Source organism: Plantibacter sp. M259 (assembly GCF_006065115.1).
Lineage (GTDB): Bacteria > Actinomycetota > Actinomycetes > Actinomycetales > Microbacteriaceae > Plantibacter > Plantibacter auratus.
Map to the genome: position 1 here is coordinate 2,117,256 of NZ_CP040750.1, position 55,235 is coordinate 2,172,490.

The 55,235-nt window shown below is 70.5% G+C and carries 54 protein-coding genes and 1 pseudogene (2 of these 55 cut by a window edge); 26 read left to right on the top strand and 29 right to left on the bottom strand.

Annotated features, from left to right (window positions below):
- The 3 genes in view from FGL15_RS09765 to FGL15_RS09775 are tightly spaced (at most 53 nt apart) and all read left to right on the top strand, a layout consistent with a single transcriptional unit that may run on beyond the window.
- A protein-coding gene (locus tag FGL15_RS09765) for a hypothetical protein (RefSeq protein WP_138945884.1) crosses the window boundary here: on the top strand, positions 1-492 show its 3' end. Its footprint begins 516 nt before the window's first position; only the last 492 of its 1,008 coding nucleotides appear in the window; its start codon lies beyond the left edge, outside the window; the stop codon is at positions 490-492.
- Positions 485-1,171: a 4'-phosphopantetheinyl transferase gene (locus FGL15_RS09770; RefSeq protein WP_138945885.1), complete on the top strand. Its 687-nt coding sequence runs from the start codon at positions 485-487 to the stop codon at positions 1,169-1,171. The genes FGL15_RS09765 and FGL15_RS09770 overlap by 8 nt, the downstream gene beginning before the upstream one ends.
- A 53-nt stretch (positions 1,172-1,224) precedes the next feature.
- Positions 1,225-1,725 carry a DUF2087 domain-containing protein gene (locus FGL15_RS09775; protein WP_138945886.1) on the top strand — a complete coding sequence of 167 codons (501 nt, stop codon included), beginning with the start codon at positions 1,225-1,227 and terminating at the stop codon, positions 1,723-1,725.
- Between the two features lie 342 nt (positions 1,726-2,067).
- Here FGL15_RS09775 and FGL15_RS09780 read toward each other — a convergent pair whose 3' ends face one another.
- From FGL15_RS09780 to FGL15_RS09820, 9 genes are all read right to left on the bottom strand, one after another.
- Complete coding sequence (locus FGL15_RS09780) at positions 2,068-3,699, bottom strand: beta-N-acetylhexosaminidase (RefSeq protein ID WP_138945887.1); 1,632 nt, start codon at positions 3,697-3,699, stop codon at positions 2,068-2,070.
- A 115-nt stretch (positions 3,700-3,814) separates the two neighbouring features.
- Positions 3,815-4,165 (bottom strand): hypothetical protein, encoded by a 351-nt coding sequence (locus tag FGL15_RS09785; protein WP_071261463.1) that lies wholly within the window; start codon positions 4,163-4,165, stop codon positions 3,815-3,817.
- A 218-nt stretch (positions 4,166-4,383) separates the two neighbouring features.
- Positions 4,384-6,126: a DUF5605 domain-containing protein gene (locus tag FGL15_RS09790; RefSeq protein WP_138945888.1), complete on the bottom strand. Its 1,743-nt coding sequence runs from the start codon at positions 6,124-6,126 to the stop codon at positions 4,384-4,386.
- Positions 6,127-6,216: 90 nt separating this feature from the next.
- Complete coding sequence (locus tag FGL15_RS09795) at positions 6,217-9,045, bottom strand: family 78 glycoside hydrolase catalytic domain (protein WP_138945889.1); 2,829 nt, start codon at positions 9,043-9,045, stop codon at positions 6,217-6,219.
- Entirely contained in the window at positions 9,042-11,519 is a 2,478-nt protein-coding gene (locus FGL15_RS09800; protein ID WP_138945890.1) for a beta-glucosidase, read from the bottom strand. Before FGL15_RS09800 ends, FGL15_RS09795 begins: the two co-directional genes overlap by 4 nt.
- A 178-nt stretch (positions 11,520-11,697) precedes the next feature.
- A complete protein-coding gene (locus tag FGL15_RS09805) occupies positions 11,698-12,549 on the bottom strand; it encodes an ATP-binding cassette domain-containing protein (RefSeq protein WP_064295413.1) in 852 nt (283 codons plus the stop codon).
- Complete coding sequence (locus FGL15_RS09810) at positions 12,546-14,405, bottom strand: dipeptide/oligopeptide/nickel ABC transporter permease/ATP-binding protein (RefSeq protein ID WP_138945891.1); 1,860 nt, start codon at positions 14,403-14,405, stop codon at positions 12,546-12,548. Before FGL15_RS09810 ends, FGL15_RS09805 begins: the two co-directional genes overlap by 4 nt.
- Positions 14,402-15,343 (bottom strand): ABC transporter permease, encoded by a 942-nt coding sequence (locus tag FGL15_RS09815; protein ID WP_085511322.1) that lies wholly within the window; start codon positions 15,341-15,343, stop codon positions 14,402-14,404. The genes FGL15_RS09810 and FGL15_RS09815 overlap by 4 nt, the downstream gene beginning before the upstream one ends.
- Before the next feature lie 162 nt (positions 15,344-15,505).
- On the bottom strand, positions 15,506-17,026 hold the full coding sequence (locus FGL15_RS09820; RefSeq protein ID WP_085511321.1) for an ABC transporter substrate-binding protein: 1,521 nt from the start codon (positions 17,024-17,026) through the stop codon (positions 15,506-15,508).
- Positions 17,027-17,272: 246 nt separating this feature from the next.
- Between FGL15_RS09820 and FGL15_RS09825 the strand changes: the two genes are divergently transcribed.
- On the top strand, positions 17,273-17,833 hold the full coding sequence (locus FGL15_RS09825; protein ID WP_240043986.1) for a TetR/AcrR family transcriptional regulator: 561 nt from the start codon (positions 17,273-17,275) through the stop codon (positions 17,831-17,833).
- Positions 17,834-17,929: 96 nt separating this feature from the next.
- Here the strand turns inward: FGL15_RS09825 and FGL15_RS09830 are convergent, their stop codons facing one another.
- Positions 17,930-19,060: a VanZ family protein gene (locus FGL15_RS09830; RefSeq protein WP_138945892.1), complete on the bottom strand. Its 1,131-nt coding sequence runs from the start codon at positions 19,058-19,060 to the stop codon at positions 17,930-17,932.
- Between the two features lie 117 nt (positions 19,061-19,177).
- Between FGL15_RS09830 and FGL15_RS09835 the strand changes: the two genes are divergently transcribed.
- The gene (locus FGL15_RS09835; protein WP_138945893.1) at positions 19,178-19,777 is read left to right on the top strand and encodes an NAD(P)H-dependent oxidoreductase; all 600 of its coding nucleotides are present in this window, start codon (positions 19,178-19,180) and stop codon (positions 19,775-19,777) included.
- A 228-nt stretch (positions 19,778-20,005) separates the two neighbouring features.
- Here FGL15_RS09835 and FGL15_RS09840 read toward each other — a convergent pair whose 3' ends face one another.
- On the bottom strand, positions 20,006-20,743 hold the full coding sequence (locus tag FGL15_RS09840; RefSeq protein WP_064295407.1) for a FadR/GntR family transcriptional regulator: 738 nt from the start codon (positions 20,741-20,743) through the stop codon (positions 20,006-20,008).
- Between the two features lie 291 nt (positions 20,744-21,034).
- On the opposite strand from FGL15_RS09840, the gene FGL15_RS09845 reads away from it, so the two are divergent.
- The 8 genes and pseudogenes from FGL15_RS09845 (at position 21,035) to FGL15_RS09880 (ending at position 30,012) form a co-directional block, all read left to right on the top strand.
- Positions 21,035-22,324, top strand: a complete 1,290-nt coding sequence (locus FGL15_RS09845) for an MFS transporter (protein WP_205858742.1) — start codon at positions 21,035-21,037, stop codon at positions 22,322-22,324.
- Positions 22,321-24,104 (top strand): annotated as a pseudogene (locus FGL15_RS09850) (dihydroxyacetone kinase family protein). The gene FGL15_RS09845 and the pseudogene FGL15_RS09850 overlap by 4 nt, the downstream one beginning before the upstream one ends.
- Entirely contained in the window at positions 24,101-24,571 is a 471-nt protein-coding gene (locus tag FGL15_RS09855; protein ID WP_064295405.1) for a ribose-5-phosphate isomerase, read from the top strand. Before FGL15_RS09850 ends, FGL15_RS09855 begins: the two are co-directional and overlap by 4 nt.
- Positions 24,571-25,401 carry a triose-phosphate isomerase family protein gene (locus FGL15_RS09860; RefSeq protein ID WP_138945895.1) on the top strand — a complete coding sequence of 277 codons (831 nt, stop codon included), beginning with the start codon at positions 24,571-24,573 and terminating at the stop codon, positions 25,399-25,401. The genes FGL15_RS09855 and FGL15_RS09860 overlap by 1 nt, the downstream gene beginning before the upstream one ends.
- On the top strand, positions 25,398-26,195 hold the full coding sequence (locus tag FGL15_RS09865) for a sugar phosphate isomerase/epimerase (protein ID WP_138945896.1): 798 nt from the start codon (positions 25,398-25,400) through the stop codon (positions 26,193-26,195). The genes FGL15_RS09860 and FGL15_RS09865 overlap by 4 nt, the downstream gene beginning before the upstream one ends.
- Complete coding sequence (locus FGL15_RS09870) at positions 26,192-27,064, top strand: phosphogluconate dehydrogenase C-terminal domain-containing protein (protein WP_079704514.1); 873 nt, start codon at positions 26,192-26,194, stop codon at positions 27,062-27,064. Before FGL15_RS09865 ends, FGL15_RS09870 begins: the two co-directional genes overlap by 4 nt.
- Positions 27,065-27,296: 232 nt before the next feature.
- Complete coding sequence (locus tag FGL15_RS09875; RefSeq protein WP_064295403.1) at positions 27,297-28,049, top strand: SDR family NAD(P)-dependent oxidoreductase; 753 nt, start codon at positions 27,297-27,299, stop codon at positions 28,047-28,049.
- Positions 28,050-28,059: 10 nt separating this feature from the next.
- The gene (locus FGL15_RS09880) at positions 28,060-30,012 is read left to right on the top strand and encodes a hypothetical protein (protein ID WP_138945897.1); all 1,953 of its coding nucleotides are present in this window, start codon (positions 28,060-28,062) and stop codon (positions 30,010-30,012) included.
- 242 nt (positions 30,013-30,254) lie between these two features.
- Here FGL15_RS09880 and FGL15_RS09885 read toward each other — a convergent pair whose 3' ends face one another.
- Positions 30,255-30,770 (bottom strand): GNAT family N-acetyltransferase, encoded by a 516-nt coding sequence (locus tag FGL15_RS09885; RefSeq protein ID WP_138945898.1) that lies wholly within the window; start codon positions 30,768-30,770, stop codon positions 30,255-30,257.
- 120 nt (positions 30,771-30,890) lie between these two features.
- Between FGL15_RS09885 and FGL15_RS09890 the strand changes: the two genes are divergently transcribed.
- The 3 genes from FGL15_RS09890 to FGL15_RS20880 are packed head-to-tail and all read left to right on the top strand — an operon-like array spanning position 30,891 to position 32,522.
- A complete protein-coding gene (locus FGL15_RS09890; RefSeq protein ID WP_138945899.1) occupies positions 30,891-31,169 on the top strand; it encodes a hypothetical protein in 279 nt (92 codons plus the stop codon).
- Positions 31,170-31,179: 10 nt separating this feature from the next.
- Positions 31,180-32,124, top strand: coding sequence for an MFS transporter (locus FGL15_RS09895; protein ID WP_240773898.1), 945 nt, complete (start codon positions 31,180-31,182; stop codon positions 32,122-32,124).
- Complete coding sequence (locus tag FGL15_RS20880; protein ID WP_240773899.1) at positions 32,121-32,522, top strand: MFS transporter; 402 nt, start codon at positions 32,121-32,123, stop codon at positions 32,520-32,522. The genes FGL15_RS09895 and FGL15_RS20880 overlap by 4 nt, the downstream gene beginning before the upstream one ends.
- 11 nt (positions 32,523-32,533) lie before the next feature.
- Here FGL15_RS20880 and FGL15_RS09900 read toward each other — a convergent pair whose 3' ends face one another.
- Positions 32,534-33,544 (bottom strand): diacylglycerol kinase family protein, encoded by a 1,011-nt coding sequence (locus FGL15_RS09900; protein ID WP_138945900.1) that lies wholly within the window; start codon positions 33,542-33,544, stop codon positions 32,534-32,536.
- Between the two features lie 170 nt (positions 33,545-33,714).
- On the opposite strand from FGL15_RS09900, the gene pdxY reads away from it, so the two are divergent.
- Complete coding sequence (pdxY, locus tag FGL15_RS09905; protein WP_138945901.1) at positions 33,715-34,563, top strand: pyridoxal kinase PdxY; 849 nt, start codon at positions 33,715-33,717, stop codon at positions 34,561-34,563.
- Positions 34,564-34,635: 72 nt separating this feature from the next.
- On the opposite strand, the gene FGL15_RS09910 is transcribed toward pdxY, so the two are convergent.
- The 9 genes from FGL15_RS09910 to FGL15_RS09950 form a co-directional block, all read right to left on the bottom strand.
- Complete coding sequence (locus FGL15_RS09910; RefSeq protein WP_138945902.1) at positions 34,636-36,144, bottom strand: CdaR family transcriptional regulator; 1,509 nt, start codon at positions 36,142-36,144, stop codon at positions 34,636-34,638.
- Positions 36,141-37,196, bottom strand: a complete 1,056-nt coding sequence (locus FGL15_RS09915; RefSeq protein ID WP_138945903.1) for a DUF917 domain-containing protein — start codon at positions 37,194-37,196, stop codon at positions 36,141-36,143. The genes FGL15_RS09910 and FGL15_RS09915 overlap by 4 nt, the downstream gene beginning before the upstream one ends.
- A gap of 9 nt (positions 37,197-37,205) precedes the next feature.
- Complete coding sequence (locus FGL15_RS09920; protein ID WP_138947265.1) at positions 37,206-37,460, bottom strand: DUF1016 family protein; 255 nt, start codon at positions 37,458-37,460, stop codon at positions 37,206-37,208.
- Between the two features lie 17 nt (positions 37,461-37,477).
- Positions 37,478-38,638: a DUF917 domain-containing protein gene (locus FGL15_RS09925; RefSeq protein ID WP_138945904.1), complete on the bottom strand. Its 1,161-nt coding sequence runs from the start codon at positions 38,636-38,638 to the stop codon at positions 37,478-37,480.
- Positions 38,635-39,738 (bottom strand): DUF917 domain-containing protein, encoded by a 1,104-nt coding sequence (locus FGL15_RS09930; protein ID WP_138945905.1) that lies wholly within the window; start codon positions 39,736-39,738, stop codon positions 38,635-38,637. Before FGL15_RS09930 ends, FGL15_RS09925 begins: the two co-directional genes overlap by 4 nt.
- A complete protein-coding gene (locus FGL15_RS09935; RefSeq protein ID WP_138945906.1) occupies positions 39,735-41,288 on the bottom strand; it encodes a hydantoinase/oxoprolinase N-terminal domain-containing protein in 1,554 nt (517 codons plus the stop codon). The genes FGL15_RS09930 and FGL15_RS09935 overlap by 4 nt, the downstream gene beginning before the upstream one ends.
- Positions 41,289-41,369: 81 nt before the next feature.
- Positions 41,370-42,722 carry a cytosine permease gene (locus FGL15_RS09940; RefSeq protein WP_138945907.1) on the bottom strand — a complete coding sequence of 451 codons (1,353 nt, stop codon included), beginning with the start codon at positions 42,720-42,722 and terminating at the stop codon, positions 41,370-41,372.
- A gap of 294 nt (positions 42,723-43,016) precedes the next feature.
- The gene (locus tag FGL15_RS09945; RefSeq protein ID WP_138945908.1) at positions 43,017-43,745 is read right to left on the bottom strand and encodes an alpha/beta hydrolase; all 729 of its coding nucleotides are present in this window, start codon (positions 43,743-43,745) and stop codon (positions 43,017-43,019) included.
- 62 nt (positions 43,746-43,807) lie between these two features.
- Complete coding sequence (locus tag FGL15_RS09950; RefSeq protein WP_138945909.1) at positions 43,808-44,095, bottom strand: hypothetical protein; 288 nt, start codon at positions 44,093-44,095, stop codon at positions 43,808-43,810.
- A gap of 53 nt (positions 44,096-44,148) precedes the next feature.
- On the opposite strand from FGL15_RS09950, the gene FGL15_RS09955 reads away from it, so the two are divergent.
- The 4 genes from FGL15_RS09955 to FGL15_RS20885 all read left to right on the top strand — a co-directional run bounded on the left by FGL15_RS09955 (position 44,149) and on the right by FGL15_RS20885 (position 46,303).
- Positions 44,149-44,706 (top strand): GNAT family N-acetyltransferase, encoded by a 558-nt coding sequence (locus FGL15_RS09955; RefSeq protein ID WP_138945910.1) that lies wholly within the window; start codon positions 44,149-44,151, stop codon positions 44,704-44,706.
- Between the two features lie 160 nt (positions 44,707-44,866).
- A complete protein-coding gene (locus FGL15_RS09960; RefSeq protein ID WP_124768057.1) occupies positions 44,867-45,070 on the top strand; it encodes a hypothetical protein in 204 nt (67 codons plus the stop codon).
- 46 nt (positions 45,071-45,116) lie between these two features.
- Positions 45,117-46,088, top strand: a complete 972-nt coding sequence (locus FGL15_RS09965; protein ID WP_240773493.1) for a methionine synthase — start codon at positions 45,117-45,119, stop codon at positions 46,086-46,088.
- Positions 46,085-46,303 (top strand): hypothetical protein, encoded by a 219-nt coding sequence (locus FGL15_RS20885; RefSeq protein ID WP_240773494.1) that lies wholly within the window; start codon positions 46,085-46,087, stop codon positions 46,301-46,303. The genes FGL15_RS09965 and FGL15_RS20885 overlap by 4 nt, the downstream gene beginning before the upstream one ends.
- 21 nt (positions 46,304-46,324) lie before the next feature.
- Here FGL15_RS20885 and FGL15_RS09970 read toward each other — a convergent pair whose 3' ends face one another.
- Both FGL15_RS09970 and FGL15_RS09975 read right to left on the bottom strand, forming a co-directional pair.
- The gene (locus FGL15_RS09970; RefSeq protein ID WP_138945911.1) at positions 46,325-47,233 is read right to left on the bottom strand and encodes a cation diffusion facilitator family transporter; all 909 of its coding nucleotides are present in this window, start codon (positions 47,231-47,233) and stop codon (positions 46,325-46,327) included.
- Positions 47,234-47,302: 69 nt separating this feature from the next.
- A complete protein-coding gene (locus FGL15_RS09975; protein WP_138945912.1) occupies positions 47,303-47,515 on the bottom strand; it encodes a DUF2945 domain-containing protein in 213 nt (70 codons plus the stop codon).
- A 145-nt stretch (positions 47,516-47,660) separates the two neighbouring features.
- Here FGL15_RS09975 and FGL15_RS09980 point away from each other — a divergent pair, with 145 nt between their 5' ends.
- Positions 47,661-47,867, top strand: coding sequence for a hypothetical protein (locus FGL15_RS09980; RefSeq protein ID WP_085511274.1), 207 nt, complete (start codon positions 47,661-47,663; stop codon positions 47,865-47,867).
- Positions 47,868-47,917: 50 nt separating this feature from the next.
- Positions 47,918-49,192, top strand: a complete 1,275-nt coding sequence (locus tag FGL15_RS09985) for a threonine/serine exporter ThrE family protein (RefSeq protein ID WP_138945913.1) — start codon at positions 47,918-47,920, stop codon at positions 49,190-49,192.
- A gap of 59 nt (positions 49,193-49,251) precedes the next feature.
- Here FGL15_RS09985 and FGL15_RS21500 read toward each other — a convergent pair whose 3' ends face one another.
- Positions 49,252-50,325, bottom strand: coding sequence for a GrpB family protein (locus tag FGL15_RS21500; protein ID WP_370281619.1), 1,074 nt, complete (start codon positions 50,323-50,325; stop codon positions 49,252-49,254).
- Between the two features lie 59 nt (positions 50,326-50,384).
- Between FGL15_RS21500 and FGL15_RS09995 the strand changes: the two genes are divergently transcribed.
- Positions 50,385-50,969 (top strand): NADPH-dependent FMN reductase, encoded by a 585-nt coding sequence (locus FGL15_RS09995; RefSeq protein ID WP_138945914.1) that lies wholly within the window; start codon positions 50,385-50,387, stop codon positions 50,967-50,969.
- A 99-nt stretch (positions 50,970-51,068) separates the two neighbouring features.
- Here the strand turns inward: FGL15_RS09995 and FGL15_RS10000 are convergent, their stop codons facing one another.
- On the bottom strand, positions 51,069-52,238 hold the full coding sequence (locus FGL15_RS10000; RefSeq protein WP_370281621.1) for a zinc-binding alcohol dehydrogenase family protein: 1,170 nt from the start codon (positions 52,236-52,238) through the stop codon (positions 51,069-51,071).
- Between the two features lie 46 nt (positions 52,239-52,284).
- Here FGL15_RS10000 and FGL15_RS10005 point away from each other — a divergent pair, with 46 nt between their 5' ends.
- Both FGL15_RS10005 and FGL15_RS10010 read left to right on the top strand, forming a co-directional pair.
- The gene (locus tag FGL15_RS10005) at positions 52,285-52,851 is read left to right on the top strand and encodes a TetR family transcriptional regulator (protein ID WP_168223367.1); all 567 of its coding nucleotides are present in this window, start codon (positions 52,285-52,287) and stop codon (positions 52,849-52,851) included.
- Between the two features lie 83 nt (positions 52,852-52,934).
- The gene (locus FGL15_RS10010) at positions 52,935-53,333 is read left to right on the top strand and encodes a VOC family protein (RefSeq protein WP_085511268.1); all 399 of its coding nucleotides are present in this window, start codon (positions 52,935-52,937) and stop codon (positions 53,331-53,333) included.
- On the opposite strand, the gene FGL15_RS10015 is transcribed toward FGL15_RS10010, so the two are convergent.
- The 3 genes from FGL15_RS10015 to FGL15_RS10025 form a co-directional block, all read right to left on the bottom strand.
- Positions 53,309-53,992: a helix-turn-helix transcriptional regulator gene (locus FGL15_RS10015; RefSeq protein ID WP_138945917.1), complete on the bottom strand. Its 684-nt coding sequence runs from the start codon at positions 53,990-53,992 to the stop codon at positions 53,309-53,311. The genes FGL15_RS10010 and FGL15_RS10015 overlap by 25 nt on opposite strands.
- A gap of 118 nt (positions 53,993-54,110) precedes the next feature.
- Positions 54,111-54,416 (bottom strand): hypothetical protein, encoded by a 306-nt coding sequence (locus tag FGL15_RS10020; protein ID WP_138945918.1) that lies wholly within the window; start codon positions 54,414-54,416, stop codon positions 54,111-54,113.
- Positions 54,417-54,427: 11 nt separating this feature from the next.
- Positions 54,428-55,235, bottom strand: the 3' portion of a protein-coding gene (locus FGL15_RS10025) for a hypothetical protein (RefSeq protein ID WP_138945919.1). 338 nt of this gene lie beyond the right edge of the window; the window shows 808 of its 1,146 coding nt (coding positions 339-1,146); the start codon falls outside the window, past its right edge — the gene reads right to left on this strand; its stop codon occupies positions 54,428-54,430.

The window sequence follows — 55,235 nt, forward strand, 5'->3', positions numbered from 1 at the left end:
GGCGAGCAGGCGATCGTCGCCGAGCTCGATCAGTGGACCAGGCTCTCACCAAGACATCCGCGGTACGACGAGGACGGCCTCAACGACGCGATGCTCGTGGTGTCGAAGGTCGAACGAGCCGGCCTGCGGACGCTGATCAGCCCGCGGGTGTTCCGCGCGCTTCGCGGGCTCGGGCTGCCCGGGTTGTTGGCGAGGATGTCGGCCTCCGCGACCCAGGGCTCCGGCACTGTCCTCGGTGTCGTCGGACCCACCGGGGCCCGGCAGGAACTCGCCGCTGGGCGACTGCTCACCCGGCTCTGGCTCGGCTTTCAACGTCACGGCCTGTACGTGCATCCCCAGAGCGCGCCGCTCGACTGTCCGGAGACCCGGGCCATGCTCGACGAACGCTGGCAGGTCGCTCCGGACGAGCAGCTCGTCGCCTGGTTCCGGGTCGGCATCCCCGCCTCCGACCCCGCGGCGCGCGTGGCGTCCCCGCGTCGGTCGGGTGGCTGAATCCGCAGCCGCGGTGGTCGACGCGCTCCGGACGCAGGTGCCGCCGGGGGTCGTCGTCTCGGCGTCGGTCGGCACCGCACCCGGGCCGTTCCGGGCTCGTCCGACCTCGGCTGGTCGCAGCGCCGAATCCCGCTCGGCGCGCGACTGCGCCGGGGCGGCACTCGCGATGCTCGGCCAGCGCTCCGCGGACATCCCGACGGGGGAGGGTGGGCAACCGGTCTGGCCGACCGGCTTGGTCGGGAGTCTCTCGCACTGCCCGGGTGTCACGATCGCAGCCGTCGGCCACGGCGGTGTCGCGAGCGCCATCGGGATCGACGTCGAGGTGCACCGGCCCATCCGTCCCACCGTCGCGGCGACGATCGTCTGCGGGAGTGAGCCGTCCATGCTCACGCGACTCGCCTGGAGCCATCCGACCGTCGCGTGGAGCGCCGTGTTGTGGAGCGTCAAGGAGAGCGTCTTCAAGGCGTGGTACCCGCTCACCGGCCGATGGGTCGACTACACGTCATGTGAGGTGGTGATCCACCCGGATCGGGGCTCGTTCGACGCGCGGGTCGTCGCGCCGGCCGGCCCGACAGTGTGCTCGAGCATGCCGCGCACCTTCGCCGGACGATGGTCGGTGGTGGGCACCCACCTCTGCAGTGTCGTCATCGTCCCGGCCTCGCGGCGACAGGACGGGTGATCGCGACGCGGGTACCGTTGAGGACGATGTCGTAGACCGCAGGAGGAGGGGCCATGCCGGACGAGGAACGGACGACGACGGACTGGCGCGCGCTGGCCGCCGCCCTCGCGAACGACGACACCCGGACGGTGTACGCGCAACTCGTCCTCGGGCAGGAGCCCGACCTCGGCGGCACGCAGCGTGCTGTGCGGCGGGCCGAGCAGAGCGTCCAGACGTTGTCCCGGGTGGGCCTGCTGGACGACGGCGGGCGCGTCTCGGGCGAGGTGTTCCGCGATCTCCTCGCGGCCGCCGCGCCGCCGAAGCGCGAAGGGGTCGACCGCTTCCTGGTCGACGGTCGGATCGTGCAGTACCCGTCGAATCCGGACGAGCGGCAGGCGCTGTTGCAGCGCGTCGCGGCATCAGCGCTCCAGCCGGGCGAGGTGGTCGACGAAGCCGAGATCAACGAGCGGTTGTCCGCGTTCCACGACGACGTCGCGGTACTTCGGCGGTACCTCGTCGACGCGCAGCTCGTCGAACGCACGCGCTCGGGGACCGAGTACGCGCTCGTCACCTGAGTCGGACGCCCTTCGACAGGCTCAGGGGTCGAAGCGCGCGACGGTGGACCTCCTCCGGTCACTGAGCTTGTCGAAGTGGACACGGGGCTCGTGCGGGGCTGCCCTTCGACAGGCTCAGGGACCGGTGCGCGCGACGGTGGACCTCCTCCGGTCACTGAGCTTGTCGAAGTGGACACGGGGCTCGTGCGGGGCTGCCCTTCGACAGGCTCAGGGACCGGGTGGGAGGCTCAGGGACCGGGTGGGAGGCTCAGGGCCCGGGTGGGTGGCTCAGGGTCGGGTGGGGGCTCAGAGTCGGGGTGGGGCTCAGTGGCCGGCGGCGAGCCCACGGCCCGCCGGCCGGCGTCAGGCGCGGATGTCCTTCGTGAGTTCCTCCACGAGGGCGGCCCGCTGCTCGCGGGTGGACGGTCGACCCTCGGCATCGGGACGCTCCTGCCACGGGAACGGACCCGTGGCGCGGCGGTACTCGACCCCGAGGGCGTCGAGGCGGGCGAGGTGCTGCTGCAGCCGCGCCTCGAAGCCCGCGAGGTCGCGCTCGCGGCCGACCCAGGCGACCTCGGCGAGGGCACACAGTCGCGGATACGCCTGGTAGTCGATGACGCGGGCGGAGTCCATGTGCTCAGTCCAGATGTTCGCCTGCACCCCGATGATGTGCTCGGCCTGCGCCTCCGTCAGCTCCGCCGGCACCGGCTCGAAGGTGTACACCTCCGCGACCGTCAGCGGCGGCCCGACCGGGATCGGCTCACCCGGCAGCTCCGACTCGCGGTAGTCGAGGTAGACGCGGTCGTCCGGGCAGGCGATGACGTCGTACCCCTGGCGTGCGGCGGCGACCGCACCGAACTCGCCGCGCCATGAGGCGACGGTCGCGTCCTTCGGCAATCCGCCGCCCTCGAGGATCTCGTCCCAGCCGTACAGGCGCCGGCCGGCGGCGGACAGGTGCGCCTCGAGCTGGCGGATGAACCACGCCTGCAGCGCTTCGACGGAGTCGAGCCCACGCTCGGCCATGAGGGCTTGTGTCCGAGCGCTCGCCGCCCAGCGGGTCTTCTTCGCCTCGTCGCCACCGACGCCGATGAAGGTCGACGGGAACAGCTCCATGACCTCGTCGAACACGGTGCGGAAGAACGCGACCGTCTCCTCACCCATGTCGAGGATCGCCTCGTTGATGCCCCACCGTGTCCACACCGACGGCTCGTCCGCGTCCTGCGCCACGTCCGGCACACCCAGCTCCGGGTACGCGGCGATGATCGCTCGCGCATGGCCGGGCAGGTCGATCTCGGGGACGACCGTGATGGACCGCTCAGCGGCGTACGCGACGATCTCGCGCAGGTCGTCCTTCGTGTAGAAGCCGCCGTGCGGGCGGCCGTCGCCGGGAGCGTGCCGCGCTGCACCGTGCTGGCTCTCGGTCCGCCAGCCGCCGACCTCGGTCAGCTTCGGGAAGGCGTCGATCTGGATGCGCCAGCCCTGGTCGTCGGTGAGGTGGAAGTGGAGGACGTTGAGCTTGTGGCGTGCGGCGAGGTCGATGAACCGCAGCACGTCGGACGTGGGGAGGAAGTGCCTGGCCACGTCGAGCATGACGCCGCGCCACCCGAAGCGTGGGGCGTCGTCGATGGTCGTCGCCGGGACGGTCCAGTCGACGCCGGGGACGAGCGCACGGCGGTTGACCGCCGGGGGGAGGAGCTGGGTCAGGGTCACCGCACCGGAGAACGCGCCGGAGGCGTCGGCGGCGACGATGCGCACACCGCCCGCGTCGACCACGAGCCGGTAGCCGCCGGCCGCGACGGTGTCGTCGTGGATGAACGTGATGCTGTCGGTCCGCATGTCGATCCGTGCGTCGAGGTCGAACCCGGTCGACGTCTGCAGTACCCCGCGCAACCAGCGGGTCGCGGCCGTGAAGCGGCGGTCACCACCGAGCCCGGTCGTCTCGCTCAGCGTGAAGGCGCCGTCGTGCTGCTGGATGGACACGGGCAGTGGAAGCATCGGTGGTTCTCTCCTCGAGTGCTGATGGGCCGTTCTCAGGACATCTGCGGCGCGGCTGGCCGGGAACCCGGCGACACGCCGGAGGACTCCTGAGAGCGGCCCCGGATGGTGGAGGTCAGGACGGGCGGTCGACGAGGGTGGTGAGCCGGTCGGCGATCAGCGTATCCGAGACGACGGTGAGCGGCGACTGGCCGGCCTCGGCGGCGAGCTCGGCGATGCTGCGGCCGACGAGCTCGCGGAGGTCGGGGTGCGACACCTGCGCGATACGCACAGCGGACCAGTCGACGCGCTCGTCGAACGGCGGCTCGGCGAAGGCGCGTTCGAGTTCGTCGACGACGGCGTCGTCTCGGAGACGATCGATGACGGCATCGCCGCCACCGCCCGTCACCCAGGTGGGCAGCAGGGCGGTGAGGGCGGTGCCGCGGAGGACGCCGTCGAGCAGGATGGTGCCGGTGCCGTGATCCATGGGCCGCTCTCCAGTCGTCGGACGATTGCGCATGTTGCAACGGGGGTTGCGTCAATGCCCGACAACTGTAAAGGGTCCGAACAAACGTGTCAACGGTGTGGAGACGGGGGCGGCGAGGAGGGTTGCTCGGCACTTCGACAGGCTCAGTGACCGGGGGAGGGTGGCTTGGTGACCGGGGAGGTGGCTCAGCACCCAGGGCCCCTCCGTACCCGGCTCGGCTACTCCACCAGGCGGAGGCGGACCGCCATGAACTGGCGGCCGGGCAGGTCGACCCGGACGGTACCGGTGTGGGTGCCGGGGAGGGTCTCGACCGTCATGTTCCAGGTGTCGAGCACGTCGACGTTGAACTCGCCCTCGGGGAGGAAGACGTTGCGGAACCGCGGCCGGTTGAAGCCGAAGTAGCCGATGACGTAGCGGCCGGCGACCCCGCCCCACGGCACGTCCCAGTCGCCGGGCAGCGGATCGAGGACGCCCGTCGGGGACTCCGCCGAGATGCGCTCCAGGAACGCGATGCGGTCGGGACTCGAACCGATGAGCGGCCCGCCCTTCGACCAGAACAGCTCCTCCCGGTCGTTGAGGTAGGTCTCGCCGTGGCCGACGTAGCCGCCGCGGATCGCCCCCTCCCAGAACCGTCGCACCATCTCCTCGCCGGTGATGTTGCCCCAGCCCTGGTCGATGTCACCCTCGTAAGCGCACTCGTCGATGACGATCGGCTTGCCCCACTGCTCGCGCCAGGCGTCGGTGTTCTCCGCGGTCCGGTAGACGTCGACGCGCTGCACGCTGCAGTGCGTGATCCAGGGCTTCGCGTAATCGTAGAACCCCTGGCAGTTGTGGATGGAGTTGAGATGGCCGTGCGGGTCCTCCGCGCCGACGACCGCCGCGAGCCGCTCCCAGTCGTCGTTCGTCTTCGCCCAGAGCAGGTCGTACTCGTTCGCCATCGACCACCACACGTTCGCGAACGCGGCGAGCCGGCGGACGGCGTAGCGGAGGTACCGCTCGTCGACGGCTGGACCGAGGTCCGCGAAGCCCCAACGGTCGTAGGCGTGGAAGAGGATGAGGTCCGCTTCGATGCCGAGCGCGCCGAGCTGGGTGATGCGCCGCTCGAGGTTCGCCCAGTACGCCGGGTCGAACCGCTCGTGGTCGAAGCCGTCGGCGAGCGAGCCGATGAAGGGGAACGTCTCCGGCTCGTTCGCGTTGTAGAGGTACGACTTCGGGAACACGCACATGCGGATCTTCGTGAACGGCGCGGCTTCGAGGGCGCGGAGGGTCTCTTCTTGCAGCTCCTCGGGCTGGTGCGTCCAGGCGTAGGCGGTCGTGCCGAGCGGGCGATGGCGGGTGCCGTCGGCGTGGGCGAAGTGGAAGCCGTCGACGCGCACCGGCCCGTGGCTGCCCGTCGCCGCGGCCGACACGGTGAACGCGCCTGCGACGCCGTCGAGCGATCGGGCGGTCGAGCTCGTGGTGAACGACCACTCGCCCGGCTCCTCGGCGAGCAGCCGCACCAGGTACCTGCCGTCGCCGTCGTAGAACCCACCGACCGTGAGCTCGCGCGCGCCGTTCGTGAACGTCGCGCCGAGCTCCACGTCGACGAACGGGTTGCCGTGCGACGGCCCGTCCAGCCGGATCTCCACGACGCCGTACTGCGGGACGTCGCCGGGGACCGTCAGGGTCGCCGAGCCGCGCGGGACGTCTTCGCCCTCGTAGTCGGTGGCCGGCTCGATCGCGGCGCCGTAGGGTGCGCGGGCGTCGGGACCGTCGTCGACCTGTGCGAGCGCCGCCCACAGGCGATCCTTCGCCGCGTCGTCCTGCAGCTCCGGCACGATCGCCGACAGCTGCCCGAGCCGGATGCTGCGGAACTGCTTGGCCATCGGCGATGCGGCGATGCCGGGCAGGAACTGCTCGAGGACGGTGCGGCCCGCGGGGCTCTCGATGACGTCTCCGAAGGCGGAACTGCGGTCGAACATGGATCTCCTGTGATCGGCCGAGCGGGGTCGGCGGCGGGTGCTACTGGTGCGGGCGGTGCGAGTGTTGCACGTGGAACAGTCGGGTGGGGGTTATCGCGCAACTCCTGGAGCCGGACGGGCTGCAGCCAGAGCGGCGCCCACGTCGTCGAGCATCGACGGCGGCGTGAACATGAGGAGCTGACGGACGGTCCGACCACGACTCCACTGGGTGCCGCGGCGGATGTCGTCGGCCTTGGCCTGATCGTGGGCACCCACCGAGCTGAGAAGGGCGTCGTAGGCGGTCGGTCGGTCGATGATCTCGGAGAGCGGCGAGTCGAGGCCGAGCGTGATGTCGTCATCGGCACTCGAGCCGGCGTCCGTGACCTCGACCGTCCAGTCGTGGCGACCGGATCCGACCGTCTCCTCCGGGGCACCCGGCAACGCGACCGTCGCCGTCGTGTTCGGCGGCACGACCGCCGACACCCGGAGTGACGACCCTTCGCGCCGCCACGCCACCGATGCCTCGCCGTAGGGCGTGACATGTCGGGCCTCGGCGTGGTCGAGCCCGTCGATCGGCCGCGGTGCGATCCGGAGTTCGCGGTAGCCGGGAGCCGCGGGAGCGAGGCCGGCCACGGTGCGGTGCAGCCAGTCGGCGACGGCACCGAGCGCGTAATGGTTGAACGAGGTCATCTCGCCCGGGTTGACCGAGCCGTCATCGAGCAGGCTGTCCCAGCGCTCCCAGATCGTGGTCGCGCCCTTGGTGACGGGCGAGAGCCAGGAGGGGTTCTCGGTCTGGAGTATGAGGCGGCCGGCCGCGCGGAGGTGTCCGCCGTCGGCGAGTGCGTCGGTGATGAGCGGCGTCCCCACGAAGCCGGTGCCGATGCGGTAGCCGTCGGCGCGAACGAGGTCGGCGAGGCGGTCCGCGAGGCGCTGTCGCAGGGCGGGGTCGTCGACGAGGTCGAACCGCAGGGCGAGGGCGTAGGCGGTCGGCGCGTCGGACATCATCCGCCCGGCGGGCGTCACGTACTCGGCGGTGAAGGCCGCCCGACTCCGCTCGGCCAGGTCGCCGTACCGCTCGGCGTCCGCCGTCTCACCGAGGAGCCCGGCGGTGTCGGCGAGGATCCGGAGGGATCGCGCGTGATAGGCGCTCGCGACGATGTCCGAGTCGACCCTGGCCTTCGCCGGCTGGTCCGGCGGTGCGCTCGGGTCGAGCCAGTCGCCGAGCTGGAAGGTGTTCGACCAGAGACCGTCGGTGCTCACCCGGAGGACGGCCTCCACCCAGGAGCGCATCGACGGGTACTGCTCGCGCAGGATCCCGAGGTCGCCGTAGCGCTCGTGGAGCACCCACGGCACGACGGTCGCGGCGTCGCCCCAGGCCGCGGTCGGCCCGCCACCGGCGAATCCGGACAGCGCGGCCGGGACCACCATGGGGACGACACCGTCCTGGTGTCCCTGCTCGAGCGCGAGGTCGCGCAGCCAGGAGTCGAGGAAGGCGGAGCTGTCGTAGAGGAAGCTCGCGGTCGGTGCGAAGACCTGCAGGTCACCCGTCCAGCCGAGCCGCTCGTCGCGCTGCGGGCAGTCGGTCGGGATGCTCAGGAAGTTGCCGCGCATGCCCCAGACGACGTTCTCGTGGAGGCGGTCGAGCAGCTCGTGCGAGGAGGAGAACCAACCCGTGCGCGTGAGGTCGCTGTGGAGGACGACGGCGGTGACCGACGCCGGGTCGAATGCGCCCGGCCAGCCGTCGATCTGCGCGTAGCGGAAGCCATGGAAAGTGAAGCGCGGCTCGATCGTCTGCTCGCCGTCGCCCGAGAGCGTGACGTGGTCGGTGGCCGCGGCGTTCCGGAGGGGACGCAGGGCGAGTTCGCCCTCGTCGAGGACCTCCGCGTGCCGGAGCGTGAGCGTCGTGCCCCGCGGGCCGGCGACGGTGAGCCGGAGGCGGCCGACGAGGTTCTGGCCGAAGTCGAGGATGGTCGCGCCCGAGGGCGAGGTGAGCACCTCCGCCACCGCGCGCTCCTCGATGCGACGGACGGGCGCGGCGATGCGGGCCTCCGGCACCGGGTGCGCAGCGTCGTCGACGAGGGCCGGGGCCCAGGTGGACGCGTCGAACGCCGTCGTCGACCAGCCGGGTTCGGCCAGGGTGGTGTCGATCGCCTCGCCGGCGTAGATGCCGCTGTCGACGAGCTCGGCACCGTCGGCCGCCGACCAGCTCGCATCGGTGACGAGCGTCTCCGTCGTCCCGTCGAGGTAGTCGAGCTGCAGCTGGGCGGCGAAGCGTGGCTGGTCGCCGTAGATCCGCTCGGCGAACTGGAAGAACCCGTAGCGCTCGGTGTACCAGGCGCCGGCGACGGTCGCGGCGAGGACGTTCTCACCCGGCTCGACGAGCGCGGTGACGTCGACGGTCTCGTGCACGAGGCGGTCGCCGTAGGCGGTCCAGCCGGGGGAGAGGACGTCCTCCGAGGCGGGCCTCCCGTTCAGCTGCGGTTCGGCGGCACCGAGCGCGGTCCAGAACAGCCGGGCGCGACGGACGGGCCCGCCGGCCGTGAAGGTGCGGCGCACCCGGATCGGCTGCGCCGGACGCTCGGGCGCCGCGAGACCGATGAAGCGGGCGGTCCAGGCGCCGTCGGCGAGGAACGCGGCCTCGACGACGGTCGGCTCGCTCCAGGGTGTCTCCTCACCCGCGGTCGACGCGGCACGGACCTCGACGGTGCGCACCTCGTCCGGTGCGAGCGGGGTGAACGGCCAGGAGACGAGGACGGAGTCGCGGCCCTCGATGCGCGCCGTGGCACCACTGCCGTCCCGGAGCTCGGCCCAGGCCTGCACCCAGTCGGAAGCCGAGGTCTCGACGGTCCAGGTCAACCGAGGCGTCGGCGTCGCGACCGCCGGGCTGTCGTCACGGGTCTCCGCCCGCAGCCGACCGATCCGCGCCACGTGCGCGGTCATCGGGAGGTCCCTGCCGCGATGGTGACGACGTGTTCGTGAACCAGGTCGACGACGGACGATCCGATCCGGAGGGTGACGTCGCCTGGCTCGACCTGCCAGCCGTCCGCCCAGTGGGCGAAGACCCGGGCCGGCAGCGCGACCTCCCAGGCGACCGACTCGCCGGCGCCCGCGCGGACGACGGCCGATCCGACGAGCCAGCGCACGGGGCGGTCGACCGAGGAGTCCGGTCGCTCCGCGTACACCTGGACGACGTGCTTGCCGGCGCGGTCACCGGTGTTCGTCGCGGTCCCGGCGACGCGGGCGTCACCGGAGGCGACGTCACCCGAGACCTCGCCACCGTCGATGGACCAGCTCGTGTACCCGAGCCCGTGGCCGAACCAGTAGGCGGGCGTGGCACCCGAGCGGAGCCAGGCGCGGTAGCCGATGTGGATGCCCTCCTCGTAGCGGAGCACGCCATCCACCGGGGTGACGTCGAGCACCGGGACGTCGTCGAGCGCTGCGGCCCAGGTGGTGCTCAGGCGACCACCGGGTTCGGCGACACCGAGGAGCACGTCGGCCAGGGCGTTGCCCATCTCCTGTCCGCCGAACCAGCCGAGGAGTACGGCGGCGACCTCGTCGCTCCAGGGGAGCAGGACCGGGGCGCCGGAGTTGACGATCACGACGGTGCGCGGGTTCACGGCGGCGACGGCCCCGACGAGCTCGTCCTGACGGCCGGGGAGCGTGAGGTCGCTGCGGTCCCAACCCTCCGACTCGACCTTCGAGTTCGTGCCGACGACCACGACGGCGACATCGGCGGCGCGGGCCGCCTCGACCGCCTGGGCGATGAGGGCGTCGGGGTCGGAGTCGTCGGGAGCGCGACCGACGGTGACGCTGATCGCGCCGAGACCGTTCTCGCTCGGGGAGAGGTCGAACTCCGCGCGGAGTTCGACGGCGACGTCGGCCTGGGCGGCGAACGCCCCCGTTGCCGACGGCGGGGCGAGCAGCGCCGCACCGAGGTCGTTCCCGACGACCACGGGCTGCTCGTCGACGAGGAGGACGCCGTCGACGAAGAGCCGACCGTGGAGTCCCGTGGCGAAGCCGAGCCGCAGCTGCTCGGTGGCCTCCGGCGTGTACGTGGTGGTGAGCACGAGCTGCGACGCCGTGGTGACCGGGGCGTCGCCACCGAACCAGACGAGCGCGGTGGAGCGGCGGTCCTCGGTGAAGAGTTCCGCGCCGTCGGCGTCGAGGAACGCGGCGACGAGACCGGGGTCACCCGTGCGCGGATTGGTGAGGCGCTCGAGCGGCAGTTCGGCGACGCCCTCCTGCACGATCGCGCCGACGGCGTAGTCGATCGTCGCCTCGGGGAGCGCGAGTCGGAGTCCCTCGAGGGGGCTGACGGTGTGCTCGGGGAGGACCGTCGCGCTGCCACCGCCCTGGGTGCGCGAGTCGCGGGCGTTGTGCCCGATGACGGCGACGCGGGTGAGCGTGGCCGCGTCGACAGGCAGGGTGCCGTCGTTGTCGAGCAGCACGACGCCCTCGGTCTCGGCCTCGCGGGAGAAGGCGACCCCGTCGACCGGGGCCGGCGCCAGCGCTTCGTCGCCGAGCGCACCGACGCGGACCGCGAGGGCGAGGAGTCGGGCGACCTTGCGGTCGACGTCGGCCTCGGCGACGCGGCCGTCGCGGACGGCCTCGACGAGGGCCGCGCTCCATGCGGGAGCGGGGCCGGGCATGGCGAGGTCCTGCGACGCCGGTGCCGAGCCGAGGCTGCGGACGCCGGTCCAGTCGCTGACGACGACGCCGTCGAAGCCCCACTCCGAGTTGAGCGGCGTCTCCAGGAGGTCGTTCTCGCTCATCGTGACGCCGTCGACGGAGTTGTAGGCGCTCATGATCGCCCAGGTGCCCGCCTCGGTGACCGTGCGCTCGAACGGCGCGAGGTAGAGCTCGCGGAGGGCGCGCTCGCTCGCGTGCACGTCGACCGTGAAGCGGTCGGTCTCGGAGTCGTTGGCGACGTAGTGCTTGGGGGTGGCGGCGACGCCGTTGTCCTGCAGGCCGCTGACGTAGGCGGCCGCGAGCGAACCGGTGAGTTCCGGATCCTCGCTGAAGGCCTCGAAGTGCCGCCCGCCGAGGGGGGAACGGTGGAGGTTGATGGTCGGGCCGAGGACGACGTCGACGCCCTTCCGGCGGGCCTCGGCCGCGGCGACGGCACCGTAGCGGTAGGCGAGTGACGGATCCCACGAGGACGCCAGTGCGGTCGCCGACGGGAGGTTGATCGACGGCGAGCGCTCGTCCCACAGCGGACCGCGGACGCCGGCCGGGCCGTCGGACAGGACCATGGCGCGGAGGCCGATCTTCTCGAGCGGCACCGTGGTCCAGAAGTCGGCGCCGGAGACGAGCGCGACCTTCTCCTCGAGGTCGAGCCGGGCGACGAGGGCGTCGATCGCCGCGGTGTCGACGGGCTTCGTGGCGGCGGCGTGCCGGGGAGTGGTGATGGTCATGCGATGTGGGTCCGTTCTGGGGTGGCCCTTCGACAAGCTCAGGGACCGGATGTGGGTCTCGGGGACCGGTTGTGGGTCTCGGGGACCGGATGTTGGCCCTTCGACAAGCTCGGGGACCGGTGGTGCGCCCGGCCAGCCAGGTTCCTGGCCCCGGCCGACCGGGCGGTCGAAGCGACGGTCAGGCGGCGGACTCCGCCGCACGCTGCTCGTCGATGAGGCGGCGGCGCTCCACCCGACGGTCCTCCTGGCGGTCCGGATCGGGGATCGGTGCCGCCATGAACAGTCGCTGCGTGTAGGGGTGGGCCGGGTGCGCCGTCACCTGGTCGCCGTCGCCGGACTCGACGATCTCGCCGTGGTACATGACCGCCACGCGGTGGCTGATGTGCCGGACGACCGCGAGGTCGTGCGAGATGAACAGGTAGGCGACGCCCGTCTGCTCCTGGATGTCGATGAAGAGGTCGAGGACCCGCGCCTGCGTCGACAGGTCGAGGGCCGACACCGGCTCGTCGCACACGATGAGCTTCGGATCGAGGGCGAGCGCCCTGGCGATCGCGATGCGCTGCCGCTGGCCGCCCGAGAACTCCCGGGGGAGCCGTGAGGCTGCGCCGGTCGGCAGCTGCACCTGGTCGAGCAGGGATCCGACGCGCTTGCGGGCGTCGGCACCAGAGACGCCGCGGACGGTGAGCGGCTCGGTGAGGATCTGCTCGATCGTGAGCGAGGGGTTGAGTGAGGAGTACGGGTCCTGGAACACGACCTGGATCTCCGAGCTGAGTGCCCGGCGCTCCTTGCGCTTCAGGTGCCCGATCTCCTGGTCGCGGTAGCGGATGCTGCCGCCGGTGACCGGGGCGAGGCCCAGCACGGCGCGACCGAGCGTGGTCTTGCCGGAGCCGGACTCGCCGACGAGGCCGACGGTCTCACCGGGCTTGATGTCGATCGACACGCCCTTGAGGGCCTTGAACGACTGGGCACGGAACCCCTTGCCCGGGTACTCGACTTCGAGGTCCTTCACCTCGAGCAGTGACGACGTCATCGGGTCTCTCCTGTCAGGTTCGTCGCGAGTGCCGGTCGGGCTGGACCCTCGTCGAGGATCGCGCCGAGCAGCGACTGCGTGTACGGGTGCTGTGCGTGGTTGAAGATCGAGCGCACCGGCCCGGTCTCCACGATGAGGCCGTTCTGCATGACCGAGACGCGGTCGCAGAGGTCGGCGACCACACCGAAGTTGTGCGTCACGAGGAGCATCGCCATGTGGCGCTCCGCCTGGAGGTCGCGCAGCAGGTCGAGGACCTCTGCCTGCACGGTCACGTCGAGGGCGGTGGTGGGCTCGTCGGCGATGATGATGTCCGGGTCCGTGGAGACGGCGCCGGCGATGAGTACACGCTGCGCCATACCGCCCGAGACCTCGTGCGGGAATGCGGCGAAGGTGCGTTTGGGGTTCGGGATGCCGACCCGCTCGAGCAGGGCGAGTGCCTTGTCCGTCGCCTCCTTCTTACTCAGGCCGAGGGTGACGCGCAGGGGTTCGACGAGCTGGCTGCCGATCGTGAACGCCGGGTCGAGGTTCGACATCGGCTCCTGCGGGATGTAGCCGATGCGCTTGCCGCGGATGGCCGTGTACTCGCGCTCCCCGAGGGTGTCGAGTCGGGTGCCCTCGTAGCGGATCGTGCCGTCGGTGACCCGGCCGCCGCGGGGCAGGAGTCCGAGGACACCCCATGCGGTCTGGGTCTTGCCCGAACCGGACTCACCGATGAGGCCGTGGACCTCGCCCTTGCGGATGTCGAGGTCGACGCCGTGGACGACCTCGGTGACCCGGCCGCCCTCCTGGTCGTAGCCGACGCGGAGGTCGCGGACGCTGAGGACGAGCTCCTCGGCGCGGACGGCGGCGCGGGCGTCGTCGTCGTGGCGGATGGGCGGGACGCCGACGATCTCGTCCTCGCTGATCCCGGAGGTGCTGATCGACTGCGTGACGATCGTGTTGGAGCCCGTCTTCGACGTCGTCACGATCTTGCGACGGCGCCGACGGACGGACACGGTGCGCTCGAGCTCGTCGCGCATCGCGTTGGCGAGCAGGGTGAGCGCGATGCAGGTGAGTGCGATCGCGAGCGACGGCCAGACCATGAGGATCGGTGCCTTGTAGATGTTCGTGAAGCCGTCGTTGAGCATCGACCCCCAGGTCGGCACCGACAGGTCGCCGAGACCGAGGAACTCGAGGCCGGACTGGATCGCGATGGCGATGCCCGCGATGATCGCCGACTGGATGATGATCGGTGCGCGGACGACGGAGAGGATGTGCTTGCCGATGATGCGCGGGTCGCTGAGGCCCGAGACCCGGGCGGCGTCCACGTAGAGCTCCGAGCGCACGGCCGTGACCGCCGCATAGACGAGGCGGAAGTAGGAGGGCGAGAGCAGGATGCCGAAGATCGCCATCGAGATCCAGACCGACGGGCCGAGGACGGCGCGGGCGGCGAGGAGGACGACGATGCCGGGCAGCGCCATGATGAGGCCCGTGAACCAGGACGACACGGAGTCGAACCAGCCCTGGTAGTACCCGGCGATCAGCCCGGCGACGACCCCGATGACGATGGCGACGATGAGGGCGAGGAGCGCTGCGGCGACGCTGATCTGGGTGGCGGCGAGCAGGCGGGAGAACACGTCGCGCCCGGCGCTGTCCGCTCCGAGGAGGTGGTCGGCGCTCGGAGGCGCCAGGACCTGCTGCAGGGACGCGAGATTCGGGTCCTGCGGGGCGATGAGCGGTCCGAAGATCGCGACGACACCGATGAGCGCGAGGAACACGAGCGACGCGGCGCCGATCGGACGCTTGAGGAGCCGACGCAGGAGGTTGACGCGGACCTGCGGGGTCGGGACGGTGAGCGGGGTTTCGATGGCGGTCATGACAGTCGCACCTTCGGGTTGAGCGCAGCCTGCGCGAGGTCGATGAGCAGGTTGACGACGACGACGATGATGGCCGTCGCGATGACGACCCCCATGACGATGGGGATGTCGCCCTGGGTCGTGGCCTGCACGGCGAGCTGACCGATGCCCGGCAGGGCGAAGATCTGCTCGATGATGACGGCGCCGCCGAGGAGGCCGATGAACTGCACGGCGAGGACGGCGAGGGCGGGGCCGCCGGCGTTCCGCAGCACGTGCTTGTAGATGACGCGGCCCGTGCCGAGCCCGCGGCTGCGGAGCGTCCGGACGTAGTCCTTCGACATCGCGTCGACGACGGAACCGCGCACCTGCTGCGAGACCGTCGCGATGGCGCCGATCGCGAGGGCGATGATCGGCAATGTCACCGAGGCGACCCAGCCGGAGAAGGAGGTGGTGATCGGGATGTACCCGGTGGCTTTGAACAGGCGCAGGTTGATCGCGAAGGTGATGACGAGGACGAGCGCGATGAGGAAGCTGGGGATCGCGAAGCCGATGACGGAGATGAACTGGACGACGTTGTCGATCCATCCACCGCGACGGGCGGCGAGGACACCGAGGATGACGGACACGATCGCGGCGATGATGGTCGCCCCGAGCACGATCGAGAGGGTGACGGCGAGGCGGCCGGTGACGCCGGAGGAGACGAGCTGGCCGGTGAACCACGAGCGGCCGAGGTCGCCCTGGAAGGCGGAGGTGATCCAGTCGAGGTACTGCACCGGAAGTGGGCGGTCGAGGCCGAGTTCGGCGGCCTTCTTCGCGACGGTCTCGGTGGTGGCGCTCTGGCCGAGGATCCGGCGGGCGATGTCGCCGCCGCCGAGGTAGAGGAGGGAGTACGCGATCACGGAGATCACGAAGATGAGGACGACGCCGGACACCAGGCGTCTGAGGATGAATCCGAGCATGGGTCACTCCAGGAAGTGGGTGAGTGAGGGGTGTTGGGGCCGGCCCGCCCGAGCGCTGGGCACTCGGGCGGGCCGGGATCGATACGACACGTGCGAACAGTCGGTCCCGGTCCCTGAACCTGTCGACGGGCGAACCCCTCGACCGGCTCAGGGATCAGCGGACTACTTCGGCTGGATGTCGTAGATGGACGGGTACGCGTTCGTCGGGATCATCTTGACGGTCGTGTTGGCGTCCGTCGCGAAGCTGCCCTGCACCCGGTAGAAGGGGGCGAACCAGGCCTGCTCGACGATGTAGGCGTTGAGTTCCTTGGCGACCTTGCCCTGCGTCGCCTCATCGCCGTACTGGATCTGCTTGATGTACTCGTCGACCTTCGGGTCGTCGTACTTGAAGGGGTTGAAGACGGCGTTCGGGGCGATCATGAACTGGATGAGCTGCCAGTCCGGGTTCTGCTCCAGCGCCATGAAGGAGACGGGGAACTTCGGGGCCAGGAGGTCGGCGATGAAGTTGTTGCCCGGGTCCGTGTACTCGGCCGTGATCCCGACGTCGGCCAGCTGCTGCGAGATCAGCGTGTAGGTGGTGGCGCCGAGCACCGTGGAGGACGGCATCGAGAGCGTCAGGCCGTCGGCGTAACCCGCCTCGGCGAGCAGCTCCTTGGCCTTCTCGGGGTCGTAGCCGTAGCGGTCGTCGAGCGACTTGTCGTAGGCGGGGGAGTTCTCCGGGAAGACCTGACCCGTGACCGTGCCGTTGTCGTTCTGCAGCGCCTTGAGCAGGGCCGGGCGGTCGAACGCGTAGTTGATGGCCTGGCGGACGCGGACGTCGGCGATCGCCGGATTCATCGTGCCGGCGCGGTCGAGGAGCAGCATGCCCTGGAAGTCGAGCTCGTTGGCGTTGACGGTCCAGCCGGCGCCCTCGACCTCGGCGAGGTTGTCGTTGTTGGCGAGCTTGATGCCGTTGACCTCGCCCGACTTGACGGCGTTGAGGCCGGCGGTCGCGTCCTGGAGGACGTTGATGGTCAGCTTGTCGTAGTGCTGCCAGTCCTTGTTCCAGTAGTCGGGGTTCGCGGTGTAGCTGTAGCTCGTGCCGGTGACGGTCGCGGCCGTGTCGAGCACGTACGGTCCGGAGCCGACGGGGTTGGTGGCGAGGTCGGGGCTGTCGAACGATTCGGCGCTGGCGATCAGGCCGGGGTCGCGGGTGAGGTAGTTGAGCATGGCCGGGTCCGGCGCGCTCAGGGTGATGACCACGGTGGTGTCGTCGGGTGCCTCGACGGAGGCGACGCCCGCGAAGTAGCCGGCGTCGGGGGAGGTACCGGTCTTGAAGCGCTCGAGGTTCTGCTTGACGACGTCGGCGGTGAGCTTCGACTTGTCGGTGAAGGTGACGTCGTCACGGATCTTGAGCGTCAGGACGGTGTTGTCGTCGTTGTACTCGTAGGAGGTCGCGAGTGACGGGACGATCTCGCCGTCGGCGGTGGCGACGAGCAGGGTGTCGAAGACGGCCTGGTAGAAGGGCGAGCGGTTGCCCCATTCGGAGCCGGCCGGGTCGAACGTGGTGGGGGGAGTGATCGCACCCAGGATCAGGGTGCCACCGGAGCCGCTGTCAGAGCCGGAGGTGCTACCGGAGCATCCGGTGAGCACGAGTGCAGCAGCGGTGACCGCGACGGCTGCGGTCGTCTTCCATCGGAACATCTTTGTCCATTCGCTGTGAGCAATCCCTCATCGGATCGCTGGTGATTGAGGACGCTAGCATGAAACCCGAGTGGTCACTAGCTTTTTGTTTTCGACCATGTCACAGTTGGATCACGACCAGGCCGCGGCGTTCGACGGGGAACGCGCTATCGTGAAGCCGTCCGAAGGGGAGGTCGTCCGATGACATCGGTCAAGACCGGGAACAAGCCGCAGGGGAAGCCCCGCGGTGCATATGCGAAAACCGGTATGAAGCGCGTCGCGATCCTCGACGCCGCGCTCGCCGTCTTCGCCAACGGGGGATATCGCGCGGGTTCGCTTCGGGAGGTGGCCGCGCAGGTGGGGATGAGCGAGGCCGGACTCCTGCACCACTTCCCGAACAAGAGCGCGCTGCTCGCCGCCGTGCTCTCGCACCGCGACGACCTCTCGGCGACGCTCGTGCCGATGGACGGCGACGACCCGATCGAGACGCTCCGGGGGTTGGTCGCACTCGCCCGGTACAACGCTTCCGTGCCCGGCGTGGTCGCGCTCTACTGCACGCTCTCGGCGGAGGCGACGTCGCCCGACCACCCGGCGCACGACTACTTCGTCGAGCGCTACGAGGGCACGCGCGGGCGGCTCGAGCGCACCTTCGGGCTGCTCGTCTCCGCAGGACGCGTGCGGGCCGACTTTCCCACCACCAGCGCGGCCTTCATGACCCTCGCGCTCATGGACGGCCTGCAGGTGCAGTGGCTGCTCGCACCGGAGTCGGTCGACATGGCGGACGAGCTCCACGCCTTCCTGTCGGGGCTCCTCGGCGCTGAGCTGTAGCGACCGAGCGATCGGCGCGGCAGCAGGAGATCCGCCCGGCGGCAGGAGCCTCTGGGCGAGTGCGTCCTGCTCCGGCGCTGATCTCCTGCTGTCGCGCTACGGCGTGGTCGTGCGGGCGTCGCGCAGGTCTGCGCCGACGGAGACGTACGAGACGCCGCGGCGGTGCCGGGTGAACGGTACGGAGACGACGGCCGTGGTGACGATGATGAAGCTGAGGATCCCGATGATCCCGACGATCGTCTGGGTGAGGCCGCTCGTGGCGTCGGGTATCTGCGCGGCGGTCGTCGTGGCGATGTACGGCAGGGCCACGACCGACCCGCGATAGAGGCGCCGCGCCGCCGATCCGCGTCCGTCCGGCCACTGCGGGGCGAGCCAGACGAGGCGTTGCCCGAGCGACGCGCCGCTCCCGATGAGCGCCGGCAGGACGATCACGAGGACGACCGTGCCCGCGCCGATGCTGAGCACCTCGGGCAGCGTCGGGTCGTTGGCGGTCCCGGTCGCGCCCGTGAGCAGGACGCGTGGGACGACGAACACGAGCGACAACACCGTGATCGACAGGTTCACGGCGAACGCGTCGAGCACCATGCCGAACCAGCGTCGCCAGACGGTGATGGGTCGCGCCCGGTCGCGGGTGGCACGAAGGGCTCGCGCGCTCGGCATCCACCCGAGGACGATCGGGGCGATGAGTGCTCCGATCGCGGCGCCGGCCGTGTTCGTGATCACGTCGTCGACGTCGGCCACCCGGTAGGCGCATTCGTACAAGCCCCATATGCCTGTGTACTGCGTCGACTCGATCAGGAGGGAGACGAGTGCCCCGAGCAGGATGGAGACACCGAGACCACGGTTCCAGTACCGCCGCGCGATGGCGCCGAACGGGATGAAGAGGATCACGTTCAGGATGACTTGGAGGAACGCGTGGCTCGTCAGGGTGCTCAGGACCGACAGCCCGGCGGTTTCCCGTGCGATGTCCCCGATCGAGTGACCGGGGATCAGCTCGAGCGCCCCGTGGGCCGTGCTGCAGTTCGCGCGCTCGTCCGGCAGCGGCAGCAGCGTGTACGCCACGAGGGCGACCGCGTAGACACTGACCGCCGCAGCACCGATCACGCGGGGGAGCGACATCTGGCCGTAGCGACGGAGCTGCACGAGCAGGATCGGACCGAGGACGGCGAAGAAGATCACCGTGCCGCCGACGAGTCCGACCCACGCCTGCCATGTCCATCCGCTCATTCCGACAACTGTAGGGCGCTCGCCGCGCCGTCGGCATCAGTCGGCGGACGGACCCCGGTCATCCTGCGGAGGGTGCCGAACGGCTGATCCCGCGTCCGTTGCAGGCGATGATGGAGTGTGCCGACGCTCATCGTGACCACCCATCCCGACTCCGACTCCCTCACCCATCACCTCGCCCAACGGCTCGCGCAGGAGCTGCGATCGACCGCGGGCTCGACCAGCGTCGAGGTCGCAGACCTGGCTGCGGAGGGCTTCGACCCGCGGTACACGCTCGCCGACCGCCACACCTACCGCGTCGGCGGCGACTTCACCCCGGACGTGGCCGCCGAGCAGGAGCGGCTCGACCGGGCCACGGACCTCGTCCTCGTGTTCCCGGTGTACTGGTGGTCGGTGCCCGCACTCCTCAAGGGCTGGTTCGACCGCGTGTTCGTCAACGGTTGGGCGTTCGGCCTCGACGCGGACGGCGGGATCGTCCGGAAGCTCGACCGCCTGCGCGTGCACCTCGTACCGATCGCGGGCGACGACGCCGGGGTCTACGACCGCCACGGCTACGAGCTGGCGATGCGGACGCAGCTCGAACACGGCATCGTCGACTTCTGCGGCGCTCGCCGCGGCGTGACGACCTTCGTCCACGACTCGGAGGGCGAGGACGCCGCCGCCCGGACGCGTGCGGTGGAGGCCGCGGTGGACGCGGTCGTCGGAGCGATCCGCGCCTGACCGCCCTTCGACAAGCTCAGGGACCGGGTACCGTCACTGAGCCGAACCCCGGTCACTGAGCCGAACCCCGGTCACTGAGCCCCCTCCCGGTCGCTGAGTCGCCCCCTCCGGTCACTGAGCCTGTCGAAGTGCGGCCCCGGACGGGATCCAGTCTCTGAGCCGAACCCCGGTCACTGAACCGAACCCCGGTCACTGAGCCGAACCCCGGTCACTGAGCCTGTCGAAGTGCTACGCCGTGAGGGTGCGGTTCAGCCGCTCGGTCGCGGTGTCCATGTGGTGCTGCATCGCGGCCGTCGCGGCGGCCGGGTCGCCCGACATGATCGCTTCGTAGACGGCCTCGTGCTCTTCGAAGGCGCGCTGGGCGTCTACGTCCTCGTGGATGCCGCGCTCCACCCAGATACGGAGCAGCGAGCGGATGCTCTGCAGGAGGTCGGAGAGCACGCGGTTCCCGGTGGCCGAGGCGAGCTCCAGGTGGAACTTGAGGTCGGCCTCGATGAACTTGGTGCGGTTGGCACCCGCCTCGCTCATCGCGGTGAGGTGGTTGCGCAGTCGGTTGCGCGCCATGTCGTCCATGCGCGTTGCAGCGAGGCCGGCGGCGAACACTTCGAGCTGCCCGCGCACCTCGATGAGTTCGCGGGTCCGTGGTTCGCCGAGCATGAGGCCCCAGCTGAGCGTCTCGGGGAGGAGCTCGGAGACGCTGCCGCGGAGGTAGGTGCCGCTGCCCGGGCGGACGTCGACGACGCCGAGGATCTCGAGCGCCGCGAGGGCCTCGCGGACGGCAGAGCGCCCGATGCCGAGGGATGCGGCGAGCTGACGTTCCGGTGGGAGGCGGGTCCCCGGGGCGATCTCACCGCTCGTGAAGTGGTCGAGCAAGCGCTTCGCGACGGCGGAGACGGCGGATCCCACGGCGACCGGTCCGAGGCTGGACGAGATGTCGTCGGTCGGCCGATCCGGGAACGCAGGCATGGGTTCACTGTATCGCGGCCCTTCGACAAGCTCAGGGACCGGGAGGGGTGCTTCAGGGACCGGGAGAGGTGTTCGGGTACGAGGCGAGTGCTCGGGGCCAGCGATGCTTGAATTGGTCAACCGGTTGATGTATCGTTCATTCCGGTCCGGCCCGGACCACGCCCTGCCCGCGGCATCGATGCCGCCCACCCGAGGAGTCATAGTGGACACCACCGCCCCGCGGCCAACCCGGCTGTCGAGCGATCAGCCATCCGGAAGGTCTCGATCCGTCTCGTGCCGTTCGTGGCGCTGATGTTCTTCATCAACTACCTGGACCGCACCGCGATCGGCTTCGCCGCCCCCAACGGCATGAACGAGGACCTCGCGCTCTCCGCCGCCCAGTTCGGCTTCGCTTCCGGCGTCTTCTTCATCGGCTACATCCTGCTCGAGGTGCCCAGCAACCTCGCGCTCAACAAGTTCGGTGCCCGTCGCTGGCTCGCCCGCATCATGGTCACCTGGGGCATCGTGGCGGTCCTGTTCACCTGGGTCGCCAACTTCGAACAGCTCGCGATCCTCCGCTTCGTTCTCGGTGTCGCCGAAGCTGGCTTCTTCCCCGGCGCGATCCTCTTCCTGAGCCTCTGGGTCCCGGCCAAGCACCGCAGCAAGATCCTCGCCCTCTTCTACCTGGCGCAGCCGCTCACCACCGTCATCGGCGCACCCCTCGCCGGGTGGCTCATCGGCCAGCACGGCGTGTTCTTCGGCCTCGAGGGCTGGCGCTTCATGTTCCTCGGCGTCGGACTCCCCGCCATCCTCATCGGAGTCATCGCCTGGTTCTACCTGAAGGACCGCCCCGCGGACGCCAAGTGGCTCACCACCGAGGAGCAGGTCTGGCTCACGGCGGCCCTCGCACACGAGAAGGCCACCACCGAGCAGAAGCAGGGCCACGTCAGCCTCAAGCACGCGTTCACGAGCGGTCGCGTCTGGATGCTCGCGTTCATCTACTTCGGCTTCATCTACGGCCTCTACGCGCTCGGCTTCTTCCTCCCCACGATCATCGAGGGCTTCCAGGAGACGTTCGGGACCGAGTTCAACGTCATGCAGAAGGGCCTCATCACGGCGATCCCGTACGTGCCGGCCGCCATCGCCCTGTACTTCTGGTCTCGTGACGCGACGCGCCGTGGCCTGAAGACCTGGCACATCGTGATTCCCGCGATCGTCGGTGCCGTGAGCATCCCGCTCGCGCTCTTCGCCAACTCGCCCGCCCTCACCATCGCGATCATCGCGGTCACCGCCATGGCGATCTTCGCCGCGCTGCCGAACTTCTGGACGCTGCCCACGCAGTTCCTCACCGGTGCAGCAGCGGCCGCTGGTATCGCACTCATCAACACGGTCGGCAACCTCGCCGGGTTCTCGGCGCCGTACATCACCGGTGCCGTCGCGGACCTCACCAAGGTCGGCGACACCCCGCAGTACGTCGTCCCGATGTTCATCGTCGGTGGCTTCATGATGATCTCCGCCACGCTCATGGTGATCCTCTCGAAGCAGCGGAGCTCTCGCGAGCTGCGGGTCTCGCACGACGATCTGACGGGCAAGACCCGATGACGCGGCTCTTCAACGACCCGGCGGACTTCGCCGACGAGATGATCGACGGCTTCGTCGCCGCGAACCGCAACCAGGTCCGGCGCGTGACCGGTGGCGTCGTCCGGAGCACCCGGACGCCCGAGGGCACGGTCGCGCTCGTCGTCGGCGGTGGCTCCGGCCACTACCCGGCGTTCGGCGGCATCGTCGGCCAGGGCCTCGCGCACGGTGCGGCGATGGGCAACCTGTTCGCGTCGCCGTCCGCCCACCAGGTCGAATCGGTCGCGAAGGCAGCGCAGCGAGGGGGCGGCGTCCTCCTCAGCTACGGCAACTACGCGGGCGACGTGCTCCACTTCACCCAGGCGCAGGACGCACTGAACGCGGCGGGCATCCCCACCCGCAGCGTCGCCGTCACCGACGACATCTCGAGCGCGCCCCTCGCCGAGAAGCACAAACGTCGCGGTATCGCGGGCGACCTCACCGTCTTCAAGTCGGCCGCCGCTGCGGCCGAGGCGGGCTACGACCTCGACGAGGTCGTCCGCGTCGCCACCCACGCGAACGAGCGCACGCGGTCCTTCGGTGTCGCATTCAGCGGCTGCACCCTGCCGGGCGCGACCGAGCCGCTGTTCACCGTGCCCGAGGGGCGCATGGCGGTCGGCATGGGCATCCACGGCGAGCCCGGCATCGACGAGACCGACGTGCCGACGGCCGATGAACTCGCCACCCTGCTCGTCTCCTCGCTGCTCGCGGAACTGCCCGAGGGTGTCTCCGAGGCCACGGGCGCTCGCGTCGGCGTCATCCTCAACGGGCTCGGCTCCGTGAAGTACGAGGAACTGTTCGTCGTCTACCGTGCGGTCGCCGCGCAGCTCGAGGCCGCAGGGGTGGAGATCGTCGACCCCGAGGTCGGCGAGCTCGTCACGAGCTTCGACATGGCTGGCGTCTCGCTGACCCTCTTCTGGTTGGACGAGGAGCTCGAGGGCTTCTGGGCTGCCGGTGCCGACACCCCGCTTACCGCAAGGGCGTCGTCGCAGCGGCCGAGCAGCTCGACCCCTCGGAGCTCGTCGCCGAGACGGCAGCCGAGATCCCCGAGTCCACCGACGAGTCGCGGGCCGCCGCCGCGGTCGTGGTCGAGGCCCTCGACGCGCTGGTCCAGGTCATCGACACGAACGTCGAGGAGCTCGGACGGATCGACGCCGTCGCGGGTGACGGCGACCACGGCATCGGCATGCAGCGCGGTGCTCGTGCCGCCGTCACCGCCGCGCACGCCGCCGCCGATGCCGGGGCCGGTGCCCACACCGTCCTGCACCTGGCCGGCGACGCCTGGGCGGACCGCGCTGGCGGCACGTCCGGCGCCCTGTGGGGCCTCGCCCTCCGCTCGGTCGGAACCGCCCTCGGTGACGAGGTCGCACCAGGGCGCGCCGACGTCGCGACCGGCGTGCAGGCCGCGGTCGACGGCATCATGTCGTTCGGCAAGGCCGAGGTCGGACAGAAGACGATGGTCGACGCGCTCGTGCCGTTCACCACCACGTTGAGCGCAGCCGTCGCCGACGGTTCCGACCTCGCCGCCGCTTGGACGACCGCCGCCGCGGCTGCCTCCACCGCTGCCGCTGAGACGGCGGACCTCCTGCCGAAGATGGGCCGCGCCCGTCCGCACGCCGAGAAGAGTCTCGGTACCGTCGACGCCGGTGCCTACTCGTTCGGCCTGATCGTCACGGCGATCGTCCCCGTCCTCGAGCGCGCCGCCGGCACCACTGCACCGGACGGCTCCACCAGCACCACCACCAACGAAGGAGTACACGCATGACCGATCAGCTGCGCATCGTCATCGGCTCGGATGACGCCGGGTTCGACTACAAGGAGATCGTCAAGCGCGACCTCGAGCAGCACGACGGCGTCGCCTCGCTCGTCGACGTGGGCGTGGACGCCGACGGCCACACCGCCTACCCGCGCGTCGCGATCGCCGCAGCGGAACTCGTCGCGTCCGGCCAGGCCGACCGTGCGCTCCTCTTCTGCGGCACCGGTCTGGGCGTCGCGATCGCCGCCAACAAGGTCGCCGGCATCCGCGCCGTCACGGCACACGACAGCTTCTCCGTCGAGCGCGGTGTCCTCAGCAACAACGCGCAGGTCCTGACGATGGGCCAGCGCGTCATCGGCATCGAGCTCGCCCGCCGCCTCGTCCGCGAGTGGCTCACCTACCGCTTCGACGAGACCAGCGCGAGCGCCGAGAAGGTCGCCGTCATCGGTGAGTACGAGGCGACGGGCTCCTGCTGATGACCACCCCGTTCCCGTCGGCCGTGCCTGCGTCGACCGCGCCCCGCGTGGTCGGAGTGAGCCTGAAGATGTACTTCGGCCACGCGCAGACCCTCGAGTGGATCGAGCAGGTGGGCGCCTTGGCCCGTCGGCACGAGGCCGTGGTCGATGGTCGCGTGCGACTGTTCGTCATCCCCGGCTACCTCGCGGTCGCACCGTCGGTGGCGGCCCTCGCCGGGACGGGCGTGCTGGTCGGAGCACAGGACCTCGCGAGCGCGGACCGTGGCGCGTTCACCGGTGAGGTCGGCGGCCCCGAGCTCGCCGAGGTCGGCGTCGCCGTGGTCGAGGTCGGCCACGCGGAGCGCCGCTCCCTCTTCGGCGAGACCGACGAGGTCGTCGCCGAGAAGACCGCCGCTGCCCTCCGCAACGGCCTCTCGCCGGTCCTCTGCATCGGCGAGGTCGAGCGCACGACGCCCGAGGCGGCTGCGGCGGAGTGCGTGCGCCAGCTGGACTCCGCGCTCGCCGACGCCGTGGCGGGACCGGTGATCGTCGCCTACGAGCCCGTGTGGGCGATCGGTGCGGCTGAACCCGCGTCTGCTGAGTACGTACGGGCCGTCGGCGCGATCCTGAAGCAATCGATCGCCGAGCGGCCCGACCGGGTCGGCAGCTCCGTGATCTACGGCGGCAGTGCGGGTCCCGGTCTGCTCACCGCTCTCGGTGACGACGTCGACGGCGTGTTCCTCGGACGCTTCGCCCACGACGTCGCGGCGCTCGAGGCCGTGCTCGACGAGGCCCTTCGACAGGCTCAGGATGGCACCCTTCGACAGGCTCAGGGACCGAGGACAGCATGATCGGCTTCGGCACCTACACCTTCTTCTGGGAGGGCTCCGAGCTCGCTCCCGAGCGCTTGAGCGTCATCGGCATGATCGAGCGCACGGCCGACGCCGGCGTCGAGCTGTTCCAGATCTGCGACGACGCCCGCATCGAGTCGATGTCCGACGACGAGCTGCGCCGGATCGCCGAGGTCGCCCGCGAGCGCGGGGTCACCCTCGAACTCGGGACGAAGGGGATCGCGGTCGCGCACCTCGAACGCTTCCTCCACATCGCCACCATGCTGGGCGCGAAGCTCCTGCGCAGCATGGCCACCTCCGGCGACGACCGGCCGTCCCACACCGACGCCGTCGATCGACTCCGCGCGGTGCTCCCGGCGTTCGAGGCGGCCGGCGTGACGATCGCGCTCGAGACCTACGAGCAGCTGTCGTCGCAGGAGCTCGTCGACCTCGTGACCGCCGTCGACCACCCGAACCTCGGCATCTGCCTCGACCCCGCCAACACCGTGGCCCGGCTCGAGCACCCGAGTGACGTCATCGAGCGCACCGCTCCGTATGTCCGGAACATCCACGTCAAGGACTTCGCGTTCACCCGCCGGGGCGGCTGGGTCGGCTTCACCCTCGAGGGTGCCCCGCTCGGCACCGGCCTGCTCGACTACCCCGCCCTCACCGCCGTCGTCCGACCGGACGAGCGCGGTGTCAACCAGATCATCGAACACTGGCTCCCGTTCGGCGACTCCATCATGGAGACGATCGAGCTCGAGCGCACGTGGACCGCACACAACCTGCAGTACCTGAGAGAAGGAAGATCATGACCGACACCACCACCGTCGCGGACCAGCTCACCATCGCCGTCATCGGCGCGGGCGGCAAGATGGGCATGCGCGTCTCGAACAACCTCGTGAAGACCAGCCACACCGTCTTCTACAGCGAGGTCTCGCCCGCCGGCCAGGAGCGTGTGACCGAGGCCGGTCGCGAGCTCACCGAGACCGACGCGGCCGTCACCGACGCCGACGTCGTCATCCTCGCCGTCCCGGACCTCGCCCTGAAGGCCGTGTCCGCCGGCGTCGTCCCGCTCATGAAGTCGGGCGCCGTGCTCCTCACGCTCGACCCGGCCGCAGCGTACGCGGGTCTGCTGACGCGTCGCGACGACGTCATCCAGGCCGTCACGCACCCCTGCCACCCGTCGGTCTTCGTCGAGCGCCACACGCCCGAGGAGTACGCGGACACCTTCGGTGGCATCGCCGCCCTCCAGGACGCCATCGCGGCGATCGAATCCGACGACGCTGAGAAGCAGGCGCAGGTCGAGGCCGTCGTCCGGGCGATCTTCGCCCCCGTCGGCGAGGTCCACTGGGTCACGGTCAAGCAGCTCGCGCAGCTCGAGCCGACCCTCGTCGAGACGATCGCCTGCATGATCGGTGCGCTCCTCAAGGAGTCGCTCGACGAGGCCGTCAACACCATGGGCGTGCCGGAGCCGGCCGCTCGTGCGATCCTGCTCGGCCACACGCAGGTCGCCCTCGCGAACTCGCTCAAGGGCGACAACCCGTTCTCCGACGCGTGCCTCATCGCGATGGACTACGGCCGCAGCGCGATCATCAAGGACGACTGGAAGAAGGTCTTCCAGGACGACGAGCTCGACAAGAACCTCGCCGCCATGCTCCACCTCGACAAGATCGAGCGGTAACCCACTTCCCCAACTCAGGAGCGCTTCGGCGTGTCGGTCCGCTGCCCCCCATGGCGGGCCGACACGCCCACCGGCTCCTGAGTTGGGGAATCCTGCACCAGACAATTCCGACGTCACATGCGGTCAACCGGTTGTGCCGGATAGGCTGCAGACGACCCGATGCACCACCCGCGACAGCCACTGCGACACCCGCGACACCACCCCCGCAACACCGCACGAGAGACAGGCGACGATGACTGGACGACTTGCAGGAAAGACCGCGCTCGTGACGGGCGCCGGATCGGGGATCGGACGTTCGGTCGCCGAACGGTTCGCGCGGGAGGACGCCGCCGTCGTCTTCTCCGACCGCGACATCCAGGCCGCCCGCGATGCTGCGGCACCCTTCCCGACCGCCATCGCCGTGCGACTCGACATCGCCGACGAAGCGAGCGTCGAGGCCGCCTTCGCGGTCATGGACGCAGCAGGCAAGACCCCGGACGTCGTCGTCGCGAACGCCGGCGTGCAGCTCTTCGGCCAGGACGCGAAGATCGCCGACCTCGACCTCGAGGTCTGGCAGCGCACGGTCGACATCAACCTCACCGGCACCTTCCTCACGACGAAGCACGCCGTCCGCGCCATGCTCGGCCGGGGCGGCTCGATCATCCTCACGGGCAGCCCGACCGGTCTCAACGGCGAAGGCGCCGACTTCACGGCGTACAGCTCCACCAAGGCCGGGATCCACGGCCTCGGCCGGACCGTCGCCGCGGCCTACGCCGATCAGGGGATCCGCGTGAACACCGTCGTCCCCGGCTACACGGAGACCCCGCTCGTCACCGCGATCTCCGGCGACCCCGAGTCCCGCGCCGCGATCGTCGGCCGCATCCCACTCGGTCGTCCCGGCCAGGCCTCGGACGTCGAGGGCATCATGGTGTACCTCGCCAGCGACGAGTCGAGCTTCGCCACCGGAGCGACCTTCCGGGTCGACGGCGGCATGACGAGCCTCTGAGCCGACGATCATGACCTCGCGTTCGGGAACCACCTTCCGCGTCGCATCCGACCTCCTGCTCGACCGCGAGCGTGATGCCCTCGCCGTCGGCCGGGGGCCCTGGTCGGCCTCGCTCCGCGGGTCGGAGCTGGACGACATCGCCTTCGACGGCGAGCTCGTGCTGCGCAGCATCCGCTTCGTCGTCCGCGACCAGGACTGGAAGACGCTGCCCGTCATCGTCGACGCGGTCGACCACACGACGAGCGGCCTGCATCTGCGCGGCCGCGCCGGTGACGACGGCGAGGTCGTCGCCTGGTCCCTGTCGGTCGACCTCGGTGCGTCGACACTGCGGGTCGCCGTCCGGGCCGAGGTGACCGCCGCGTTCCGCCGCGCGCGCATCGGCCTCATCGTGCTGCAGTCACCGGCCCTCGCCGGCACCGAGCTCGTCGTCGGCCACCCGGAGGGGTCCACGACGACCACGCGCCTTCCGGAGCGCGTCGCTCCGCATCAGCCGGCGATCCGCATCGAGTCCCTGGCCTGGACCGGCGACCGCATCGCGACCATGGCCCGCTTCAGCGGTGACGTGTTCGAGATGGAGGACCAGCGCAACTGGACCGACGCCTCGTTCAAGACCTACTCGACGCCGCTCTCGTTGCCGTTCCCCGTGGCGCTGGCGGTCGGTGACGTCGTGGAGCAGTCCGTCGAGGTCAGCTGTGCGTGGGTCGACGCTGCCGAGCGCGCCGACGCCCCACTGGCGACGCCGCTCGCCGTGACCGTCGTGCCCGAGACGGAGCTCGCGGGCAAGCGAGCAGACCCGGTCCCTGAGCCTGTCGAAGGGCGGATCGGCGCGCCGCTCGACAGCGTCGTCCCGACGATCTCGACCTCGGTCTCGAGCGACCCCGACGGCGGACGCGCTGGTGCGGTCGTCCCGGACACGATCGCCGGGATCCTCGTGGAGATCGACCCGACCAACCCGGACTGGCCGGCCATCCTCGACCGCGCCGTGCGCCAGGCCGGCTCCCGACCCCTCGACCTCCGACTCGTGCTCGGGACGGGCGAGGAGGCCGAGCCGGTGCTGCGACGGCTCCGCGACGCGGCCGTGCCCGTCGTGCGCGTCGGGGCGTTCCATCGCCGTACCCACCTCTCGGAGGTCACGCTGCTGACCACGCTCGGCGACGTCCTGCAGGCCCTGTGGGCCGAGGGCCCGACGCCGCACCCCGAGCTCGTCGGCGGCACGCGCGCGCACTTCACGGAGCTCAACCGCAACCACGCGCGTCTCGAGCGCTGGGCGGGCCCGGTGGCCCTCAGCATCACGCCGTTCATGCACGACCGTGGCGGGCACCAGCTCGTCGAGTCGCTCGGCATGCAGGCCGTCGTCGTCGCGGACGCCGTGAGGATCGCCGACGGCCGCCCGCTGCACGTCGGCCCGGTCACGCTCGGCGCCCGATACAACGCGGTCGCCACCACGCGGGCGAGCGCGGGCGACGCCAGCGACCCGGAACTCCGTGCGGGCTTCGGCGCGGAGCACGTACCCGGCGCGACGGACGACCGGCAGTCGGCCGAGGCACTCGGCGCGTGGGTGGTCGGCAGTGTCGCGGCGCTGGCCGTCCCGGGTGTCGAGTCGCTGTCGTACTTCGAGGCGACCGGACCGCGTGGGCTCGTCGCGGCCGACGGGACGTTGACGGCTGCGGGACGGGCGCTCGAGTGGATCGCCGAACTCAGCGGCCGACAGCGCGTCGCCGTCGAGATCGGCGGGGTGTCGCTCGGTGCCGGGTCGCCCGTCGCCGTGCCGTCTGTCTCGTCGGCCGGTGTGACCGCGATCGCCGCCGTCGACGCCGCCGGCGAGACCGTCGTGATCCTCGGCAACCTCGGCGAGACACCGGTCCGGGTCGTCCTGACCGGTGCGCCCGAGTCGCACACCGTGGACCTTGCTGCGGGTGCGGTCGCCCGGGTGGTCGTCTCGGGTCCCGTCCCCGGTTCGTAACTCCTGCATCCCGGGCGCGTACCCGGGGTCGGGCTGCTCCTGGGCGGTGTTCTGACCGACCAGCAGGGGTTGTGCGCAGCGCATCCGGGTCGGAGCGCCTCAGCCGGCAGGACGCCTCGCCGAGCTTCCCGCCGGTTCACAACTCCTGCAGTTCGTCGCGGGAGCGCAGCGGCACGCCGGGGCTGAGCCGATCTGCGAACGTGCGACCGACGCGAGCAGGAGTTGTGAACCGGCGGAAGGGTTCAGGCGAGCGTGCGACGCAGGATGGCGAGGTCGAGCCAGCGACCGAACTTCGTCCCGACCTCCGGCAGCAGGCCGACCTGCTCGAACCCGAGTTTCGTGTGCAGGGCGATCGATGCGGTGTTCTCGGCCTCGATGAGGGCGAGCATGACGTGGTGGCCGTCGGCCGTGGCGCGGTCCAGCAACTCGACCATGAGCGCTTTGCCGAGGCCGCGCCCCTGTGCGTCGGGGTGGACGTAGACGGAGTTCTCGACGGTGTGACGGTATCCGTCCTTCGCGGCGTACGGGCCGTAGCTGCCGTAGGCGAGGACGCCACCCTCGGGCAGTGCGTCGTCGGGCCCGTCAGCGATGGCGACGAGTGCGACCCGACCCGGCTCCTGGTGGCGGGCGAGCCACGCCTCGCGCTCGGCGAGGTCGGGCGTGACCTCCGTCCAGATCGCGACACCGTTCGCGACGGCGTCGGTGTGGATGGCGAGGACGCCAGGCAGGTCGGCGGGTTCGGCGAGACGGATGCGCATACATCGATCGTAGAGCGCCCTTCGACAAGCTCAGGGACCGGTGGTGTGCGACTCAGGGACCGATGGGTGTTGGGTGCAGGGACCGATGGGTCCGCAGCTCCAGACGGGTAGATTCGAGGCATGTCCTCCTCCACTCCGCTCCCGATGGAGCAGCTCACCGCCGTCCTGAACGCCGAAGTCGCACGCTACGCCGCGCGCGGTTGGACGGTGTCGTCGGTGCAGGGCCAGCAGGCCGTGCTGCAGCGACAGAAGCGCATCGGCTGGTTCTGGAACCTGATCCTGACGCTCATCACCGGCGGGCTCTGGCTCATCGTCGTGATCATCCGCGTCGTGAACCGCAAGGTCGAGTCGCTCATCGTGACGGTCGACGCCTACGGTCGCATCTCCACGCGACGCTGACGGCCCGAGCATGAGCCAGCGCGGCGAGAGCGGTTCCCGGGAGACCGACGCCAGAGCTGTCATCGCCGCCGAGCGCGCCCGCGTGCAGCGGCGGACGCTCACGGTCGTCGTCATCAGCCAGGTTCTCGGCGGCGCCGGTCTGGCCGCCGGGGTGACGGTCGGGGCGCTCCTCGTGCAGGACGTCCTCGGCAGCATGAGCCTCGCGGGCGTCGCAGCCGCGCTCCTGACCCTCGGCTCCGCGCTCACCGCCTTCCTCGTCGGGCGCGTGACCCAGCGGCTCGGCCGGCGCATCGGGCTCGGACTCGGATTCGCGGCGGGCGGCGTCGGCGCGATCGGCGTTGTCGTCGCCGCCACCACCGCCCTGGTGCCGCTCCTCTTCCTGTCCCTCTTCGTCTACGGCGCGGGCACGGCCACGAACCTCCAGGCGCGCTACGCAGGGACCGACCTCGCGACCCCGGCCCGACGTGGTTCGGCGATCAGCGTCGCGATGGTGTCGACGACGCTCGGCGCCGTCGCCGGACCCAACCTCGTCGAGCCGCTGGGAGCGTTCGCGACCGGCCTCGGGCTGCCGTCGCTCGCCGGGCCGTTCCTCCTCGCCGCTGTCGCCTACCTCGCGGCCGGGACGGCGTTCCTCGTGCTGCTCCGACCCGACCCGTTCCTCCTCGCCCGCCGTCTCGACGCCGAGCTCGCGCAGCTGGAGGTGGAGCAGACCGCCGCGGAGCAGACCGCCGCGGAGCAGGCGGGGTCGAAGCAGGTGTCGCCGACGACCGCCGCACGCCCGCGTCCCGGCGTCGGTGCCTATATCGGCGCCGCGGTCATGGTGGTCACGCAGATCGCCATGGTGGCGGTGATGACCATGACCCCGGTCCACATGCGGGCCCACCACCACGGCCTCGGCGAGGTCGGGCTCGTGATCGGGATCCACATCGCCGCGATGTACCTCCCTCGCTCGTGACCGGCGTCCTCGTCGACCGCATCGGCCGCACCCCGATGGCGATCGCCGCCGGGGTGACCCTCCTGCTCTCCGGTGTCACGGGAGCCCTCGCGCCGGCGGACTCGCTCGGCCTGCTCATCCTGGCGCTCGCCCTCCTCGGACTCGGCTGGAACTTCGGGCTCATCGCGGGCACCGCGCTCGTCGTCGACCACACCGTGCCCGCCAACCGGGCACGCACCCAGGGCACGCTCGACGTCCTCATCGCGCTCGCCGGTGCCGGAGCCGGTGTCATGTCCGGCGTCGTCATGGCGGGTGTCGGCTACGGCGCGCTGTCGATCGCGGGCGGCGTGCTCGCCCTCCTGCTGATCCCCGTGCTGCTCTGGGCCCGGCGGGTCACCCCACGCACATCGGTGAGCTGAGGGCGCCCGAGCTATTCCGCCGCAGCCGGAACGCGGACGGTGAGGGCACCCGGCTCGATCCAGGTGTTGATCGCGACGGCCTTGCCGAAGCCGTCGCCGTCGAGTTCGATCTCCTCCGGCTTCGACATGCGGGCGACGAAGCGCTTCGCGGTGCCGTACCGGAGGTCGCCGTCGTCCTTCTGCTTGCCGGCGAGGGCCTTGCCCGCCTTCGTGCGTCGGAGGACGCCGTTCACCCAGGCGACCTTCGCCCAGATGCGGATCCACCCGAGGATCCCGCCGGGGCGCATGAACATGAGGTCGAACAGGCCGTCGTCGACGACCGCGTCCGGCAGCAACAGGATGTTGGCCGGCAGTGAACCGCAGTTGCCGATGATGACGGTGTGGACGGTCGCGCGGGTCTGTGGCTCGTCGTCGATGCGGAACCGCAGGTGCAGTTCGTCGGGGTCGCGCAGCGACTTCACGATCGCATCGACGTAGGCGGCCCAGCCGGCCTTGGCCTTGAGGTCGTCGTCGGTGTTCTTGATCATCTTCGCGTCGATGCCCATGCCGGCCATGACGACGAACACGTGGCGGTCGCGCGAGTGGTCGGCGCGCTCGATGTCGATGACGCCGAGGTCGATGGGCTTGTCGTCGCCGGTGAACGCCGTGACGACGGAGCCCGGGAGGTCGTTCAGGGTGAGGTCGAGGTTGCGGGCGAGGAGGTTGCCGGTGCCGGAGGGGAGGAGCGCGAGGGGGATCCCGCTGCCCCGCAACGCCTCGGAGACCGCGCGGACCGTGCCGTCGCCGCCGGCCGCGATGACGAGGTCGACCTTCGCGGCGATCGCCTCGGCGGTGACGCCCTGGCCGACGTCGTCGACGCTCGTCTCGAACCAGAGCGACTCGCCCCAACCCGCTTCGGCGGCGGAGCGGTCGACCGACTCCCGGAGTGCGTCGAGGTCGACCTTCACGGGGTTGTAGATGACGGCGGCGGTCTTGGTCGCCGTGGTGTCGCTCGGCGTGGTCGTGCTCTCAGGAGTCGTCATCCGATCAGCATAGGAGCGGAGACGCGGGTGAGGGGGATCCCGCTCACGGGTTGACGCAGCACGTGGGTTCTGTAGGCGGCGGAAGAGTATCGTTGAGTCCTTGCAGGCACCGTCCATGCCCGCCACGAACGCAGTGTCCGCGGCGGCCTCCCCATCGTGATTGCGACATCGTGAAGATCCTCTCCATCCAGTCAGCCGTGGCCTACGGGCACGTCGGCAACTCCGCGGCCGTGTTCCCCCTCCAGCGCATCGGCGTCGAGGTGATCCCGGTCAACACGGTGAACTTCTCGAACCACACCGGGTACGGCGCGTGGCGCGGGCCCCTGATCTCGCCCGAGCAGGTCGGCGAGGTCATCACCGGTGTCGAGGAGCGCGGTGCGTTCCCGCAGATCGACGTCGTGCTCTCGGGCTACCAGGGTGGCGTCGGCATCGGCGACGTCATCGTGGACGCGGTGCAGCGGGTCAAGGCGGCGAACCCCGACGCGCTGTACGCGTGCGACCCGGTCATGGGCAACGCGAAGTCCGGCTGCTTCGTCGCCCCGGAGATCCCCGACCTGCTGCGCGACCGCGTCGTGCCGAACGCCGACATCATCACGCCGAACCAGTTCGAGCTGGGCTTCCTCACGGGCACCGAGCCCGCGTCGCTCGAGTCCACGCTGGCGTCGGTCGAGCTGGCGCGCGAGATGGGCCCGTCGGTCGTCCTGGTGACGAGCGTCGAGCGTCCCGACCGCGACCCCGAGACGATCGAGATGCTCGTCGTGGACGGCGCCGGTCGGTGGATCGTCCAGACGCCGCTGCTGCCGTTCAAGGCGAACGGGTCCGGCGACGTCACGGCCGCCCTGTTCGCCGCCCACTATGGCGAGACCCGCGACGCGAAGCTCGCCCTGGAGCGCACGGCGTCGAGTGTGTTCGACCTCGTCGAGCTCACGTACCGCTCCGGCCAGCGCGAGCTGCAGCTCGTCGAGGCGCAGGACTGCTACGCGAACCCACGGATGCAGTTCACCGCGACGGCGGTCTGAGCCACTGAGTCGCCCGGATCTGTTCGGATCCGGGCGATTTCCGCACAGTTCTGGGCGACTCAGCGCCCACGCTCAACGGACAGCGCGGCAGGCGAGGTGGAGCGCGAGGCGCACCTCCGGGTCCGCCATGTCGACGCCGAGGAGCTCCTGCGCGCGGGTGATCCGCGTCGCGACGGTGTTGCGGTGCAACCCGAGTGCGGCGGCCGTCGGCGCGACTGCGGACTCGTGGTCGAGGTAGGCGGACAGCGTCGTCAGCAGCTCGCCGTTGCCGGTCTGCAACGGCGCGAGGAGCGACCGCGCAGCCGGGACGAAGGTGTCGTTCCCGGTCCAGGCGAGCAGCAGCTGTTCCAGGCCGAGACCGTCGACCCGCACGAACCAGCCCGTCGTGGACCGGTTCGCGGCGATGCGCACAGCGTCGGACGCCTCCCCGAGTGAGGAGGTGAGACCCGCCGATCCGCTCGCCATCGATCCGACGGCCGTCGCGACGTTGAACGAGCGCCGCGCCTCGACGTGCAGGTCGCGGAGGGCGGCGATGTACCGCTCGACCTGCGGTGGCTCCGGCGGTTCGGCGAAGGTCAGCCAACCGCTCACCCCGCGGCCGCTCGTCGTCGCATGGGAGTCCACGGCGATCCGCCCGAGTGCGCCGGTCACGAAGCGGAGGAGTTGCAGGGCGTCCACCCGGCTCCGGCCGACGATGCGGAACGCGAGGTGGTAGCCGGTCGTCCGCCAGCCCCGCTCGAGCATGCGGCGTTCGACGTCGGGATCGGGGCGGCCTCGGAGGTCCACGAAGTCCCGCAGGACGCCGGACGACACGGACGCGTCACTGACCTCTGCGACCTCGTCGATGAGGATCCGCGCCGCGACGGCGGGCATGGCGACCTCGGCGGCGACCGCGAGCGCGCTCAGTTGTCGGTCGTCGAGGCCGTCCCCGAAGAACGCGACCCGGAGGCCCTCCCGACTCGGGCTGTCCACCCGGACCGACGCCGCCGCGCCCCGCCCGGCCTTCGTCAGGTCGACCCAGGGGCCGAAGTCGATCGCCGCGTGCACCTCGGACGGCAACCGCCCGCCGGCCTCGAGCAGGACCCCTTCGCTGTCGATGAGGGCGATCCCGTGGCCGATGCTCGTCGAGAGGTGGCGGAGGAGGTCGGCCAGGCCCTCGGCGTGGTACTCGATGGACTGCGCGACCTTGCGGACGTACCCGAGGGTCAGGGAATCGCGGGCCTCGACGAGCTGCCAGCACGCCTTCGCGAGCAGCATCGGTCGGTCGACGTGCAGGAGCGAGAAGCCGAGTCGGTCGGCGAGCGCGCGCGTCCCCGTGCCGAAGCCGTCGGCCTCCGGGATCGCCAGGGCGAGGAAGCCGCGATCCCGGGTGCGACGGACGAGCGCGTCCTGCTGCCACGGCCTCGTGGGTGGGACGCCGGTCACCACGGCGAGTCGACCGGCGCCGTCCTCGGGGAGGGCCGCCTCGTTCGTCTCGACCACCACGCCGGCCCAATTGGCGTCGGCCGGGCCGGCGACGAGCCGCACGCCGCCGTTGTCGGGGTGCGCGAGGAGGGCACCCAACTGCAGGCGATCGCTCATGCCGGGACCTCGTCGGTTCGGACCTCGTCGAGCTCGTCCAGGCCGTAGGCGGACGGGAGCACGTGGCGGAGTCGCTCCGGGGAGCCGGACCACCAGTCCGGACCGTCGACCCGGATGACGGCGACGTGTCTCGCCATCGAGATCGCCGTGACCTCGAGGATGTCCCGGGAGACCGCGTCGACCACGACGATGAGGTCCGGCGCGGCGGCTTCGAGTCGTCCGTCGGTCATGAACGCGAGCGTCTCGGAGCGGGCGACGAGACGGTGCAGCGCGCCACTGCTCCCGTCGATCCCGAAGGTGAGCACGTGCGGGTCCCGTGAGTCCGGCTCGATGCTGCTGACCCGGCCCTCGGCGAGGAGCCGTCCACCCAGCGACTCGGCCAGGGCGGTCAGCGGGCCGTCGATCCGTGCGAGGAACGCCCCGCCCAGCTCGAGTGCCCGGGCGGCGTTCCCGACGATGGCGTGCGCTCGGAGGTCGCCGACCGTGAAGCCCGCGAACACCATGCCGCCGCTCCCGCCGGCCTGCACGATCGCCGCGCGGACGACGCGTTCGATGTCGAGAGCACGCTCGGTCTCGACGAGGGCGACCCCGCCGGCGCCGGTGTCGCAGGTGACGACGATGCCCGGGACCTCGTCCACGAGGATCGACATCTGGTCGAGCGAGGGGACGGCGCGTCCGGTCAGATCAGCGTCGACGATGGTCCTCCCCGCGGCGAACGCGAAGGGGGTGAGTCCGTTGACCCCGCCACCTTCCAGCGAACAGATGGCCGGGATGCGGTGTCCGAGCCAGCGTTCCGCGGCCCCGATCAGCCGCCCGAACGGATCCGTGCCGGGGAGGCGCTCGCTGAGCAGCATCGTGGAACCGACGAAGCCGACGGCGAGACACGGGGTCTCCGGGTCGAGGTCGTCGACGCTGTGGAGTTCGAACGGCCAGGCGCGCTCGTCGCGGAGCGCCAGCTCGAGCATCGTCGTCGCGCCGCCACCTCCCGAGCCCAGGATCGCGAACCCCGTCGCCAGGGCGGGGAGGCGATCGCGCTCGAGGAGGGTCGGCATGCCCTCAGCCTAGGCTCGGGAGTCCCTGGTGCTTGAGAAGTTGGTCGGAGCTGCCGCCTCCCGCTCGTGCAGATGCGTCGTGATCTGGTGTGCCTGCACGGATAGGCCGCAGGGGTCATGCACGTCTGTGGCCGCGCACCAGTCGTGCTTCCCCTGGTCGTCGAGTTTGCCGAGGATTTCGATCACATGGCCCCAGGGCAATTCGCCAATGGGCCGTTGGCGAATTGCCGACGGGTCTGGCCATGCCTCAGAGAAGCGACGCATGTAGCGGATGCTGTCGATCAACCGTGGTTTCCGGCAACGCCCTCCGTAGCCAACGCGAACGCTTCCGCGGCTTCCGCAGCCATCGCCTCGCCCTCCACCGGGACGAACGGCTCCGTCAACCCGAACGCGGTCGGTCCGAAGGCGCGCAGTGCGTCCGGCGTGCGCATGAGTGCCGGCGTCGATATCCCGAGGACTCGGACGCGTTGGCCGTAGCGGAGGCCCTCCGTGGTGATCGGCTCGGCGGTCTCGTGGTCGACGATGCAGATGAGGTCCGGCACGATCGCGACGACCTCACCGTTCCATCGCGCGATGAGGTTCTCGTTCTGGAACGAGATCTCCAGGCGTTCGGAGCTCGACGGGTCGGCCGACCAGATGACGGCCGTGCCCTTGGCGAAGCCCTCGGTGGTGCGACGCTCCACGTCGGCCACCTTCCCGACGAACAGCTCCCGCACGTGGGAGTAGAGCGTCGTGGAGAGCGTGTCGGCGATGGCGGCGAACGGCGAACGGTGCTCCTCGCGCGCGACCCGGATCGCCCGGCCGAGGGCCAACGCCATCGAGATCGTCCGCGGCACCGCGGTGCGACGCACGTCCGCCCCGCTCATCGCGTACTCGGCGATGTGCGCGACGCCGCCGAGGCGGATCGCGATGCCGCGCGCCAACCACTCCATCTGTCGGTCGTCGTCGCCGGTGTCGATGATCACGCGCTCGCCGCGTTCCCCGGCGATGGCGAGCGGCGAACCGTGCACGCCGTAGACCGCGAAGGTCTCCATGGAGAGCTCCGGGAAGGCCCGGCCCATGCCGTCGGCGTCGACGACCGGCAGCCCGGTCTCGGCGGCCACGATGAGCGGGATCATCGAGTTGATGCCGCCGCACTCGATCGGCATGGTCGCGTCGGCGGTGCGCCCGAGGTGCTCCTCGAGTGTCCGCAGGGCGAGTGTCGGTTCGAACCCGGCCGGGATCTTCTCGACCATGACCGTCGGAGCGCCCATCTGCGCGGTGGGGATGACGAAGAGGTCGTCGTCCAGGTCGTCGGGATCGAGGATCGTGATGGAGCGGTCGCCGAGCACCTGCTTCACGAGCATCATGCCGATGTACGGGTCGCCGCCGCCGCCGGTCCCGAGGAGGGTGGCTCCTCGGGCGAGGTCGGGCAGGTCGTCCGCGGTCAGCGTCCAGCTCATGCGGCGACCTCCGGTGCGTCCGGCGCAGGCGTCTCGGCCGTGCCGTCGAAGCGGTGGGACGGCACCTCGTACCCGAAGTACCCCGGCCCGACCATCGCGAGCGCCGCCGGGCTGTGCCAGCGGTCGTCGCTCGGTGCCGAGATCACGCGGACGCGTTGTCCGTAGCGGAGCCCCTCGGTGGTGATGGGCTCGCCGGAGTCGTGCTCGAGCACCATGATGAGGTCGGGCGTCGTCACGAGGGTGACGCCGTCGAGCGCGGCCATGAGGTGCTCGTTCTGGAACGACAGTTCCAGGCTCGCGTCGACGCCGTCGATCCGGGCGCGACCGCGGGCGAACCCGGTGGTGGTCGCGCGCTCGACGTCGACGACCTTGCCGGAGAACAGCTCGCGACCGCCGAGCAACTGCACGGTCCGCTCCACGGGGTCGGCCTTCTCCGCTCGGGCCGCTTCGATGCCGTCGCCGATCTCGCGGCACAGCGACAGTGAGTCGGCCACGAGCGCCTCGCGCGCCTGCGCACCGGACATGGGGAAACCGGAGATCATGACCGAGCAGCCCATCTCGACACACGCGACGCGGGCGATGCGTTCCGTCCAGCTGTTGTCGACGGTCGTGAGGACGCCCGTGTTGCCCTTCTCGTCGCTGAACGCGAGCGGGGAGGCGTCGATGCCGTACAGGGTCGGCAGCACCATCTGCAGCTCGGGGAAGGCCCGCCCCATCCCGTCGGCGTCGATGAGGGGGAGCCCGAGCGCTGCGGCTGCGGCGATCGGGATGGTCGAGTTCACCCCGCCGACCTCGGCGCACGCGATGTGGGTGACCGGGCGACCGAGGGAGGCACTGAGGGCGTGGACCGGTGCGACGACCTCGGTGAGGCTCGGCAGCTTCTCGACCATGACGGTCGGGGCGCCCATCATCGCGACGGTGAGGACGAGCGCATCGTCGGGGACCTCGTCGAGGGTGACGACGGTGACGTCGCCATGCTCGCGGAGCGCCTGCGCGGCGAGGAGCGCGCCGATGTACGGGTCGCCACCACCGCCGGTCCCGAGGACGGCTGCACCGCGGGCGAGGCCGGGGATGAGCTCGGCCGAGATGGTCCAGCTCATCGGAGGCCTCCCATGTCGAGGTCGCCGACGGCCTTCACCCGGATGCGCGTGGCGTTCCCGGGGAGATAGGGGATCGGGACCTCGTCGAAATCGACGATCGCGACCGACGCGGGGGAGGCGCCGGCCGCGATCGCCTTGTCGATCGCCTCGGCACGGACCTCGGCGATCGCCTCCTCACGCCGGCCGGGTTCGATGGCGTAGACCTTGTCGATCTCGCCCCCGACCTGCGCGATGGAAGCACCGATGGCATTCGCCACGGCGTAGTTGTCGGGCCGGTGTACGGCGCCGAAGATGGGGAGTTCGTCTGAGAGCAGGATCGACCCGCCGCCGACCGCCACCACGGGGATCGGCTCTGGGGAGGTGCGCATGCGGTCGACGGCCTCGGCGATGCGTTCGCCGATCCGCTCGAGGACGCGCTCCACGAAGACCGGGTCGAGGTGTGCGACCTTCGACGCGTCGCCGATCGACGCGCGGCCTGCCGCCACGGCGATGTCCGTCGCCGTGAGGGTGCTGCCGCCGAAGACGAGGGCCTCGGTCATGAGCTTGTACCCGACGGATGCCGGGCCGACCTCGGCGGTCTCCTCGTCGACGATGCTGCCGCCGCCGATGCCGATGGACAGGACGTCGGGCATGCGGAAGTTGGTGCGGATGCCGGCGACCTTGACCTCGTTCGCCGTCTCGCGGGGGAAGCCGTTGATGAGCAGACCGATGTCCGCCGTGGTGCCGCCGATGTCGACGACCGCGCAGGTCGCGAGCCCGCTCGTCAGTGCCGCCCCGCGCATCGAGTTGGTGGGGCCGGAGGCGAACGTCGCGACGGGGTAGAGGCGCACGTAGTCCTCGTCCATGAGCGTGCCGTCGTTCTGGCTGAGGAAGATGGGTGCCTCGATGCCCTGCTTCCGGACGGCGGCGGTGAGCCCGTCGACGATCTCCGAGGCGAGCTCGCGCAGGGCTGCGTTGATGATCGTCGCGTTCTCGCGTTCCAGGAGGCCGATGCGCCCGATCTCGTGCGAGAGCGAGATGGCGACGTCCGGGCCGAGGACCTCGCCGACGATCCGCTCCGCCTCGACCTCGAGGTCGTGGTTGACGGGGCTGAAGACGGAGGAGATCGCGACGGAGCGGATGCCGTTCGCACGCATGTCGTCGGCGTGTGCCCGCAGCTCGTCGGGGTCGATCGGCGAGATGGGGCGTCCGTCGAACTCGTAGCCGCCGTGCGCGAGGTAGCTGCGTGCACTGATCGCCTCGACGAGCTCCGCCGGCCAATCGACGAGCGGCGGCAGTGCGCGGGTCGCCGGGAGTCCGAGGCGGAGGGCCGCGGTGGGTGCGAGCCGCTTGGCCTGCACGAGGGCGTTGATGAAGTGCGTCGTGCCGATCATCACCGCGGTGATCTGCTCGCCGTCGAAGTGGTGGCCGCTGCGCAGTTCGCCGATCGCCTGGACGATCCCGTCGGTCACGTCCGGGGTGGTCGCGTGCTTGACGGCCGCCAGGGTGGTGGTGCCGTCCATGAGCACGGCGTCGGTGTTGGTGCCGCCGACATCGATACCGATGTGCATATGAGGGGTTCGCTTTCTGTTGGTGCGGTGGAGCGGTGTGCGGTGGAACGGTCTGGCGGGACGGAACGGGCGTCCCGCGGGTCAGCTCGAGGCTGTGGCGGGGGTGTCCGTCGTCACGTCCGCCTCGATCTGCGAGGTGTGGGCGACGCCGACACCGCGGACCAGGCCGAGCTTCCCGGCGGCGATGTACAGCACCATCGAGAGGATGAGCGACAGGACGGCCGGGATGCCCCAGGTGACGAAGTAGCCGGTGATCGCGGACACGGCCCAGATGATGATGGTCGCCGGGACGATGCGCGGAGCGGTCGTGGGCAGGCGGCCCGAGGCGCGGGTCTCGTCGAGCTCGCCGCGCCAGCGCTTCACGATGAAGTACTCGGCGACCATGATGCCGGCGATGGGCGGGAAGGCGACGCCGAGGATGATGAGGAAGCCGGAGAACTGACCGAGGATGCCGACCGCCGCGAGGATGGAGCCGACCACGCCGAGCACGATGGTGGTGGTCACGCGGTTGAGGTTCTTGCCGAACGCGGTCGAGATGAAGTTGACCAGCCCGAGCGTCGACGAGTACAGGTTCCAGTCGTTGATCTTGAGCGTCCCGGTGATGACGATGATGAGGCCGATGAGCCCGACCGACGAGGTGACGATCGCGACGACGTTGCCCGACGCTGCGGCGTGGGCGAGCAGGACCCCGGAGAGGCCGATGACGAACTCACCGAGCGAGACGCCGACGACGGTCTGCTTGATGACGTCGGCGCGGGACCGGTTGAAGCGGGTCATGTCGGCGGTGATGATGGCGCCGACGATGAGGCCGCCCGCGACGATGCCGGTGCCGGCCCAGACGCTCATGGTGGGCCCGGGTGCCGGGCCGGTGACGAGTTCCATGAAGTCGTGCTGGGTGAGTTCGCTGATGATCGACCAGCCGACGAGGATGAGGAACAGCGGGACGGTGATGTTCGCGAGCCACTGCATGCCCTTGAACCCGTAGGCGACGATGGCGGTGACGGCGAGGCCGAAGATGAGGCTCCAGGCCCACACCGGCATGAAGCCGGGGAGGAGGGCGTCGAGCGATTCCGCGGAGATCGCGCTCTGGATGCCGAACCAGCCGATGAGGCTGATGCCGATCGCGAGTCCGACGAGTGATGCGCCGACCTCGCCGAAGCCGGTCCAGCGGGCGAGGAGGGCGGTGTTGAGGCCCTCCTTCTGGCCGATGATGCCGACGATGCACATGATCACCTCGAGGATGATCGAGCCGAGGAGCAGGGCGAGGAACGCCTCGCCGAAGGTCATGCTGTAGCCGAGGGTGGCGCCGAGGAGGAACTGGGACAGGGCCGACACCTGTCCGAAGCGCTGGACGGCGATGCCGAACCAGGGCTTCTGTGCGTCGGGACGGACGCGGGACAGGGCGAAGTCGTCTGCGTGTGCCATGCGAGCCATGCTGGTCTCCAGAAGTGGGGGAGGGAGCGGTGCGGGTGGCGGCAACGTTACTGACGGCCCGCCCGCAGCAGAATGTGCATGATGCAGGAATCTGCGCGCGATATCAGCACTCTGCACAGGCGCCCCGCCCCACCCGGTCCCTGGGCGTCCCACCCGGTCCCTGAGCGACCCACCCGGTCCCTGAGCCTGTCGAAGGGGGTGTCCTCCGTGTGCACTTCGACAGGCTCAGTGACCGGGCAAGGAGGCTCAGTGACCGAGGAAGGCGGCTTGGTTGTCTTCGGTCCCTGAGCCGGCTCAGAGCGACGCCTGGATCACCTCGAAGGTCCGTGCTCCGTCAAGCGCCGCCATGTCGTGGCGGATCCCCGGGAACCGCGTGACGGTCCAGCCGAACCGTTCGTAGCGCTCGACGTCGGCTCTCGGAAGGACGAGCTTCGCGTCGTCCGACAGCACCAGCGTCGAGGGGACGGTCGGCGCCGACGGCGTCACGGGGTTCGCTGCGACGTCCTGCAGCACCTCCGCGACCATCGAGCGGTCCCACGCGGCATGGGCGGCCTCGGCGAGCGCGACGTTCGCGGGCCCCGTCGCGGGGTCCGTGCGGTCGTACAGCCAGGCCAAGAGCCGCGGCAGTCCTGGGATCGCCCAGAACAGGCGGGCTCCGAAACCGCGACCGGGGAGTTTCAGCCCGAACCCGGGATCGAGGTAGATCGCGTGCGCCGGCCGGAGCGGCCCCACGATGTCGATGAGGAGCCGCCCGCCGAGGGAGTGGCCCACGATCGCGTCGAGGCCGGTCGGCAGCGTGTCGACGAGGTCGGCCGCGAGCGAGGCGATGTCGTAGCGCTCGCCCCGGGTCCGATCGGCGCGTGGGCTGGAGCCGTGACCGCGCAGGTCGACGAGCAGGAACGTGTACCGCTCCGGGTCGGACGCTGCGACGACGTCGGTCCATGCGGCTCCGTCAGCCAGGAACCCGTGGATGAGGGCGATCCGGACCGGTCCGTGCCCGCGTTCCTCGACGTGCAGTCGCATGGCCCTCCTCCATCGGTGCTGGGGACGACTCTACGCGGCGAGGCCGCGCTGCGTCGCTGCACTCAGGAGCGCACGAGCAACCAGGCGAACGCGGCGAACGACACGAGTCCGAGTGCTGCGCCGACGATCGACCCGATGAGGCTGAAGGTGGGCCAGCGGGCGCCGGGTTGGCGACTCATCCTGATGCCCTGGGCGGCGAACAGCAGCGGCACGAAGCAGGCGAGCACCGAGAACGTCCATGACCCGCCGTCTCTCGCCGTCGCGGCGACGAGGTAGATGGAGAACGCGGCGATGGCGATACTGAGGATCGCGCACGCGCGCGCCGAGATCGGTTCGTTCTTCGCAGCCATGGGCTCAGGGTATCGAGTGGGGCAGCCGCCGACCAGAGAGCAGAATGGAGGGCATGACCGACGCGACTCCGCCGACCCTGACGGAACGACTGACGCTCGCGCGTCCCACCGAGCGCGATCTGCCGGAGCTCCACGAGCTCCATGCCGACCCCGCGGTCTGGACGCACCTGCCGTCCGCCCGACACACGACGCTCGACGAGACCCGCGCGTTGATCGAGCGGTACCAGGCCGGTTGGGAGGCGAACGGACTCGACGTGTGGGTGGCGCGGGACACCGCGACGGGTGCCTTGGTCGGCATCGGCGGCCCGAGCCTGCGGGGAGGCCTCGCCTGGAACCTGTACTACCGTCTGGCGCCCGCGGCCTGGGGGCGCGGATACGCGCAGGAGCTCATCGCGGCCGCGCGAGCCGCGGCGTCGGCGTCGGCACCGGATCTGCCTGTGGTGGCGTTCCTCCTGGAGCACAACGAGGGATCACGACGGGCTGCCGAACGCGCGGGGTTGGAGGTCGTCTGGCGTGGCGCCGACGCGGGCAACCCGGATCCCGATGCCGTGCGCCTCGTGTTCGCCGACCGGGCGCTCAGTGACGAGGCGCTCCGCGTGTTCGTGGGTTGAACGACCGCTGCGCTCGATCTCCGAGCATGTCGAAGGACGCCGCTTCCGGGCGCGACCGGGTATTTTCGGTCAACCGACCGCGAAACGCAAGCAGTCTGTTCACCGGAGACGTTCCTCGATACGGTTGGAAGATATGTCAGCCACGGTCGAGATGGAACACATGAGTCAGGTAGAACGCGAACGCCCGCTCCTGCGCAAGGGGAGCGAGGCGAGTTTCGTCCGGTGGGCCTTCGACGGTCGCTCCTGGTGTGCCGACCTCGTGAGCGGACAGTACCGAGGCGCGACGAAGACCGGTTGGCTCCTCCAGACCGAGAACGAGCAGCGGGAACTGTCCAATCAGGAGTGGGCTCCCTGCATGGCGTGAGCGTGCCGTCCACATCCACCTGCGCCACGCACCGAGGAGCTCACGCATGACCGACCGCATCCTGACCACGCATGCCGGGAGCCTGCCGCGCACGCCCGAGTTGACCCGGTTGCTCGTGGCGCGCGACCAGCGGCGGCCGTTCGACGTCGCCGAGCTGGAGGAGGTCACGGCGGACGCGGTGGCAGCGACGGTCGCCGCACAGCTCGCCACCGGTCTCGATCTCATCAACGACGGCGAGGTCCCGCGCGTCGGGTTCTCGACCTACGTGCTGGAACGCATCGACGGGTTCGGTGGAGCCGGACACCGTAAGCCGACGCTCGATTCCGTGCGATTCCCGGACTACGCGGCCTTCCAAGCGAAGCAGATCGTCGAGGGTGCGGACGTCGCACGGGTGTGGGATCCGCCGATGGCCCAGGGGCAGCTCGTGTACGACCCCACACTGTCCGGCATCACCGCCGATCTGGACGGCTTCGAGCGGGAGCTCGCCGTGCAGGCGGACCAGGGACGCACACCTGCCGGCACCTTCTTCTCCGCGGCGACGCCGGGGATCGTGTCGACGACGCTGCTGCTCGACGCCGCGAACCCCTTCTACGGCGACGACCGGGCGTACGTGTTCGCGCTCGCCGAGCAACTGCGGATCGAGTACGAGGCGATCGTCGCCCGGGGTCACGTCCTGCAGCTCGACGCCCCGGACCTCGCCATGGAGCGGGTCATCCAGTTCGGTGATGCGACGCTCGAGGAGTTCCTCGCGGCCGTGGACCTGCACGTCGACGCCCTCAACCACGCCATCCGGAACATCCCCCGTGAGCAGGTCCGGCTCCACGTCTGCTGGGGCAACTGGCAGGGACCGCACCAGGACGACGTCCCGGTCGACGTGCTCCTCCCGCACCTCTACCGGGCGCGGGTGGGCGCATTCAGCATCCCGCTCGGCAACCCTCGGCATCAGCACGAGGCGCCGGCGTTCCGCGAGCACACGCTCCCGAGGGCGCGCTCCTCATCCCAGGGGTCGTCGACGTGACCACCAACTACCTGGAGCACCCGCAGGTCATCGCGAACCGCATCGTCGAGGTCGCCGAAGCGGTCGGTGATCCGACGCGCGTCATCGCGGGTACCGACTGCGGGCTCTCCACCTTCGCGAGCTACGAGTTCGTCGCGACCGACGTCGCGTGGGCGAAGCTCGGTGCGCTCGTCGAGGGCGCTGCGATCGCGTCGAAGCGGCTGTTCGGCGCCTGAGTCCTCGGCCGGGCGTCGCGCTCAGACGGTGATCGACGGCTCGTCGCTCACCGAGAGCGTGAGCACGGCCTTGCCGATGAGGTCGTCCTGCTCGAGGTCGCCTTCGAGTCGGCGGAGCTGACGCGCGACGTCGTTCTCGCGGTCGTCGCCGACGAGGTCGACCGACGCGACGAGGAAGAGACGTTCCGGCCCGCTGAACTCGAGGTACAGCGCCGTGACCCGCTCGATCTCCGGGTGCGACAGGAGCGCGGTGATGGTCTGCGCACGGTAGGCGGGGCTCGGCGAGGCTCCGAGGAGATAGCGCCGGTTGCGGTTGATGAGCAGCAGCGCGACGCCGCCGAGCAGCACGCCGATCGCGATCGAGCCGATCGCATCCCATACCGGATCGCCGGTCACCTGGTGGAGGCCGATGCCGGCCCCGGCGATGATGAGGCCGAGCAGTGCTGCGGAGTCCTCGAAGAACACCGAGCGGAGCGTCGTGTTGGAGCCGTTCACGATGTAGTCGAAGAAGCCGCGGCCGTACTTCTTCGCCGTGCGCCGGCCCTCGAGGATCGACTGGGTGAAGGAGAAGCCCTCCAGGAGGAAGGCGACGCCGAGCACGAGGTAGCTGAGCGCGTAGTTCTCCATCGCCTCCGGTGCCGTGAGGCTCTGGATGCCGTGCTGGATCGAGACGACCGCACCGACGGTGAAGATCCCGAAGGCGGCGAACAGCGAGAAGATGTACGCGTCACGGCCATAGCCGAGCGGATGTGCGGCGTCGCGTTGCTTGTCGGCCCGTTTGTCGGCGATGAGGAGGAAGATCTCGTTCCCCGCGTCGGCCCACGAGTGCGCGGCCTCGGCCAGCATCGACGCCGACCCGGTGAGCGCGGCGACGATGGACTTGGCGATGGCGACGACGATGTTGGCCAGGAAGGCGATCACGACGGTCATGCGCCAACGCTACGCCCAGCCGGGGTGCGCCGCGTACGCCCGGACATCCGGACGACAGCGGTCAGGGCCTCAGGACTTCAGGACGCGCAGCGCGGAGCTCTTGTGTGCGGCCTTCGCGCCGGTCTTCTCCGACTCCACGATGAACGCGGGCTCGTCCTTCGACGCCGTGAAGTGCTGGCCGTCGAACTGGAAGTCCGCGGTCTTCCGTTCGACGACCTTCCCCTGCGTCCGCCCCTGCGAGGTGCCCCACGACACGCGGTCACCCACTCGTACGTCTGCCATGCTGCCTCCTCGGCGCTCCACGCCGCGTGCGAGCGGCGTGACAGTGAGGATGCCAGCGTGTCGGCGGCCGGACAAGCGCTTGCGCCGCGCGAGCACAGGGGATATCCCCCGAGGCCCGGGGGCTCCACGGGGTTAGCGTGTCCCCATGGCCTCGTTCACTCCGGGAAGACCCCGACTCGCGCTCGGCATCGGCATCGTGGCTGTCGTGCTCGGGGTGGCGCTCATCCCGGTCGCCATCGCGAACGCCCACGGCGAGTACGGCTTCCATTTCTGGTGGATCGTCATCGTCCCGATCCTCGCCGGCCTGTACTTCGGTGTGGCCGGAGCCGTCGGGCTCCGCAACCGCCGCTGAGGTCCGGGGCCGCCGCAGGCGCCCCCGGAATCTCGCGTACCGTTGGCGGGATGAGTGACGACACCGCGACCGAGGAGCACCGCAGGACCGCTGCGCACGCCTACAGCGCGCTCGGCTGCCTGCTCCTCGATGCCGGCACCTCCGTCACCGACGTCCGCGACTCCCTGGAGCGCGCCACGGTCGCGTCGGGCGACGAGGGCCTGGCCTTCTCGGTGCTGCCGCAGCTCATCATCGTGAACGATGTGCGCACCGGCGCGGTGCTCGCGGCCGGCAACACGCACGGCGAGCTGTCGTTCCGGGGCGCGGCGCGGGCGAACCGGCTCATGCGCGAACTCGAACTCGGACACTGGCCGGTCGGTGACCTGCCGGCCCGCATCCAGTCGATCCGGGAGACGCCGCGCCCGCATGCGTCGATGCACTGGGTGGTCGGGAACCTGCTGCTCGCGGGTGGGCTCGCGCTCCTCTTCCGCTGCCCATGGTGGGCGATCGTCGCATCGATGCTCGTCGGTGCCTTCGTCGGCCTCGTCATCACCCTCCTGGCGCGGTGGCGGGGAGCGGTCGCGATCGCCCCCTTCGTGACGGCGTTCGTGTCGACGACGCTCGTCGGGACGCTCGCATCGGCGATGGATCTCGGCCCCGTGCCGTTGTTCGCCGTCTGCGCGCCGATCGCGATCCTCGTGCCCGGCGCGCTCATCACCAACGCCCTGCTGGAGTTGACCGCGACGGACATCGTGACGGGCTCGGCACGCCTGATGTACGGGCTCATCGTGCTCGCCTTCATGGCGGCCGGGATCTCGGCCGGGGCGCTGCTCACCGGCCTGTCGATCGACCCCGACTCGACGGCGCTTGTCGGTCAGGTGGTCCGCGGGAGTTCGGACCTGGTCGGGTGGGAGTCGGTCCCGCCGCTGTGGTTCACGTGGATCGGCGTCGTGATGCTCGCGGCCGGGATCGGGATCGCGTTCGGCTCGGGCCGCTCCCTGACGCTGCTGACCATCTGTGTGATGGCGCTGACCTACGCGGGCATCGTCCTGTTCGCCCCGCTCGTGGGGAACGCGGTCGCGACTGGGCTCACCGCCGGGCTCGTGTTCGTCGTCGCTCGCATCGTCGAGCGGTACTCGGCGGCGGTGCCGTCCAACGTCACGTTCCAGCCGGCCCTGCTCATGCTCGTGCCGGGCACCGTGGGCCTGGTCTCCCTCGCGACGCTCGAGGGCTCAGCGGTCACGGCGGCGCTGACGGTCTTCATCAGCCTCTGTGTCGGCGTCAAGACGGCGGCGGTCCTGACGGGGGTCGTCATCCCGCCGGTGCGTGCGACCGTCCGTCCCTGAGTCGCCCGGAACCGTCCGAAACCGCGCCGAATTCGTGCAGATTCGGGCGACTCAGCGACTCAGCGGCTCCGCGCTGCCCGCGCTCGCGCCTTGATCGCGAGGATGACCTCGGTCTTCGCGTCGGCGTAGTCGTTCATGTCGTCCCAGGACCTTCCGAGCAGCTCCCGCTTGGTGCGCTCGTACAGCGCGCGGTCGTCGGCGTCGGACCGCAGGTGGTCGCGGAGGAGGAGGTACTCGTCGATCTCCGGTGCGCCCTGCTCGTAGAGGTGCACGTGGACGTCGCGCTCCGGCGTCCGGACCATACGATGGCGGGGTTCGCGGACGCGCAGCACGTAGCCGGCGGCCAGCAGTGGGTCGAGGTACTCCTCCTCCGCCGTGATGTCCTCCACGGCGACCACGATGTCGACGATCGGCTTCGCCGCGAGTCCGGGCACCGAGGTCGAGCCGATGTGCTCGATCGCGACGGCACTGGCGCCGAGTGCGTCGAGGATGCGCTGCCGGTGCTCGAGATACCGTTCGGGCCACTGGGGATCGGCGTCGTGCAACTCGACCCGGACCGGCTCGGGGCCGCCGACGAGTTCGAGCGCGGTGACGTCCTGGTGGCGGGGGCGTCGGCGCAAGCCGTCCTGGAGGGCGCGGATGTTCGCTCCGAGCGCACCCGAGGCCAGCAGCCCGCTGCCGAGCGGCCCTGACGGATCGGTGCCGAGTGCCGGCAGGAGGCTGAGTGCCGACCGGATCGGGTCGCTCAGGTGGTCGAGCTGCCAAGCGATCTCGGCTGCGCCGGCTCCGGCCTGCTGCAGCTCGGCGGCCTTCGCCGCGTAGGCGGCGGCGCCGAGCGCGTGGGCGCCCATGTGTGCGACGCCCGCGGCCTGCCCGGCCGACCAGGCGGCGGCCTTGGCGGCGGGTGCGGTGACCACCTGCGAGGCGCGGTTGGCGACGAAGCGTCGACGGATCTCCCCGGCGGTGTCGAGTTCGCCACTCGCGTAAGCCCGCGCGCGAGCGATCGCGTCGCGCGGACGATCGTCGTCCGGGGCCTCCGCTTCGAACAGCGGCAGCACCCGCTCGGCACAATTGGCGGCCCACGAGGCGACGAGACGGCGGTCGGCTTCACTGAGGGACTGCGGCGAGAGCATGCTCCACCCTCGCACATCCGCCGCGGTCGGAGCATGGGCAGGCGGGTTAGCGTAGAGGGATGGCCGCCTTGAACCTGCCCGTGATCTCCTGCAGCCTCGATCCGGCGAGTCGGAGCCGGACCCTCGCTTCGGCGAGCAGCGAGCTGCTGCGCGAGCAGGGTCATGACTCGTCCGTCATCGATCTGGCCGAGATGGAACTGCCGCCGTTCGACAACGACCGGGTCTTCGAGAGCCATGCGTTCCGTCGGCTGCACGCGTTGATCACGGCTGCCGATGGCGTCGTCCTCGCCTTCCCGGTCTACAACTGGGCGCCGGCCGCGTCGGTGAAGTCGCTCATCGAGGCGACCGGCGCGACCGGTGAGGACGGCAGGGTCGCCGCCTGGTTCGACAAGGTCGTGACCTTCGTCTGCGCCGCCGGCCTGCCGCACAGCTACATGGCGACCGCCACGCTCGGCCAGTCGCTCATGCTGGACTTCAAGTGCGTCATCAACCCGTACACGGCCTACCTGTCGGAGCGGGACTGGGAGCGTCCCGAGGTGCTGAAGGCGGACCGCGCCGAACGTCTCGCGAAGACGATGAGCGTGCATGCGGAGCTGTCGGCGCTCCTCGCCGAGCGGAGCTACCGCTCGGTCTGGGAGGTGTGAGACCTGGTCTCGCCAGGACGGTGGCCGTGCACGCGGAGCTATCGGGGCTCCTCGCCGAGCGGAGCTACCGCTCGGTGTGGGAGGTCTGAGTCCCGCGCCTCACAACCGCACGACGAGCTTGCGGGCTGAGACGCCGCCGTGGAGTCGGTCGAGGGCTGGCTGGATCGCTTCGAGGCCTTCGCCGACCACCTCGGGGGCTGGCGCGCAGACGTGTCGTCCGCCGGCGAGCGCGCCCGGCAGGTAGTCCTCCCACAGCATCGGCCCGACCTCGTTGGTCATGAGCGAGCTGCCCCACACGTACCGCGCCGAGATCCCCGCCCGACGGGCACGGACCTGGAGCGCGACGTTGGCCGCCACGAGCCGGGTCATGGTGCGGACGAACGTCAGACTCGGGCCGGCCCGACGAGGCAGTGACCCGAACGACACCGACGGGCTCGCGAGTGCGACGCGGCGTGCCCCGGTGGCGGCGGCGGCGGCGACGGCTGGTTCTGCGGAGCCGGTCCCGACGGCGAGGACGCCGACGACCGAGGAGCCGCGGAGGGCGCTGACCAGATCCGCCACGACGGTCGGGCTGCGGTAGTCGAACACGAGGTCGGCACCGAGCTCGCGCATCCGGTCGTGGTTGTGCGGCGAGGCGGTGGTCGCGACCCGGTGGCCGGAGGCGACCGCGAGCTGGATGGCGTTGCTCCCGACGCTCGTGGCGCCGCCCCAGACGACGACGGTCGTCCCGGTGGGGACGGGGTGCTCCGAGGGGTGGGGGAGCGCGAGGTGGTCGCGTTGGAAGAGAGCGGTCGCGGCCGTGGAGATCCCGAGCGGCAGGACGACCGCGTCTTCGTCACGCAGACCGTCCGGGATCGGGGCAGCGAGGTCCGCCCGCACGACGGTGAACTGCTGGAACCCGCCCTCGGCGTCATGGCGCCGACCGCGCTCCATGCCGACCGCGTAGGCCACGACGCGGTCGCCCACGGCGAAGCGACGGACGTCCGGCCCGACGGCCACGACCTCGCCCGCGACATCCTCACCGAGCACGGCGGGCGAGGGAAGCCACCGGTACATGAGGTTCCCGGTCCGCTGCTTGACGTCGTCGAGCGGGTTCACCGCGACCGCACGGTTCCGGATGAGGAGTTCGCCCGGGCCGGGTTCGTGCATCGCGGCCGGACCGACGACGAGGTCCGCGCGGGGTGCTGGCAGCCAGGCTGCGGTGTTCGTCGGCATGAGGTCTCCAAGTGCGTTGCGGATTGGCGTGGCGATGATGACACGGTGTGCCATCACTGTACACCTGACGACACGACGTGTCATCGACTATCCTGATCGCATGGCACGCTGGGCACCCGACGCCGCTCTCCGACTCGAGAGCGCTGCGATGGCGCTCTTCGCCGAGCGGGGCTTCACGGCGACGACGGTCCCGGAGATCGCCGAAGCCGCCGGGCTCACCACCCGCACGTTCTTCCGTCACTTCGCCGACAAGCGCGACGTGCTCTTCCTCCGCGAGCGCGAGCTCCCGACGGTGGTCGGAGGGCTGGTCGCCGTGGCGCCACCAGGACTCGACCCGCTCGCGCTGGTGATGTCCGGCCTCGAGACCGTGGCCGCCGGTGAGCTGCAGCGCTGGCGGGACGACATCGCCGCCCGCCGCGCCGTCGTCCGGTCGGAACCGCAGCTGCGGGAGCGGGAACGGCTGAAGTCGGCGGTCCTCACCGACGCGATGCGCGATGCCCTCATGGAGAGTGGTGTCACGTCAGCCGACGCGGCGCTCGCCGCGTCCATCGGTTCGGCACTCTTCGACGCCTCCCTCGAGCAGTGGCTCGCCGGACCGGACGACGTGCTCCTCGTCGACGTGCTCCGCGCGATGCGCGCCCGCCTCGGCGACCTCGCGGGTCGCTGACCGAGCAGACCGGGAACCGGTCGCGCGCGCAGCGTGGCCGTTCTGTTCACGACCCCGTCGTCGCCCGGTCGTACGGTGAGACCATGACACTGAGACTCGGCTTCATCGGCATCGTGACGAACGACATGGCGGCCTCGCTCGCCTTCTACCGAGCCTTGGGCGTGCCCATCGAGCCCGGTCAGGACGACGCTCCCCATGTGGATGCACTCCTGGACGGAGGGGTGGCGCTCGCTTGGGACACGGTCGAGACGATCCGCGGTTTCGACCCGACCTTCGTTCCGGCGTCCGGCGGCCACCGGATCGCCCTCGCCTTCGACCAGGGGAGTCCGGCTGCCGTCGACGCCACCTTCGCCACGCTCGTCGATGCCGGATACGCCGGGCACGTCGAGCCCTGGGACGCCGTGTGGGGGCAGCGGTACGCGACCCTCCTCGACCCGGACGGGAACTCGGTCGACCTCTACGCCGCGCTCGCCGCGAACTGAGCGGGGCTCGAGCCGACGAGACGCCTGAACTCGCGGGAGAGGTGGGGTTGGTCGGCATAGCCCGCCGATGCGGCGACGTCGGCGATCGACGAGCCCGAGCGGAGCATTGATCGAGCGTGATGTGCGCGATCGAGGCGCACGAGCGTGGCGTAGCCGTATCCGAAGGTGGCGAGCATCCGCCGCCGGAAGGACCGTTCGGAGCCGCTCAGCGTCGCGGCGACGTCACGCGCCGGCGTCGCCTCGGACGCCGCTCGGCGGACGGCGTCCGACCAGCGACTCGCTTCGGCCAGCTGGGCTGCGAACGTCGCGAGCGTACCGATCGGGGAGGGTCCGGCTTCGAGTGGGATCATCGCCTCGCGCAGCCGTGCCGCGGTCCGCCGATCGGTGACGTCGCCGAGCAGTACGAGCTGGTCCGCGATCGCTGCGAGATCGAGGCCGAGCAGGAGCCTGGCCCGCCCCGGCTGCATCCTGAAGCCGAACGACCCGGCGGCCCCGTCGGGACCGGTTGCCAGCCACCGTGTGGACGGTCCGGCCACCTCGACCCGGCCGTCGCGGAGGATCAGGTCGACGCAGCCGTCGGCCGGGACGGCCGCCCCGCCCGCGCTGTCTTCCGAGCGCCACAGCGCGTCGCCGGAGAGGAGGACACGCTCGGAGTACACCTGCCCAGTGTCTCAATCGGCGCGTGATGGTGTCGACACCGACCGGACCGATTGAGACCGACGACGGCCGTGGTCCGCCGCTCACCACCACCCGCTACGGCGATGGCGGCGCGGTCGGTCAGCGGTGTTCCGCGGAGGATCGACCGCCCTGACCGACCGGCTGCTGCGGGAGCCCGACCTGCCACAGGATGAACGCCACCACGCTGCAGACCGCGAGCGCGGCGCCGATGATCAGTGCAGCCGTGCCGGTGGAGGCGAGCCAGTCGTGGTGGCTGATCCAGCCGGGATCGTCCTGCGGGAAGTCGAGGAACGACGCGTAGGTCGAGATGCTCACGACGCCTGCCCCCAGGAACGCCGCACTCAGTGCGGAGGTGCTCCAGGACAGTGCCAACCAGGCTTGAGAGCTTGCCGAGGTGCTATTCATCGGTCCGCTACTCACTCGTGTCGGCCGACGCCGGGGCAGGCGGGTGCCTGGGCCAGCCACCAGGCGGCGATCGCCTGGTCGGCCTCGCTGGGGTCGCGTGGTGGATCCAGCTCGTCGTCTGCGCTCCCGCACGGCTGGGCCGTGAAGCCGGCGATCCGCGGATTGTCGGCGCTCATCGAGAACGAGATCGCCGTCGCCGAGGTGTTCGCGAGCGTCGTCACCTGCTGGTAGGCCGCCCACTGCGGACTCGCCTGCAGCTCCGCGAGGGGCACTCCTCCCAGCGGTGCGTCCTCGGGGAACGCGACCGAGACGATGAGCTCATCGGGCCGGTCGAGGCCGTGATCGAGCTGCTCCGCGTACCAGTCGATGCCTGCCACCGAGCCGCCGAGGGGTGCGAGGACGGCGGTCGTCCCCTCGATCACCGCGATGGTCTCCAGTACGGATGCCGGCACCGGCAGGCCCCAGGCCAGGACGTGCACGCCGGCGGAACCGGGGTCGGGGTTGGACAACACGAGCGAGATCTCCGCCGACGCCAGCGGCATCGGGAGCTCCGCCTGGAATCCGCCCACGAGTCGCGCTGCATCCGTCGGCGTCAGCGGGTCGGCATACACGAACAACACCTTGAGCTCGGACGATGCCGGTCGGTTCTCTCGGGCGGAGAGCGCGATGAGCTCGACCTCGACGAGCTCGACGCGGACCGCATCGACCTCGGCCGGATCGCCGTCGGCCGCCCAGTCGCGCCAGGCCGTCACGGTCGCATCGATCGTCTCCGGTGGCGCACCGGTGTCGAATGTGACCGAACCACCCGCGGCATCCTCC

Excerpts from the sequence above, each read along its gene's own strand:
- FGL15_RS09775 (WP_138945886.1), top strand. The coding sequence starts at position 1,225 with ATGCCGGACGAGGAACGGACGACGACGGACTGGCGCGCGCTGGCCGCC.
- FGL15_RS09780 (WP_138945887.1), bottom strand. The coding sequence starts at position 3,699 with ATGCTTCCACTGCCCGTGTCCATCCAGCAGCACGACGGCGCCTTCACG.
- FGL15_RS09785 (WP_071261463.1), bottom strand. The coding sequence starts at position 4,165 with ATGGATCACGGCACCGGCACCATCCTGCTCGACGGCGTCCTCCGCGGC.
- FGL15_RS09790 (WP_138945888.1), bottom strand. The coding sequence starts at position 6,126 with ATGTTCGACCGCAGTTCCGCCTTCGGAGACGTCATCGAGAGCCCCGCG.
- FGL15_RS09795 (WP_138945889.1), bottom strand. The coding sequence starts at position 9,045 with ATGACCGCGCACGTGGCGCGGATCGGTCGGCTGCGGGCGGAGACCCGT.
- FGL15_RS09800 (WP_138945890.1), bottom strand. The coding sequence starts at position 11,519 with ATGACCATCACCACTCCCCGGCACGCCGCCGCCACGAAGCCCGTCGAC.
- FGL15_RS09805 (WP_064295413.1), bottom strand. The coding sequence starts at position 12,549 with ATGACGTCGTCACTGCTCGAGGTGAAGGACCTCGAAGTCGAGTACCCG.
- FGL15_RS09810 (WP_138945891.1), bottom strand. The coding sequence starts at position 14,405 with ATGACCGCCATCGAAACCCCGCTCACCGTCCCGACCCCGCAGGTCCGC.
- FGL15_RS09815 (WP_085511322.1), bottom strand. The coding sequence starts at position 15,343 with ATGCTCGGATTCATCCTCAGACGCCTGGTGTCCGGCGTCGTCCTCATC.
- FGL15_RS09820 (WP_085511321.1), bottom strand. The coding sequence starts at position 17,026 with ATGTTCCGATGGAAGACGACCGCAGCCGTCGCGGTCACCGCTGCTGCA.
- FGL15_RS09825 (WP_240043986.1), top strand. The coding sequence starts at position 17,273 with ATGAAGCGCGTCGCGATCCTCGACGCCGCGCTCGCCGTCTTCGCCAAC.
- FGL15_RS09830 (WP_138945892.1), bottom strand. The coding sequence starts at position 19,060 with ATGAGCGGATGGACATGGCAGGCGTGGGTCGGACTCGTCGGCGGCACG.
- FGL15_RS09840 (WP_064295407.1), bottom strand. The coding sequence starts at position 20,743 with ATGCCTGCGTTCCCGGATCGGCCGACCGACGACATCTCGTCCAGCCTC.
- FGL15_RS09845 (WP_205858742.1), top strand. The coding sequence starts at position 21,035 with ATGTTCTTCATCAACTACCTGGACCGCACCGCGATCGGCTTCGCCGCC.
- FGL15_RS09855 (WP_064295405.1), top strand. The coding sequence starts at position 24,101 with ATGACCGATCAGCTGCGCATCGTCATCGGCTCGGATGACGCCGGGTTC.
- FGL15_RS09860 (WP_138945895.1), top strand. The coding sequence starts at position 24,571 with ATGACCACCCCGTTCCCGTCGGCCGTGCCTGCGTCGACCGCGCCCCGC.
- FGL15_RS09865 (WP_138945896.1), top strand. The coding sequence starts at position 25,398 with ATGATCGGCTTCGGCACCTACACCTTCTTCTGGGAGGGCTCCGAGCTC.
- FGL15_RS09870 (WP_079704514.1), top strand. The coding sequence starts at position 26,192 with ATGACCGACACCACCACCGTCGCGGACCAGCTCACCATCGCCGTCATC.
- FGL15_RS09875 (WP_064295403.1), top strand. The coding sequence starts at position 27,297 with ATGACTGGACGACTTGCAGGAAAGACCGCGCTCGTGACGGGCGCCGGA.
- FGL15_RS09880 (WP_138945897.1), top strand. The coding sequence starts at position 28,060 with ATGACCTCGCGTTCGGGAACCACCTTCCGCGTCGCATCCGACCTCCTG.
- FGL15_RS09885 (WP_138945898.1), bottom strand. The coding sequence starts at position 30,770 with ATGCGCATCCGTCTCGCCGAACCCGCCGACCTGCCTGGCGTCCTCGCC.
- FGL15_RS09890 (WP_138945899.1), top strand. The coding sequence starts at position 30,891 with ATGTCCTCCTCCACTCCGCTCCCGATGGAGCAGCTCACCGCCGTCCTG.
- FGL15_RS09895 (WP_240773898.1), top strand. The coding sequence starts at position 31,180 with ATGAGCCAGCGCGGCGAGAGCGGTTCCCGGGAGACCGACGCCAGAGCT.
- FGL15_RS09900 (WP_138945900.1), bottom strand. The coding sequence starts at position 33,544 with ATGACGACTCCTGAGAGCACGACCACGCCGAGCGACACCACGGCGACC.
- FGL15_RS09910 (WP_138945902.1), bottom strand. The coding sequence starts at position 36,144 with ATGAGCGATCGCCTGCAGTTGGGTGCCCTCCTCGCGCACCCCGACAAC.
- FGL15_RS09915 (WP_138945903.1), bottom strand. The coding sequence starts at position 37,196 with ATGCCGACCCTCCTCGAGCGCGATCGCCTCCCCGCCCTGGCGACGGGG.
- FGL15_RS09920 (WP_138947265.1), bottom strand. The coding sequence starts at position 37,460 with ATGCGTCGCTTCTCTGAGGCATGGCCAGACCCGTCGGCAATTCGCCAA.
- FGL15_RS09925 (WP_138945904.1), bottom strand. The coding sequence starts at position 38,638 with ATGAGCTGGACGCTGACCGCGGACGACCTGCCCGACCTCGCCCGAGGA.
- FGL15_RS09930 (WP_138945905.1), bottom strand. The coding sequence starts at position 39,738 with ATGAGCTGGACCATCTCGGCCGAGCTCATCCCCGGCCTCGCCCGCGGT.
- FGL15_RS09935 (WP_138945906.1), bottom strand. The coding sequence starts at position 41,288 with ATGCACATCGGTATCGATGTCGGCGGCACCAACACCGACGCCGTGCTC.
- FGL15_RS09940 (WP_138945907.1), bottom strand. The coding sequence starts at position 42,722 with ATGGCTCGCATGGCACACGCAGACGACTTCGCCCTGTCCCGCGTCCGT.
- FGL15_RS09945 (WP_138945908.1), bottom strand. The coding sequence starts at position 43,745 with ATGCGACTGCACGTCGAGGAACGCGGGCACGGACCGGTCCGGATCGCC.
- FGL15_RS09950 (WP_138945909.1), bottom strand. The coding sequence starts at position 44,095 with ATGGCTGCGAAGAACGAACCGATCTCGGCGCGCGCGTGCGCGATCCTC.
- FGL15_RS09955 (WP_138945910.1), top strand. The coding sequence starts at position 44,149 with ATGACCGACGCGACTCCGCCGACCCTGACGGAACGACTGACGCTCGCG.
- FGL15_RS09960 (WP_124768057.1), top strand. The coding sequence starts at position 44,867 with ATGAGTCAGGTAGAACGCGAACGCCCGCTCCTGCGCAAGGGGAGCGAG.
- FGL15_RS09965 (WP_240773493.1), top strand. The coding sequence starts at position 45,117 with ATGACCGACCGCATCCTGACCACGCATGCCGGGAGCCTGCCGCGCACG.
- FGL15_RS09970 (WP_138945911.1), bottom strand. The coding sequence starts at position 47,233 with ATGACCGTCGTGATCGCCTTCCTGGCCAACATCGTCGTCGCCATCGCC.
- FGL15_RS09975 (WP_138945912.1), bottom strand. The coding sequence starts at position 47,515 with ATGGCAGACGTACGAGTGGGTGACCGCGTGTCGTGGGGCACCTCGCAG.
- FGL15_RS09980 (WP_085511274.1), top strand. The coding sequence starts at position 47,661 with ATGGCCTCGTTCACTCCGGGAAGACCCCGACTCGCGCTCGGCATCGGC.
- FGL15_RS09985 (WP_138945913.1), top strand. The coding sequence starts at position 47,918 with ATGAGTGACGACACCGCGACCGAGGAGCACCGCAGGACCGCTGCGCAC.
- FGL15_RS21500 (WP_370281619.1), bottom strand. The coding sequence starts at position 50,325 with ATGCTCTCGCCGCAGTCCCTCAGTGAAGCCGACCGCCGTCTCGTCGCC.
- FGL15_RS09995 (WP_138945914.1), top strand. The coding sequence starts at position 50,385 with ATGGCCGCCTTGAACCTGCCCGTGATCTCCTGCAGCCTCGATCCGGCG.
- FGL15_RS10000 (WP_370281621.1), bottom strand. The coding sequence starts at position 52,238 with ATGGCACACCGTGTCATCATCGCCACGCCAATCCGCAACGCACTTGGA.
- FGL15_RS10005 (WP_168223367.1), top strand. The coding sequence starts at position 52,285 with ATGGCACGCTGGGCACCCGACGCCGCTCTCCGACTCGAGAGCGCTGCG.
- FGL15_RS10010 (WP_085511268.1), top strand. The coding sequence starts at position 52,935 with ATGACACTGAGACTCGGCTTCATCGGCATCGTGACGAACGACATGGCG.
- FGL15_RS10020 (WP_138945918.1), bottom strand. The coding sequence starts at position 54,416 with ATGAATAGCACCTCGGCAAGCTCTCAAGCCTGGTTGGCACTGTCCTGG.